This is a genomic window from Caballeronia sp. LZ016 (assembly GCF_031450805.1).
Classification (GTDB): Bacteria; Pseudomonadota; Gammaproteobacteria; order Burkholderiales; family Burkholderiaceae; genus Caballeronia.
Genome location: NZ_JARTVY010000001.1, coordinates 2,455,701 through 2,513,371 on the forward strand (window position 1 = coordinate 2,455,701; position 57,671 = coordinate 2,513,371).

At 64.4% G+C, this 57,671-nt stretch carries 52 protein-coding genes and 2 pseudogenes (2 of these 54 cut by a window edge); 10 read left to right on the forward strand and 44 right to left on the reverse strand.

What is annotated here, in order from left to right; all coding sequences use genetic code 11:
* Positions 1-246, forward strand: partial view of a urate hydroxylase PuuD gene (locus P9220_RS11675; RefSeq protein ID WP_309764992.1) — the 3' portion only. The gene continues 948 nt to the left of window position 1, outside the view; only the last 246 of its 1,194 coding nucleotides appear in the window; its start codon lies off the left edge, out of view; its stop codon occupies positions 244-246.
* 69 nt (positions 247-315) lie between these two features.
* Here the strand turns inward: P9220_RS11675 and P9220_RS27060 are convergent.
* From P9220_RS27060 to guaB, 18 genes and pseudogenes are all read right to left on the reverse strand, one after another.
* A pseudogene (locus P9220_RS27060) lies at positions 316-510 on the reverse strand (SEC-C metal-binding domain-containing protein); the annotation flags it as partial.
* A gap of 45 nt (positions 511-555) precedes the next feature.
* Positions 556-891: pseudogene (locus P9220_RS11680) on the reverse strand (UPF0149 family protein); the annotation flags it as partial.
* 130 nt (positions 892-1,021) lie between these two features.
* Positions 1,022-2,029 carry a low-specificity L-threonine aldolase gene (ltaE, locus tag P9220_RS11685; protein WP_309765474.1) on the reverse strand — a complete coding sequence of 336 codons (1,008 nt, stop codon included), beginning with the start codon at positions 2,027-2,029 and terminating at the stop codon, positions 1,022-1,024.
* Between the two features lie 131 nt (positions 2,030-2,160).
* Complete coding sequence (locus tag P9220_RS11690) at positions 2,161-2,661, reverse strand: ureidoglycolate lyase (RefSeq protein ID WP_309765475.1); 501 nt, start codon at positions 2,659-2,661, stop codon at positions 2,161-2,163.
* On the reverse strand, positions 2,661-3,671 hold the full coding sequence (gene alc / locus P9220_RS11695) for an allantoicase (RefSeq protein ID WP_309764993.1): 1,011 nt from the start codon (positions 3,669-3,671) through the stop codon (positions 2,661-2,663). Before alc ends, P9220_RS11690 begins: the two co-directional genes overlap by 1 nt.
* 31 nt (positions 3,672-3,702) lie before the next feature.
* Entirely contained in the window at positions 3,703-4,224 is a 522-nt protein-coding gene (uraD, locus tag P9220_RS11700) for a 2-oxo-4-hydroxy-4-carboxy-5-ureidoimidazoline decarboxylase (RefSeq protein ID WP_309764994.1), read from the reverse strand.
* Positions 4,221-5,192 (reverse strand): allantoinase PuuE, encoded by a 972-nt coding sequence (gene puuE / locus P9220_RS11705; protein ID WP_309764995.1) that lies wholly within the window; start codon positions 5,190-5,192, stop codon positions 4,221-4,223. Before puuE ends, uraD begins: the two co-directional genes overlap by 4 nt.
* A 99-nt stretch (positions 5,193-5,291) precedes the next feature.
* The gene (locus P9220_RS11710; RefSeq protein WP_309764996.1) at positions 5,292-6,026 is read right to left on the reverse strand and encodes an aspartate/glutamate racemase family protein; all 735 of its coding nucleotides are present in this window, start codon (positions 6,024-6,026) and stop codon (positions 5,292-5,294) included.
* 15 nt (positions 6,027-6,041) lie between these two features.
* Positions 6,042-7,559 carry an NCS1 family nucleobase:cation symporter-1 gene (locus P9220_RS11715; protein ID WP_309764997.1) on the reverse strand — a complete coding sequence of 506 codons (1,518 nt, stop codon included), beginning with the start codon at positions 7,557-7,559 and terminating at the stop codon, positions 6,042-6,044.
* 318 nt (positions 7,560-7,877) lie between these two features.
* A complete protein-coding gene (locus P9220_RS11720; protein WP_309764998.1) occupies positions 7,878-8,612 on the reverse strand; it encodes a GntR family transcriptional regulator in 735 nt (244 codons plus the stop codon).
* A gap of 293 nt (positions 8,613-8,905) precedes the next feature.
* A complete protein-coding gene (ldcA, locus tag P9220_RS11725) occupies positions 8,906-9,826 on the reverse strand; it encodes a muramoyltetrapeptide carboxypeptidase (protein WP_309764999.1) in 921 nt (306 codons plus the stop codon).
* Positions 9,827-9,845: 19 nt separating this feature from the next.
* A complete protein-coding gene (gene tadA, locus P9220_RS11730; RefSeq protein ID WP_309765000.1) occupies positions 9,846-10,403 on the reverse strand; it encodes a tRNA adenosine(34) deaminase TadA in 558 nt (185 codons plus the stop codon).
* Positions 10,400-10,807, reverse strand: coding sequence for a DnaJ family domain-containing protein (locus tag P9220_RS11735; protein WP_309765001.1), 408 nt, complete (start codon positions 10,805-10,807; stop codon positions 10,400-10,402). The genes tadA and P9220_RS11735 overlap by 4 nt, the downstream gene beginning before the upstream one ends.
* A gap of 258 nt (positions 10,808-11,065) precedes the next feature.
* Positions 11,066-11,629 (reverse strand): D-alanyl-D-alanine dipeptidase, encoded by a 564-nt coding sequence (ddpX, locus tag P9220_RS11740; protein ID WP_309765003.1) that lies wholly within the window; start codon positions 11,627-11,629, stop codon positions 11,066-11,068.
* A gap of 116 nt (positions 11,630-11,745) precedes the next feature.
* Positions 11,746-12,297 carry an RNA 2',3'-cyclic phosphodiesterase gene (thpR, locus tag P9220_RS11745; RefSeq protein ID WP_309765004.1) on the reverse strand — a complete coding sequence of 184 codons (552 nt, stop codon included), beginning with the start codon at positions 12,295-12,297 and terminating at the stop codon, positions 11,746-11,748.
* A gap of 30 nt (positions 12,298-12,327) precedes the next feature.
* Positions 12,328-13,911 (reverse strand): glutamine-hydrolyzing GMP synthase, encoded by a 1,584-nt coding sequence (gene guaA / locus P9220_RS11750; RefSeq protein ID WP_309765005.1) that lies wholly within the window; start codon positions 13,909-13,911, stop codon positions 12,328-12,330.
* A 190-nt stretch (positions 13,912-14,101) separates the two neighbouring features.
* Entirely contained in the window at positions 14,102-14,911 is an 810-nt protein-coding gene (locus P9220_RS11755; protein WP_309765006.1) for a hypothetical protein, read from the reverse strand.
* Positions 14,912-14,962: 51 nt separating this feature from the next.
* Positions 14,963-16,423 carry an IMP dehydrogenase gene (guaB, locus tag P9220_RS11760; RefSeq protein ID WP_035969465.1) on the reverse strand — a complete coding sequence of 487 codons (1,461 nt, stop codon included), beginning with the start codon at positions 16,421-16,423 and terminating at the stop codon, positions 14,963-14,965.
* A 197-nt stretch (positions 16,424-16,620) separates the two neighbouring features.
* Here guaB and P9220_RS11765 point away from each other — a divergent pair, with 197 nt between their 5' ends.
* Entirely contained in the window at positions 16,621-17,595 is a 975-nt protein-coding gene (locus tag P9220_RS11765) for a DMT family transporter (protein WP_309765007.1), read from the forward strand.
* A 5-nt stretch (positions 17,596-17,600) separates the two neighbouring features.
* Here P9220_RS11765 and P9220_RS11770 read toward each other — a convergent pair whose 3' ends face one another.
* On the reverse strand, positions 17,601-17,930 hold the full coding sequence (locus P9220_RS11770; RefSeq protein ID WP_309765008.1) for an RnfH family protein: 330 nt from the start codon (positions 17,928-17,930) through the stop codon (positions 17,601-17,603).
* Positions 17,927-18,364, reverse strand: a complete 438-nt coding sequence (locus P9220_RS11775) for a type II toxin-antitoxin system RatA family toxin (RefSeq protein ID WP_309765009.1) — start codon at positions 18,362-18,364, stop codon at positions 17,927-17,929. The genes P9220_RS11770 and P9220_RS11775 overlap by 4 nt, the downstream gene beginning before the upstream one ends.
* A gap of 119 nt (positions 18,365-18,483) precedes the next feature.
* Here P9220_RS11775 and smpB point away from each other — a divergent pair, with 119 nt between their 5' ends.
* A complete protein-coding gene (gene smpB, locus P9220_RS11780; protein ID WP_309765010.1) occupies positions 18,484-18,933 on the forward strand; it encodes an SsrA-binding protein SmpB in 450 nt (149 codons plus the stop codon).
* Positions 18,934-18,968: 35 nt separating this feature from the next.
* Here smpB and P9220_RS11785 read toward each other — a convergent pair whose 3' ends face one another.
* From P9220_RS11785 to ppsA, 3 genes are all read right to left on the reverse strand, one after another.
* Complete coding sequence (locus P9220_RS11785) at positions 18,969-19,895, reverse strand: SPFH domain-containing protein (RefSeq protein ID WP_309765011.1); 927 nt, start codon at positions 19,893-19,895, stop codon at positions 18,969-18,971.
* Between the two features lie 35 nt (positions 19,896-19,930).
* On the reverse strand, positions 19,931-20,359 hold the full coding sequence (locus P9220_RS11790; protein WP_309765012.1) for an NfeD family protein: 429 nt from the start codon (positions 20,357-20,359) through the stop codon (positions 19,931-19,933).
* Between the two features lie 100 nt (positions 20,360-20,459).
* Positions 20,460-22,877, reverse strand: coding sequence for a phosphoenolpyruvate synthase (gene ppsA / locus P9220_RS11795; protein WP_309765013.1), 2,418 nt, complete (start codon positions 22,875-22,877; stop codon positions 20,460-20,462).
* 473 nt (positions 22,878-23,350) lie between these two features.
* Between ppsA and P9220_RS11800 the strand changes: the two genes are divergently transcribed.
* Positions 23,351-24,169: a pyruvate, water dikinase regulatory protein gene (locus P9220_RS11800; protein ID WP_309765014.1), complete on the forward strand. Its 819-nt coding sequence runs from the start codon at positions 23,351-23,353 to the stop codon at positions 24,167-24,169.
* Here the strand turns inward: P9220_RS11800 and P9220_RS11805 are convergent, their stop codons facing one another.
* The 16 genes from P9220_RS11805 to rpsB all read right to left on the reverse strand — a co-directional run bounded on the left by P9220_RS11805 (position 24,170) and on the right by rpsB (position 40,096).
* Positions 24,170-24,949, reverse strand: coding sequence for an RNA methyltransferase (locus P9220_RS11805; RefSeq protein WP_309765015.1), 780 nt, complete (start codon positions 24,947-24,949; stop codon positions 24,170-24,172). It lies immediately after the preceding gene.
* Between the two features lie 23 nt (positions 24,950-24,972).
* Positions 24,973-25,686, reverse strand: a complete 714-nt coding sequence (rnhB, locus tag P9220_RS11810) for a ribonuclease HII (protein ID WP_309765016.1) — start codon at positions 25,684-25,686, stop codon at positions 24,973-24,975.
* Positions 25,686-26,852, reverse strand: a complete 1,167-nt coding sequence (lpxB, locus tag P9220_RS11815) for a lipid-A-disaccharide synthase (protein ID WP_309765017.1) — start codon at positions 26,850-26,852, stop codon at positions 25,686-25,688. Before lpxB ends, rnhB begins: the two co-directional genes overlap by 1 nt.
* Before the next feature lie 12 nt (positions 26,853-26,864).
* Complete coding sequence (gene lpxA, locus P9220_RS11820) at positions 26,865-27,653, reverse strand: acyl-ACP--UDP-N-acetylglucosamine O-acyltransferase (protein WP_309765019.1); 789 nt, start codon at positions 27,651-27,653, stop codon at positions 26,865-26,867.
* A gap of 54 nt (positions 27,654-27,707) precedes the next feature.
* On the reverse strand, positions 27,708-28,172 hold the full coding sequence (fabZ, locus tag P9220_RS11825; RefSeq protein ID WP_040049534.1) for a 3-hydroxyacyl-ACP dehydratase FabZ: 465 nt from the start codon (positions 28,170-28,172) through the stop codon (positions 27,708-27,710).
* A 128-nt stretch (positions 28,173-28,300) separates the two neighbouring features.
* Positions 28,301-29,380 carry a UDP-3-O-(3-hydroxymyristoyl)glucosamine N-acyltransferase gene (gene lpxD / locus P9220_RS11830; protein WP_309765476.1) on the reverse strand — a complete coding sequence of 360 codons (1,080 nt, stop codon included), beginning with the start codon at positions 29,378-29,380 and terminating at the stop codon, positions 28,301-28,303.
* A 30-nt stretch (positions 29,381-29,410) separates the two neighbouring features.
* Positions 29,411-29,935 (reverse strand): OmpH family outer membrane protein, encoded by a 525-nt coding sequence (locus P9220_RS11835; protein ID WP_309765020.1) that lies wholly within the window; start codon positions 29,933-29,935, stop codon positions 29,411-29,413.
* 86 nt (positions 29,936-30,021) lie between these two features.
* Positions 30,022-32,334, reverse strand: a complete 2,313-nt coding sequence (bamA, locus tag P9220_RS11840; protein ID WP_309765021.1) for an outer membrane protein assembly factor BamA — start codon at positions 32,332-32,334, stop codon at positions 30,022-30,024.
* A gap of 77 nt (positions 32,335-32,411) precedes the next feature.
* Positions 32,412-33,794, reverse strand: coding sequence for an RIP metalloprotease RseP (gene rseP, locus P9220_RS11845; RefSeq protein WP_309765022.1), 1,383 nt, complete (start codon positions 33,792-33,794; stop codon positions 32,412-32,414).
* A 7-nt stretch (positions 33,795-33,801) separates the two neighbouring features.
* A complete protein-coding gene (locus P9220_RS11850; RefSeq protein WP_309765023.1) occupies positions 33,802-35,019 on the reverse strand; it encodes a 1-deoxy-D-xylulose-5-phosphate reductoisomerase in 1,218 nt (405 codons plus the stop codon).
* An 18-nt stretch (positions 35,020-35,037) separates the two neighbouring features.
* On the reverse strand, positions 35,038-35,847 hold the full coding sequence (locus P9220_RS11855) for a phosphatidate cytidylyltransferase (RefSeq protein WP_309765024.1): 810 nt from the start codon (positions 35,845-35,847) through the stop codon (positions 35,038-35,040).
* Positions 35,841-36,623, reverse strand: coding sequence for a polyprenyl diphosphate synthase (gene uppS, locus P9220_RS11860; protein ID WP_309765025.1), 783 nt, complete (start codon positions 36,621-36,623; stop codon positions 35,841-35,843). The genes P9220_RS11855 and uppS overlap by 7 nt, the downstream gene beginning before the upstream one ends.
* Before the next feature lie 82 nt (positions 36,624-36,705).
* A complete protein-coding gene (frr, locus tag P9220_RS11865) occupies positions 36,706-37,266 on the reverse strand; it encodes a ribosome recycling factor (protein WP_309765026.1) in 561 nt (186 codons plus the stop codon).
* Between the two features lie 101 nt (positions 37,267-37,367).
* Complete coding sequence (gene pyrH, locus P9220_RS11870) at positions 37,368-38,081, reverse strand: UMP kinase (RefSeq protein WP_035969505.1); 714 nt, start codon at positions 38,079-38,081, stop codon at positions 37,368-37,370.
* Positions 38,082-38,327: 246 nt separating this feature from the next.
* On the reverse strand, positions 38,328-39,209 hold the full coding sequence (gene tsf / locus P9220_RS11875) for a translation elongation factor Ts (RefSeq protein WP_309765477.1): 882 nt from the start codon (positions 39,207-39,209) through the stop codon (positions 38,328-38,330).
* 134 nt (positions 39,210-39,343) lie between these two features.
* The gene (gene rpsB / locus P9220_RS11880; RefSeq protein WP_309765027.1) at positions 39,344-40,096 is read right to left on the reverse strand and encodes a 30S ribosomal protein S2; all 753 of its coding nucleotides are present in this window, start codon (positions 40,094-40,096) and stop codon (positions 39,344-39,346) included.
* A 385-nt stretch (positions 40,097-40,481) separates the two neighbouring features.
* Here rpsB and map point away from each other — a divergent pair, with 385 nt between their 5' ends.
* The 4 genes from map (at position 40,482) to P9220_RS11900 (ending at position 46,662) form a co-directional block, all read left to right on the forward strand.
* Entirely contained in the window at positions 40,482-41,291 is an 810-nt protein-coding gene (gene map / locus P9220_RS11885; protein WP_309765028.1) for a type I methionyl aminopeptidase, read from the forward strand.
* A 53-nt stretch (positions 41,292-41,344) separates the two neighbouring features.
* Positions 41,345-43,930 carry a [protein-PII] uridylyltransferase gene (locus P9220_RS11890; RefSeq protein ID WP_309765030.1) on the forward strand — a complete coding sequence of 862 codons (2,586 nt, stop codon included), beginning with the start codon at positions 41,345-41,347 and terminating at the stop codon, positions 43,928-43,930.
* A 6-nt stretch (positions 43,931-43,936) separates the two neighbouring features.
* Complete coding sequence (locus tag P9220_RS11895; protein WP_309765031.1) at positions 43,937-46,207, forward strand: pseudouridine synthase; 2,271 nt, start codon at positions 43,937-43,939, stop codon at positions 46,205-46,207.
* Between the two features lie 218 nt (positions 46,208-46,425).
* Complete coding sequence (locus tag P9220_RS11900; RefSeq protein WP_309765032.1) at positions 46,426-46,662, forward strand: hypothetical protein; 237 nt, start codon at positions 46,426-46,428, stop codon at positions 46,660-46,662.
* Between the two features lie 148 nt (positions 46,663-46,810).
* On the opposite strand, the gene def is transcribed toward P9220_RS11900, so the two are convergent.
* The 5 genes from def to P9220_RS11925 all read right to left on the reverse strand — a co-directional run bounded on the left by def (position 46,811) and on the right by P9220_RS11925 (position 55,663).
* Positions 46,811-47,344, reverse strand: a complete 534-nt coding sequence (gene def, locus P9220_RS11905) for a peptide deformylase (protein ID WP_309765033.1) — start codon at positions 47,342-47,344, stop codon at positions 46,811-46,813.
* A complete protein-coding gene (gene ligA, locus P9220_RS11910; protein WP_309765034.1) occupies positions 47,341-49,419 on the reverse strand; it encodes an NAD-dependent DNA ligase LigA in 2,079 nt (692 codons plus the stop codon). The genes def and ligA overlap by 4 nt, the downstream gene beginning before the upstream one ends.
* A gap of 199 nt (positions 49,420-49,618) precedes the next feature.
* Entirely contained in the window at positions 49,619-50,887 is a 1,269-nt protein-coding gene (locus P9220_RS11915) for a cell division protein ZipA C-terminal FtsZ-binding domain-containing protein (RefSeq protein WP_309765035.1), read from the reverse strand.
* Between the two features lie 174 nt (positions 50,888-51,061).
* Positions 51,062-54,577 carry a chromosome segregation protein SMC gene (smc, locus tag P9220_RS11920; protein ID WP_309765036.1) on the reverse strand — a complete coding sequence of 1,172 codons (3,516 nt, stop codon included), beginning with the start codon at positions 54,575-54,577 and terminating at the stop codon, positions 51,062-51,064.
* 120 nt (positions 54,578-54,697) lie between these two features.
* Positions 54,698-55,663, reverse strand: coding sequence for a DMT family transporter (locus P9220_RS11925; RefSeq protein WP_309765037.1), 966 nt, complete (start codon positions 55,661-55,663; stop codon positions 54,698-54,700).
* 222 nt (positions 55,664-55,885) lie between these two features.
* Here P9220_RS11925 and dapC point away from each other — a divergent pair, with 222 nt between their 5' ends.
* On the forward strand, positions 55,886-57,112 hold the full coding sequence (dapC, locus tag P9220_RS11930; RefSeq protein ID WP_309765038.1) for a succinyldiaminopimelate transaminase: 1,227 nt from the start codon (positions 55,886-55,888) through the stop codon (positions 57,110-57,112).
* A 39-nt stretch (positions 57,113-57,151) separates the two neighbouring features.
* Positions 57,152-57,671 carry the 5' portion of a 2,3,4,5-tetrahydropyridine-2,6-dicarboxylate N-succinyltransferase gene (dapD, locus tag P9220_RS11935; protein WP_309765039.1) on the forward strand. 308 nt of this gene lie beyond the right edge of the window, so only the first 520 of its 828 coding nucleotides appear in the window; its start codon is at positions 57,152-57,154; its stop codon lies off the right edge, out of view.

Consider the following 57,671-nt stretch of genomic DNA (forward strand, 5'->3'; position numbering starts at 1 on the left):
GTCGCCGACATTCAGCCGATCATCCAGCAACGCTGCGCGACGTGTCACTCCGCGCATCCGTCGATGATGGGCAGCGCGCCCGCCGGCGTCGTGCTCGATACACCCGCCGAGATCAAGCAGAACGCACAGCGCGTGCACCAGCAGGCGGTGACATTGAAGGCGATGCCGCTTGGCAACGTCACGCAGATGACCGACGCCGAGCGGCAGAAGATCGCTGCGTGGTTCAGTGGGGGCGCGGTGCAGTAAGCGTCGCCGAAAGGCAATGCCCGCTCGAGACGCGGGCATTGCCGCTTGGTGCAGCGTCTGCGGCCCCGCTCCGCAACAGTGCTTGTACTTTCCCTCGCTGCCGCACGGACACGGCTCGTTGCGGCCGATCTTCCGCTCCTCGCGTCGCATCGGCATGTTGCCGACCCGTGTCCCCGGTCGGCGGGAGGGTTCGAAATAGTGATAGACGAATAGCAGGCGGGCGATCATCTCATCGATGATCCTTTCGCGTTCCGCTGAAGTCATCTCCAGACGCCCGACTCCGTCTTCTTCGAGGCCGCTCTCATCGAGTCACAAGAAGGGCGCAAGCACACCGCCATTCTTTTTATCCTCCGTCAGGGGACGCCAGCCGTCCATCCTGATCTGCATGCCGTACGTGAAACGCACCACCCAGTCGTTCGCGCGTGCGGTGCGGCCGTCGTGCTGAAGCACGATCGGATCGAAGGCGTACCCCTGCTCGCCAGCGCGCACGAACCTGTCCACGATCGTATTCCAGTGACGCATCAGCAGTACACGCATCGGCTCCGCTCGTTCGTCGGCTGCGAAGTCGATGTCCTTGCCCCCGATTAGCGGCAGATACTCGGACGGCGGCACGGCTTCCGGGCCGCGAATGTGCGCAGCGAAGAACCCGTCGACCGCTAGAGATTCATGACTTCACCGGGCGGGCTATCCAGAAAGGCCGATAGGTGATCCAGTTGGTCTTCGGTCAGAGGAGTAGTGATGTTCGAATCGTTCATCACGGTCATGCCATTGACAGTTAGTGCGCCGCGAAGTAGCGCTTCACCGCAGCGATCACCGTATCGATATCTTCGCGCGAGACATCACGATGCGTCACGAACCGCGACGCGTAAAGCATCTGCGTGAGAATGCCGCGCTCTTTGAGCCACGCTTCGAGCCGCTCGCAATGCGCTTGCGGAATCTGCGCGAATACCATGTTCGTCGCTTGCGACTGGATGACGATGCCGTCGATCTGCGCAAGCCCCGCGGCAAGACGCGCCGCGTTGTCGTGATCCTGCGCGAGTCCCGCGACGTGATGGTCCAGCGCATACAGACACGCCGCCGCGAGCAGTCCCGCCTGCCGCATGCCGCCGCCAAGCACCTTGCGCCAGCGCGCGGCGGCATCGATCAGCGCCCTGGAACCCACGAGCACCGAGCCGACCGGCGCGCCGAGTCCCTTGGAAAAACAGATGGACACCGAATCGAACGGTGCGCAGAGTTCGCCAACGGGGCGGTCCGAGGCAACCGCCGCATTGAACACGCGCGCGCCGTCCAGATGCATCGACAGTCCGCGATCGCGTGCGAGCTTCGCCGCCGCATCGACATAGGAAGACGGCAGCACTTTCCCGCCGATGGTGTTTTCCAGCGCCAGCAGCTTCGTGCGCGCGAAGTGATTGTCGATCGGCTTGATCGCCGCCGCCATCTTCTCGAGCGGCAGCGAGCCGTCGGGCGCATTCTCGATCGGTTGCGGCTGGATGCTGCCGAGCACCGCCGCGCCGCCGCCCTCGTATTTGTACGTGTGCGCCGCCTGTCCGACGATGTACTCGTCGCCGCGCGCGCAGTGCGCCATTAACGCGGCGAGATTGCTTTGCGTGCCGCTCGGAAAGAACAGGCCCGCTTCCTTGCCGGTGCGCCCGGCGAGCGTCGACTGAAGCTGAACGACGGTGGGATCGTCGCCCCAGACGTCGTCGCCGACTTCGGCGCTGGACATGGCCGCGAGCATCGCCTGGCTCGGACGGGTGACGGTATCGCTGCGCAGGTCGATCATGCGTTCGGGCATCGTGGGCATCGCTCGTGGAGAAGGAACCGCCTATGGTAGCGGGTTCTCGCATCGCAAACAAAAAAGACCGGCGTTGCGCGCGCCGGTCTTTCGGGTGATGCCTTCAGGTGGATGAACGCCTACCGCAGCGCTTCATCCGTCAGCCATAGCGATTCGCTCAAGTCCTGCTCGTTGAGATTGCGCCCTTCCCCGCCGCGATCGACGACGATGAAATCGCTCACCTTGTCGAGCGCGAGCAGCGGATGATGCCACACGCCCTTCGCATAGTTCACGCCCTGCCAGCCGCGCGTGACGAAGGCGCGTATCTCCGATTCGTCGAGATCGCCCGCGGGGGCGACAACGACGAGATACGGCCGGTCGTCGAGCGGCACGAAGGCCTGGCTGCCGAGCGGATGCCGCTCAAGCATCTTCACTTCGAATGGCAGCACGCGCGGCTGTCCGCGAAACAGGTTGACGATCGCGCGGCCGCCCTCGTCCGTCACGTCCACGTTGCACAGGTCGTGAAAGCGGATGGTGGTGCCGAGGTTGATCGGAATCTGCTTGGCGCCTTCGAGCTCGATCACATCGCCGAAAGGCTCGAACGCAGCGCGCGTCAGCGGTTCGATAGTGAGTTTCTTCATCATGCGAGCGTGCCGAAAAGACGCAGGCGCGACACGCCGCCGTCCGGGTAGATATTGAATCGCACGTGCGTCACCGGACCGAGCGCGGCAAGCTCGGATTCGAAGAAGTGCTGCTTGTCCATCTGCAGCTTCTGCTCGCCGAGCAGCACGGGCCAGAACATCGCCTGCGTGACGAGCGAGCTGTCCGTGCCGCCCGTGACGTGCGCGGCCTGCAGCGAGCAGCGGTCCGGGAAATTGCCCTTGAAGTGCGCGGTATCGACTTCCACCTTCTTGATGATGCCCGGCTGCGCCAGCGCGACGATGCACCAGTCGTTACCCGGCTCGCGGCGACGGCGCGTTTCCCAGCCATCGCCCATATTGACGCCCCGGCCGGGCATCAAAAGCGTCGAGGCAAGCCCGAAGTGCTGGTTGTTCGTGCCGACCATGTACGCGCCATTCTCCATCGCGGCGAGTTCGAACAGCTCGTTGCGATCCGCGTTGCGCCAGTCGAGTTGCGGCTGGCCGTACACACGCAAACGCGCGATGCCGCCATCCGGATAGATATTCACGCGCAAGTGCGTGAACGGCTGCCCGGCGCTGACATCGAGATAGTGGTGGCTGTTGCCCTGCAGGGTCGTCGACGGCACGACTTCGGTCCACTGCGTCGACTGGTTCGGCGAGCCGTCGGCGACATGCGCGCCTTCGATCGACGCCGCCGGCGGGAAATTGCCCGTGAAGTGGCTCGTGTCGAGGTCGATGCCCTTGATCACGCCCGGCCGCGCCAGCTTGACGATGCACCAGTCATAGCCGGTCGTGCGCTTGCGGCGGGTTTCCCAGCCGTCCATCCACTTGCCGTGATCGTCGAATTTGCCGGGAATGAACACGGCCGGCTCGGGGTTCAGCATGCGTTCCTTCGGCGCGAAGAAATCGTCGCTCGCCTCGAGCGCCTGCGCGCCGAGACGCGGGTCCGCGAGGTTCACATAGCGGCGCGTGAAGTCGGGCGCGTTGGGATCGAGTGTCGGAATTGCCATTGTCTTCGTCCTTGGTTTACGGGTGAATGGATCAGGCCGCGATGAGGTCGTTCAACCTGAAACGGGCGATCCGGTAGATCTGATCGAGACTCGTGCGAAGCTCTTCGTCGCGGTCGTGATTCACCCGCTCTTCGAAGTTCGCGATGATGCCGTGACGGTCGTAGCCGCGCACAGCCAGGATGAACGGAAAGCCGAACTTCTGGCGATACGCCGCATTCAGCGACTGCAGCTTGTCGAACTCTTCCTGCGTGCAGAGGTCGAGGCCCGCGCCGCTCTGCTCGCGCGTCGATTCAGCGGTCAGTTCGCCGCGCACCGCCGCCTTGCCCGCAAGTTCCGGGTGCGCGTTGATGAGCGCGAGCTGCCTCTCGCCGCCGGCTTGTTCGACGGCCTGCGACATTGCCGCAAGCAGCGCGTCGATGCTCGCGAACGGCCGCTGCTGCGCCGCGATCTCGGCGACCCAGGGCGAATGTTCGAAGATGCCCGCGAGCACGGTCACGAACGCATCGGCGGGCATGACGTTGAGTTGTTCGAGTGTGGTTTGCATCGCTTTCATGCCGCCGTCCCGTTGTTGGTTTCGCCCTTGGTTTCGGTGTTCCCCTGATACGGATGATGCTCGCGCCAGTGCCGCGCGATATCCACGCGCCGCGTCACCCAGACGCGATCATGCTTCTCGATGTGATCGAGAAACTTCTGCAGTCCCCGGAATCGCCCGGGACGCCCGAGCAGCCGGCAATGCATGCCGATGGAAAGCATCTTCGGCGCCTCGTCGCCTTCTTCGTAGAGGACATCGAAGGCATCGCGCAGATAGGTGAAGAAGTGATCGCCCGTGTTGAAGCCCTGCGGGGTGGCGAAGCGCATGTCGTTGGTATCGAGCGTGTACGGCACGATCAGTTGCAAGGCGGTCTTGCCGCCCGTCACTTCGACGTCCATCCAGAACGGAAGGTCGTCGCCATAGTAGTCCGAGTCGTACAGGAAGCCGCCGTACTCGGCGACCAGCCGGTGCGTATTCGGACTGTCGCGCCCGGTGTACCAGCCGAGCGGACGCACGCCGGTGACGCGCTCGATCGCTTCCATGCCGAGCCGCATGTGCTCCGCTTCGCGCTCGGGCGACATGTCCTGATAATGAATCCACCGATACCCATGGCACGCGATCTCATGTCCCAGCTCGACGAACGCCTTCCCCAGCTCGGGATGCCGCTCGATCGCCATGCCGACGCCGAACACCGTGAGCGGCAGGCCGCGCTTCTCGAACTCGCGCAGGATGCGCCAGACGCCCGCGCGCGATCCGTATTCGTAGATCGATTCCATGCTCATGTGACGCGATGGATACGCCGCCGCGCCCACGATTTCCGACAGAAACTGCTCCGAGCCGGGATCGCCATGCAGCACGCAGTTTTCGCCGCCTTCTTCGTAATTCAGCACGAATTGCACGGCGACGCGCGCGCGTCCCGGCCAGTTCGCCTGCACCGGGTGGCGGCCGTAGCCGATCAGGTCGCGCGGATAGTTCGGATCAAGAGACATGGCTGGCGTAGAAAGCTGAGCGTTGAACAACGGATTGTCGACGATTCAGTGTAGCGAAAAGGCCCGCACGCGCCCATACAGCGGCGCAGATATTGGCAATCAGCGCGGACTGAAATCGGCGAGCACGCCGTCGTAGCGTTTCGCGAGCGGACGAGCGAAGTCGCCGCGTTTCGCCGTATGCAGCCTGAGTGCCGCCAGCGCCTCCGCCCACTTGACCGCCGCCGTGACGCCTTCGACGACCGGCGCGCCGATCGCGTCCTCGACTTCGCGGCAGAACTCGGCCATGCCCGCGCAGCCGAGCACGATCGCGTCCGAACCGTCTTCGTCCAGCGCGCGCCGGCATTCGTCGACGATCGTCGCGCGCGCCGCCGATCCCGGCTCGTCGAGCTCGAGCACGGCGACGTTGGTCGCACGCACGTTCTTGCAGAAGCGCGACATGCCGTAGCGTTCGGCGAGATGCCACGCCATGCCGCACGTGCGCTGCAAGGTCGTCACGACCGAGAACCCCGGCGCGATGACGCTCGCCGCGTGCATCGCGGCTTCCGCGATGCCGATCACCGGCCCGCGCGCCAGTTCGCGGGCCGCGTACAGCGCGGGGTCGCCGAAGCACGCGATCACGTAGGCATCGACGCCCTGCCGCTCGCCCGCCTCGACTTCGGCGAGCAGGCCGAGCGACGCGATCGCTTCGTCGTAGTACCCTTCGATGGACGGCGGGCCCATCGTCGGGCTGACGGCGATGATCTCCGTGCCCGGTGCGGCGACTTCACGGGCGCAGCGGGCCATCGAAGCGGTCATGCGCTGCGTCGTGTTCGGGTTGATGAGTTTGATGCGCATTGCTGTCTCCTTCCTTTATTCGCCTTGCGCTGCACGCTTGCGGTCTGCCAGCATCCAGTAAAACACCGCGCCCAGCCCCGCGCCGATGAACCACGAGAAGTTCGCGGCGCCTTCGAGCGACGGCAGCATCACGCACAGAATCGCGATGACTGCGGCGGGCAGCAGCGCCATCACCGCGCGGCGATTCACGCCCTTCGTGTACCAGTACTTGCCGCTCTCGGACGTGGTGTACAGGTCGTCCACTACGAGCTTGCCGCGCTTGACCAGATAGAAGTCGATGATCAGGACGCCGTACAAAGGCCCGATGAAGCTGCCGAGAATGTCGAGCGTGTAATGGATCACAGCCGGGTTGTTGAACAGATTCCACGGCGTAATGAAGATCGACGCCGTGGCGGCCAGCATTCCGCCCATGCGCCAGCTAATGAGACGCGGTGCGACGTTGGAGAAATCGAAAGCCGGCGACACGAAGTTGGCCACGATATTGATGCCGATAGTCGCGATGGTGAACGTGAGCGCGCCGAGGATCACCGCGGTCGGATGATCGATGCGGCCCACGGTTTCGACGGGATCGGTAATCAGTTGTCCGAACACCGGCAGGGTCGCGGCAGTCGTAATGACGGTGACGAGCGAGAACGCGAGGAAGTTGACCGGCAAGCCCCAGAAATTGCCGCGCTTCACGCTGCGAAAGCTCTTGCAATAGCGCGAGAAGTCGCCGAAATTCAGCATCGGCCCGGAGAAATACGACACGACGAGCGAGATGGCGGTGATCATCACCGGCACCACTTCCATGCCGTGATACTTCACGCCGCCCAGATTCAGCCCGATGTTGCCGATGCCCGCGCGCCACACCATATAGCCCGCGAGAATGAACATCACGACATACACGGCGGGACCGGCGAAGTCGATGAACTTCTTGATCATCTCCATGCCGCGCCAGAACACCACGGCCTGCAGCACCCAGAGCAGCATGAAGCCCGCCCATCCGAGCGCCGATAATCCGACGAAGCCATAGCGATGCACATCGGCATAAGGCATCAGCGAAGGCACGAACTTCAGCACGACGATCACGAGTGCGCTTGACGCCAGATACGTCTGGATGCCGTACCACGCGACCGCGATCAGCCCGCGAATCACGGCGGGAATGTTGGCGCCGAGCACGCCGAAGGTCGCGCGGCACGCGACCGGATACGGCACGCCCGCCACCTGGCTCGGCTTCGCGATGAGGTTGCACAGCACGTTCACAAGCCCGATGCCGATCAGGAGCGATATGAGCACCTGCCAGCTCGTCAGGCCCAGCGCGAAGAGACTGCCCGCGAACACATAGCCGCCGACGCTGTGCACATCCGACATCCAGAACGCGAAGATGTTGTATGCACCCCAGGTCTGATTCTTCAGGGGTGCGAGGTCTTCGTTATAAAGGCGATCGCTGTAACCGGCGGGCATGCCGATCTCATGCGCGGGGGATTGTCCGTCGTACTGGTTCTCATACGGCGGCAGCGCGGAACTGCCGGGCGTTGCACTGAACTGAGCCATGACCTCTCCTTGGATGGGCGGCTTGCGAAATGAAAAGCGGCAAATGCTCGGGCGACAAGCGTCGATCGGATACCTTCGGCAGTTCGGGCAAGCGCCCGGCCACACGCGGCATTCTTCGGATTTGCTGAAGTCTTCACGGCGTCGTGCCAAGAGCGAACGGGACGTGTGCCCTGTTCGCCCGCCGATGGACGTTTTCATTGCACGCTCTTGCGAGCGCTCTGTTCAGTGCTGCGCATGCTGCGTCTGCCGCGCATGCGTCTCTTCACGCGCTCGTCTTGCGAGCGCGGTCTCCAGTTCGTTATGTCGTGATACAGCGCATCATGCGCCGAACGCCTTTTCGCGTTCGCCGGGGCGCGCGAATACTTCCTTCAGATCGACGGCGCCGCGTGCGGGCCGCTCGAGCATCTTCAATTCGACATCCCGCAGATGCTGGGCCATCAAAGCGGCCGCTTTTGCAGCATCGCCGGCATCCAGTGCGGCGAGAATTGCTTCGTGATCCTCAAAGGAACACGAGCTCTTGCCGAGCGATTCGTACAGCGCCGAGATCAGCGTAGAACGCGCGACGAGTCCCGACAGGCAATCGCACAGCACGGTATTGCCGGTGAGCGCCGCGAGTTCCGTATGAAAGTCGCCCGACAGGCGAATCCATGCGGAAAAATCGTGGTTCTCGAACGCGCGCCTTTCACGTCCGATGGTCGCGCTGATCGACTTGAGCCGGCGCGTGCCGTGCCCCTTCCCTATCCGCTCGACGACCGCCAGCTCGATGATGCGGCGCATTTCGAATACTTCATGCACTTCCTGCAGCGACGGACTCGCGACGAACGCGCCGCGATTCGGTTCGAGATCGACGAGCCGTTCGTTCGCCAGCTGCCCGAGCGCCTGACGGACCGGACCGCGCTTCACATCGAACACTTCGCACAACTGCGCTTCGGTCAGCTTCGCGCCTGGCGCCAGGCGATGTTCGAGGATCGCGGCGCGGATGCTCTCGGCGATCGACTCGGCATTCGCGCTGGCTGAAGCATTCGATGCAGCACTCGGTTTAGTGTCGGACATGATGTGCTCGCTTGCATGTTGAACATCTTAGAATCGACATAAAGATTGTCAACAATTCAATTTGGATTTCCGGGCTTGAGGGGACGTTCGGACGTGACCGACCGGGTCGAACGCCTTTTACGACCGGGCTTTCGCCGGATTCAGATAAAATTTGTCAGCATTGACGGCACTTTTTTGTCGACAATTTCGGCGCTGGCGTGGTGCACTGTGTTTCTGGTTGGTGCAAACACAGACGGTTAGTTGCAAGTCATGGCTCGGATAAAGGCGCTCGGGGAGCGCCTTTAGTTACTGCGTTAAGCGAGATGCGGATAGTCGCTCATCTTGAGCGTAAAGCCGCGCTCCGTCGCGACGAGATGCGCCGTCGCACCGAACGGCAGCGTCAGCAGATTCTCCACATGCCCGAACTGCAGGCCGGTCACGAACGGCACGCCCGTCACTGCCCTCACCTGATCGATCATCGCGTCGAGCGTGTAGCCGTTGTCGTATTCCGACAAGCGTCCGCCCGAGAACTCGCCCATCACGACCGCCTGCTGCCGTCCCAGCACGCCCGCCTGATGAAGCTGATAGATCATCCGTTCGATGCGAAACGGATGCTCGTTCACGTCCTCGATGAAAAGAATCCCGTCATCGACAGGCGGCAGATAGGGCGTGCCTACCAGCGCCGCCAGCATCGCGAGGTTGCCGCCCCACAGCATGCCCGTCACGTCGACGGACTGGCGCTGCGGCGCGTGGCTCGTCACGGTGAAGCTCGGCCGGGAAATGGCCTGCCAGAAGTTGTGCATCGTGAACGCGCTGACGTTCTCCGCGCCGAAATCGCCGGCGAACATCGGGCCGCCGAAGCTCTTCACGGCGGCGCGCGCATAGAGCGCACACTGGATCGCCGTGAAATCGCTGTGGCCGACGAGCGCGACCGGCTGATCGGCGAGCCGCCGCAGGCCGTCGTAATCGAGACCATGCAGGATGCGCGACGCCCCATACCCGCCGCGCACGGCGAGCACGATGTCCGGCAGCCGCCGCGACGGGTCCGCGAGGCGGTTGAGATCGGCGGCGCGCTCGCTGTCGGTGCCGCCGAAGCGCTGGAAGCGCCGTCGCGTCGCCTCGACGTTCTCGACGCGATGGCCCTGCGCCCGCAATCGCCCGATGCCTCGCTCAACGGCTGCCGGATCCTGCGGATAACCAGAAGGCGCGACGAGATCGATGGTGCGTGATTTCACGGTTCTATGGTGTGTTGGTTTAGGAAGCGTGAGCCTCGCGGGCCTGACGCGCAGCACGTTCTTCGCGTGCGAGGCGCCGGCGTTCGGCGAAGAAATTCTTGAGCGCGTGACCGCATTCGTCGGCGAGCACGCCGCCCGTGACCGTGGTGTGATGATTGAGCTGCTCGTTCGCGAACATGTCGACGACACTGCCGCATGCGCCCGTTTTCGGGTCCGTCGCACCGAACACCACCCTCGCGATGCGCGCGTGCATGATCGCGCCGGCGCACATGAGGCAAGGCTCGAGCGTCACGTACAGTTCGCAGCCCGGCAGCCGATAGTTCTGAAGCGCCTGCGCGGCGGCGCGAAGCGCGGCCATTTCGGCATGCGCGGAAGGGTCGTGCCCGCGAATCGGGTGATTGAATCCCGTCGCGATGACTTCGTCGCCCAGCACGATGACCGCGCCCACCGGCACTTCGCCCGCGCGGCGCGCTTCATCGGCGGCGTGCTGCGCCATCGTCATGTAGCGGCGGTCCCGCTCGCTGGCCAAAAGGCGCGCAGCATTTTCGGCCGCATCGGGCGTAAGAATGACCGTCAAGATTCCTTCGACTCCATGTCGCCTGCATCGCCTTGTGCGGCCGCGCGCTCCGACAACCGCTCGGCGATGCGCCGGCAATATTCATGCGGCACGCAGCCGCCGCCGCGCAGCGATTCGATCGCCATGTCGAGAGCGAGCATCTTGACCTGGATACGGCAGCGGGCGGCAGGGTCCGTCACCTTGTCCAGCTCTTCCTGGAGACCGCGCAGCGCGCGAAGCTGTTCGACGGCCGGCGGGACAAAGCCCGCGTTCTTGAGTATGCGATTGGCGACGCGCACTTCCTCGGGCACGAGGAGGTCGTCGTCGAGTTGCTGCGGGACGCCTGCACCCGGCAAGTCCTTGAACTCGCCGCGGGCTGCGGCTTCGTTGATCCGCTGTTCGACTAAAGCATCTAGCAATTTCATCGGGGATTGCGACCGGCTTTCATCCAATACGGACGCGGTCTGTCACGATTTGCGTGGTTAGCCTGAAGTCGGACGGCAGCCGGAATGACGCGCTCGCGCGTTGTTCGGCACATCTCGACAATCCATCTCGTATTCTATCAGCGGCCGCCTATTGCCATCGGCGCCGCGCACGGACGTTCGGCGCGTGCGGATTTTCGCGCAACACGGGCTTGCAAGATGCGCCCGCCGTGCCGTGCGTTATCTCGCCTCCTGTCGGGCTTACATCAGCCGCAAGGGGCCGCTTGCTTCGTTGTCGATGAGCGGAAAGTCTCGCGAACCGGGCAATTCGTAATGCCACCACTCGCTTGCGATATGCGTGAAGCCCGCGCCATGCATGACGCCGAGCAGCAGCGTGCGATTGCGTTGCACGTAGATCGGCAGGCCGGCGTGGAAGTGGGCGGACTCGGGCACCATCGCATCGAATCCGGTGCCCATGTCGAGCTCGCTGCCGTGTTCGTCGACGAGCGTGAGGTCGATGGCCGTGCCACGGCTGTGGTTCGAGCCGCGGCCCAGTTCGGCGATGAAGTTCGGATCCGGCAGGAAGTCCCACAGCACTTTCTGCGCTTGCGGCGGGCGGTACGCGTCGAAGATTTTCAGCGTCATGCCGAAGCTACCCGCAATGCTGACCGCGCGGCGCAGCGCGGCTTCGGCGGGTTCGAGCAGCAGGCAGTGACCGGCCTTGTAGATGGCTTTGCCGGTGAGATTGCGATCGGTCGCGTAGACGAGATCGATGTGGACGTGATGCGTTTCCGGTGTGACGTGCAGCAGACGGGATCGAGTCATGTAATCGGAATCCTGGCGTTTTTTTCGTCTTCGTGGCAACGGTCGATGCGGATAACGCTAACCATAACCCGGACGAAGAAATACGTGAACGGTTTCGCGCAATGGTCGCAGGTCGGTCAGGACGCGAGCGGCCAGCGGGCCAGGATTTCGTGCTGCGAACGCCCGAGCAGGCTGCGAACGAGCGAGAACCCGCGCACGGTCCATTCGATAGGCTCGATGGTTTGTCGCGCGATGCGCTGCTCCGTGTACAGCAAGGTCACGTGCGGGATGAACTGCGGATGCGATCTCACGGTGATGCCGGCCGCTTGCAGCGCGTTGCCGAGACGATCGACGAAAAAGGAAAACGCCTCGTTCGGATTGCCGGCGATGACAAGCGGACGTCGCGGGCGGCGCGATGAGAAGGTTTCGATGCGGTCGAGCGCGAGGTCGAATGGCGGCGCCGCGACGGAGGATGCCGCGACGCGCGCCTGATCGATGACATCGGCAGGCAGGCCCGCGAACGCGCCGAGGTAATGCAGCGTGATGTGCAGACGATCAGCAGCGATGGGCGTCGCACGCAGCCTGTGCTCGATGCGCAGGCGCGCCGCCTCGTCGTGGATGCGCGAGGCGGCGGAGGCGTCGGGGTGGATAGCGAGGAAGAGGGAGTCGGTGGGCCTTGGGGTGCTCATGTCACTGACTCCCGCTTTGGGGGGGCTAGATTACTCCCACTCGATCGTCGCAGGCGGCTTCCCCGAAATGTCGTACACGACGCGATTCACACCGCGCACTTCATTGATGATCCGATTGCTCACATTCCCGAGCAATTCATGCGGCAGATGCGCCCAATGCGCGGTCATGAAGTCCAGCGTCTGCACCGCGCGCAGCGCGACGACGTACTCGTAAGTCCGTCCATCGCCCATCACGCCGACGCTCTTGACCGGCAGGAACACCGCGAAGGCCTGGCTCGTCAGGTCGTACCACGACTTGCCCGTCTCCGGATCGACGGTATTGCGCAGCGTCTCGATGAAAATCGCATCCGCCTTTCGCAGCAGGTCCGCGAACTCGCGCTTCACTTCGCCAAGAATGCGCACGCCAAGCCCCGGTCCAGGGAACGGATGACGATACACCATCGCCGGCGGCAGTCCGAGCTTCACGCCCAGTTCGCGCACTTCGTCCTTGAACAGCTCGCGCAGCGGTTCCAGCAGTTTCAGATTGAGCGTCTCGGGCAAGCCGCCGACGTTGTGGTGGCTCTTGATCGTATGCGCGCCCTTCTTGCCCTTGCCCGCCGATTCGATCACGTCCGGATAAATCGTGCCCTGCGCAAGCCACTTCGCATCGGTCAGCTTCTCCGACTCGGCATGGAACACTTCGACGAACTCCGCGCCGATGATCTTGCGCTTCGCTTCCGGATCGGTGACGCCGGCGAGCTTCTGCAGGAACGCTTCGCTGGCGTCGACGTGAATCACCTTCACGCCCAGGTGATCCGCGAACGTCGACATCACCTGCTCGGCTTCGTTCTGACGCAAGAGGCCATGATCGACGAACACGCACGTCAGCTGATCGCCGATCGCGCGATGCAGCAGCGCCGCCGCCACCGACGAATCCACGCCGCCCGACAGACCGAGAATCACGTGCTCGCCGCCGACTTGCGCGCGAATCTTCTCCACGGCTTCATCGATGTAGTGGCCCATCTCCCAATCGGCCCGCGCGCCGCACAGTTCGAGCACGAAGCGATCGAGCATCGCGCGGCCTTGCACCGTGTGCGTGACTTCCGGATGCCATTGCACGCCGTAGAAACGGCGATCGTCGTCGGCCATCGCGGCGATCGGGCATGCGGGCGTCGAGGCCATCAGCTTGAAACCTGCCGGCAGGTCCGCGACCTTGTCGCCGTGGCTCATCCACACCTTGAGCATCGCCTCGCCTTCCGCATTCCTGAAGTCCTCGATGCCCTCCAGAAAGCCCGTGTGATTCAGCGCCTGCACTTCCGCATAGCCGAATTCGCGCACCTTGCCGAGTTCGACCTTGCCGCCGAGCTGGTCGGCCATCGTCTGCATGCCGTAGCAGATGCCGAGCACAGGCACGCCGAGATCGAAAACGATCTGCGGCGCACGCGGCGACTTCGCCTCGGTGACCGAATTCGGCCCGCCCGACAGGATGATGCCCTTCGGCGCGAACTCGCGGATGAAGGTTTCGTCGACGTCATACGGATGAATCTCCGAGTAGACGTGCGACTCGCGGATGCGCCGGGCGATCAGCTGGGTGACTTGGGAGCCGAAATCGAGAATCAGGATTTTGTCGTGCATGGCTGCGGGCAAAGGCTAAGTGAACGAATGAGGTGTGGGCCGACAAGCGTGCATTCAGGCGGCTTGTCGCCAATAAATCGACGGCCGGCGCGAAGGCCGACCGTACTTGTGCTTCCTGCTTGCGCGCGTCGATGTGACGGGCTGACCGTCGGCGCGCCGTGCGCGTGTGCCTGTGTCTGCGTGCGCGCGTTCAGCGTGGTGCTCCGCTCGCCGGATCGGGAACGACACGCCCCGTCAGCGGCTCGACGCGCCGGCCCGTCGCCGGATCGATTTCCCCGCTGATGACCGGATCGATGCGTTTTCCCGTGACCGGATCGATCTCGCGGCCCGTTTGCGGATCGAGCGTGCGGCCCGTCACCGGATCGACCATGCCGGCTTCGGATCGCACGCGCGAGGCGGCAGCGGGCGTGGCGGCATCCACCGTGCGGCCGGTGACCGGATCGATAGCGGTGACGTCGGGGGCGCGTGCGGCCGGACGAGCGGCGGTATCCGGCGGCGTCGGGACCGCCACGACGGGCGGACGCGTTGCATCGCGCGTCTGCGCGGCTTTCTTCTCCGCGCGTTCCGCGGATGCCGCGCCGGCCGCCGCCGCGCGCTCGCGCCGCCGCACCGCGGACGCGAGCCGCACGCTGCCGAGCCCCAGCACCACCAGCACGATGCCGATCAGCGCCGCGCTCACCTGACCGAAGCCGTCGACCTGCGGCGTGCGCAGTCCGAGCAGCCACACCAGCACGATCACGCCGGACAGCCACTGCACGTGACCCGACGCCTTAGCGGCCGCCGCGGTCAACGCGCCGTCGATCGCGGCATGCAGCGAGAGCCACGCGAATCCGAGCAGCGCGACGCCGAGCAACTGCCCGGCGAACGCGGGTTCGACGCGCATCGCCCCGAGCTGCAGCCCTTCATAAAGACCGGCCCAGGGCGTCAGCAGGAACAGCACGCCGAACACCACGAAAATCAGGGCATTGACGACCAGCACGGCGCGCAGCAACGGTTTCATGATGGGTCCACCAAGGTTATCGACGCACTCACGGACAAACGCGTCAACGCATTAATCGACGTGATAATTCGGCGCTTCCTTCGTGATCTGCACGTCATGCACATGCGATTCGCGCATGCCGGCCGCCGTGATCTGCACGAACTCCGCCTTCTCGTGCAGTTCGGCGATGGTGCGGCAACCGCAATAGCCCATGCTCGCGCGCACGCCGCCGACGACCTGGAAGAGAATGGCGTTCACCGAACCCTTATAGGCCACACGCCCTTCGATGCCTTCCGGCACGAGCTTGTCGATGTTCGCGGAGTTGTCCTGGAAGTAGCGGTCCGCCGCGCCGTCCTTCATCGCGCCGACCGAGCCCATGCCGCGATACGCCTTGTACTGGCGGCCCTGGAACAGGAACACGTCGCCCGGCGATTCTTCGGTGCCCGCGAGCATGCTGCCCATCATCACGACGTTCGCGCCCGCTGCGAGCGCCTTCGACACGTCACCCGAGAAACGCACGCCGCCGTCCGCGATGACCGGCACGCCGCTGCCGCGCAGCGCTTCGGACACGTTGGCGATGGCCGTGATCTGCGGCACGCCCACGCCCGCGACGATCCGCGTGGTGCAGATGGAGCCCGGTCCGATCCCGACCTTCACCGCATCCGCGCCGTACTCGACGAGCGCCTTGGCCGCCGCCGCCGTCGCGATATTGCCGCCGATGACCTGAACGCGCGGATAGTTCTGCTTCACCCAGCGCACGCGTTCGAGCACGCCCTGGCTATGGCCGTGCGCGGTATCGACCACGATGACGTCGACGCCTGCCTGCGCGAGCAGGTCGACGCGCTCTTCGTTGTCCGGGCCCACGCCCACGGCCGCGCCGACGCGCAGCTTGCCGTCTTCGTCCTTGCACGCGTCGGGGTTTTCGGTCTGCTTGGTGATGTCCTTGACGGTCATCAGGCCGCGCAGCTCGAATGCGTCGTTGACCACCAGCACGCGCTCCAGGCGATGGCTATGCATCAGCGCCTTGGCTTCGGCGAGCGAGGTGCCTTCCTTGACCGTCACGAGACGCTCGCGCGGCGTCATGATGTTGCGCACGGGCTCGTCGAGCCGCTCTTCGAAACGCAGGTCGCGGTTCGTCACGATGCCGATGAGTTGCGCGCCCTCCACCACCGGGAAGCCGGAGATGCCGTGTTGCTGCGTCAGCGCGATCACGTCGCGCACGCGCATTTGCGGCGGCACGGTGATCGGATCGCGGACGACGCCCGATTCGAAACGCTTGACCTTGGCGACTTCGCGCGCCTGCTCTTTTGCGGTGAGATTCTTGTGAACGATGCCGATGCCGCCCATCTGCGCCATTGCGATGGCGAGCCGGCCTTCGGTGACCGTGTCCATGGCGGCGGACACGAGGGGCATGTTCAGGGAAATGTTGCGAGTCAGCTGGGATTTCAGGCTGGTGTCGCGCGGGAGAACGCTGGAGAACGCGGGCACGAGGAGCACGTCATCGAACGTGAGTGCTTTCTGGATAAGACGCATGGCAAATCCTATGGGCGCAAAAGCAGATTATACCGATAGTTCCCCGGGTTTTCACTGTCTGGACAGCAGCTTACGACATTCACCTGCAAAGATCGGGCCTCGGCGCGGCCGCGCTTGCGTGCAGCTTTCGACAAGACGCCGGGCCGGCGGCGCGTGTAACCTCCGCCGTCGAACGGATCAAAGCAGGGAGTCGGGCAATGCAGCGCGGTGTGATGTATGGAATGCTGGCGGGAGCCATCTGGGGCTTCATTTTTCTCGCGCCGCGCCTGTTGCCGGACTTCTCGCCGCTCATGCTGAGCGTAGGGCGTTATCTGATGTACGGGGCGGTATCGGTTGCCGTCGCGTTGCCCTTCGCGCGGCGGCTTCTCGCAAAGCTCACGCGCGCCGATCTAATCGCGCTCGTCAAGCTCGCGCTCGTCGGCAACCTGCTCTACTACATGCTGCTCGCGAGTGCGGTGCAACTCGTGGGCGTCGCGCCGTCATCGCTGATCGTCGGCATTTTGCCGGTGACGGTCACGCTCGCCGGGCGGCGCGATCATGGCGCGGTCGAACTGAAGCGCCTCGTTGCGCCGCTCGCGCTGGTGCTCGCGGGCATCGCGTGCATCAATCTCGACGTCTTCAGCGACGTGCTCATGCATCACGGCGACGCGCCCGCTGCGAGCGTGCTGACGCGGATCGCCGGGCTCGCGTGCGCCGTCGGCGCGCTGGCTTCGTGGACGTGGTACGCGGTCGTCAACGCGCGCTATCTGCAGGCGAATCATCACTTCGACGGCAACGAATGGTCCGTGCTGTGGGGCATCGTGACCGGCCTGTTGGGGGCAATGCTCGGCGCGGTCGTCTGGATGCTGCCTGCGGGCATGGTCCAGGCGAGCGTGCCGGATGCGCGGTGGCATCTCTTCTGGATCGTGTGCTTCGCGCTCGCGACCGGTGGATCGTGGCTCGGCAACATGCTGTGGAACGCGGCGGCGAAACGCTTGCCGCTCACGCTATCGGGCCAGATGATCGTATTCGAAACGCTGTTCGCGCTTCTCTACGCATTCGTCTACGACGGCCGGTGGCCCCGCGTGCCGGAAGTGCTGGCTATCGTGCTGCTGATCGCGGGCGTGTGCTGGTCGGTGCGGCAACATAGCGTCGAGCCGGCTGCCGCGAGCAAGGAAGCGCCGGCGCATTGACGCGGTTAGCGCGCATCCTTCGATTGCCACTTGCGGCCTTCGATCGACCCCGCCTTGCGCGCCTTGTCGACGCGCCGCTGACGCGCGGTCTTCGGATCGACCTTCAGCGGCCGATAAATCTCGACTCGATCCAGATCGACGAGCGCCGCATACAGCGGCTTCAGCTTGCCGAACACGCCGACCTTCTGCGTCGACAGATCGATCTCCGGGTGCTGCCTGAGCACCCCGCTTGCCTCGATAGCCTCGCCCACCGTCGCGCCGTCGCTCAGATCGACATGCGCGTAGAAGCTGTCGCCGCCGGGCAAGCCGTAGCAAACATCGATACGCAGGTTCATTTCTTGCCGTAGCGCTGGTCGGCGCGCTTCACGAAGGAATCGACGAACGTGTTCGCGATATGACTGAAGACCGGCCCGATGATCTTTTCCAGAATGAGATTCGAGAACTCGTAGTGCAGCGCGAATTCGATCTTGCAGGCATCCGCGCGCAACGGCGTGAAGCGCCAGTAGCCCGTGAACTTCTTGAAGGGGCCGCTCAGGAACTCCATATCGATATGCGTCGGGCGCTTCTGGACGTTGCGCGTCGCGAAGTGCTGCTTGATGCCCTTGAAGCTAATGTCGATCTTCGCCTCCATGCCGTGCTCGTCCTGGCGTCCGATCTCGACGCCGCCGCACCACGGCAGGAAGTTCGGGTAGTCGGCGACATCGGTGACGAGGTCGAACATTTCTTCCGCCGAATGGCGGATCAATACGGTTTTCTGGACGTCGGCCATAAGGGCGCAGCGGGTGGCTTGTTGGGGTGGCGGCGCGCAGGACCCGCGAAGACGGCTTCGTTTGTCGGGCGGCGCGCTGCTAAAATCGTGATTTTAAACGAGTTGGGCACTTTCCATTCATGAGCATCATTGACAATAGAAAAGCCTTCTTCGATTACTTCATCGAAGAACGCTACGAGGCCGGTCTCGTGCTCGAAGGCTGGGAAGTCAAGGCGCTGCGCGCAGGCCGCGCGCAGATCAAGGAAGGCTACGTGGTGATCAAGAACGGCGAGCTGTTCCTGATCGGCACGCACATCAGCCCGCTGCCCGAGGCGTCGAAGTTCGCCAATCTGGACCCGGTGCGCACGCGCAAGCTGCTGTTGCATCGCGAGCAGATCGACAAGCTAATCGGCAAGATTGAGCAGCGCGGTCACACGCTCGTGCCGCTCAACTTTCACTACAAGGAAGGCCGCGTGAAATGCGAAATCGGCCTTGCGAAGGGCAAGAAGCTGCATGACAAGCGCGAGACCGAGAAGAAGCGCGACTGGGAACGCGAACGCGGCCGCCTGATGCGAACGGCAACGCGTTAAAACAATCGGGGCGCTCTTCAGCGCCCCGATTGTTTTCAGCTCTTGCGAATGACGCTTCCGCCCTCGCCCTTCACGATGGCCAGCGCCGACGCGATCATCGAACTCATGTCCGACATGTTGCCCGGCACGATCAACGTGTTGCCCGTCTTGGCGATGTTCGAAAACGCGCCGACATACTGCTCCGCCACCTTCAGGTTCACGGCCTCCATGCCGCCCGCCGTCTGAATGGCCGCACCGATCTTCTCGATGGCCTGCGCATTCGCTTCAGCCACCGCGAGAATGGCCGATGCCTCACCCTGCGCCTGATTGATCGCCGCCTGACGCTCGCCTTCCGACTTCTGGATCGCGGCCTCGCGCGCGCCCGACGCCAGATTGATCTGCTCCTGCTTGCGCCCTTCGGATGCCGCGATCAGCGCGCGCTTCTCACGCTCGGCGGTGATCTGCGCCTGCATCGCGTGGAGAATCTCCTTCGGCGGCGTCAGGTCCTTGATTTCGTAGCGCAGCACTTTCACGCCCCAGTTCGACGCGGCTTCGTCGAGCGCGTTCACGATGCTGTGATTGATGTACTCGCGCTCTTCGAAGGTCTTGTCGAGCTCCAGTTTGCCGATGACCGAGCGCAGCGTCGTCTGCGAAAGCTGCGTGATCGCGATCACGAAGTTGCTCGATCCATACGACGCCTTCATCGGGTCCGTGACCTGAAAGTACAGCACGCCATCCACCTGAAGCTGCGTGTTGTCGCGCGTGATGCAGACCTGGCTCGGCACGTCGAGCGGAATCTCCTTGAGCACGTGCTTGTACGCGATGCGGTCGATGAACGGCAGCACGATGTTGAGACCAGGCGTGAGCGTGGCGTGATAGCGGCCGAGCCGCTCCAGCACCCATGCGTGCTGCTGCGGAACGATCTTGACCGTGTTCACGACGATCACGATGGCGATCACGAGCAGGATGACAGCAAAAATCATTATGTGACTCCTTCAATGCTTGTTGGTGAGGCGGTTCATCGCCTGGCCGCGACGACGAGCCGGCTGCCTTCCAGCGCCGTGATGCAATACCAGCGGGCGCCCTCCGATTCGCCCGGCGCGAGTTCGACGTCCCACTGCGCGCCGCGATACATCGCGCGAGCACGGCGGTCGTGCCATTGCGCGACTTCCACGGTCGCGCCGATGTCGAGGTTCACGGCCGTATCCCGTGAAGCGTCGCGCCGCTTCCAGCTTCCGAAGCGCGAACGCCGCAGCAGCACGACCGCGATCAGTGCGACGAGCGCCGCGACGCCCATCTGCACGTGCAACGCGAGCCCGACGGCGAACGCGATGCCGCCCGCGAGCAGTCCGAGCGCGATCATCAACAGATAGAACGTGCCGGTGAACAACTCCGTGACGATCAACACGCCCGCCGCTATCCACCAGATCAGTCCACTCATCGCCATGCCAGTCTCCAAACGAAAACACCCCGGACGAAACAGTCCGGGGTGTTTTTTATAGCATGCCGCACCTATCCGTAAGCAAGCGGAAAGGCGTGCTCACGACTCATTTTGACAAGGTCTTTGCCAACTGCTGCCACGTGTCAATGATCGTGTCCGGGTTCAGCGACATCGATTCGATGCCCTGCTTCGCCAGCCATTCGGCGAGGTCCGGATGATCGGACGGACCCTGGCCGCAGATGCCCACATACTTGTTGAGTCGCAGGCAAGTCTCGATGGCGCGCTTCAGCATGAACTGCACGGCTTCGTCGCGCTCGTCGAAGTCGGCCGCGAGCAGTTCCATGCCGGAGTCGCGGTCGAGGCCGAGCGTCAGCTGCGTCAGATCGTTAGAGCCGATCGAGAAACCGTCGAAGCGCTGCAGGAACTCTTCGGCGAGGATCGCGTTGGACGGCACTTCGCACATCATCACGAGCTTGAGGCCGTTGACGCCACGCTCCAGACCGAACTTCTTCAACAGTTCGACCACGCGATCCGCCTGCTTCAGCGTACGCACGAACGGGACCATGATCTGCACGTTGTCGAGGCCCATCTCTTCGCGAACCTTCTTCAGCGCGACGCATTCCATGTGGAACGCCTCGGCGAAGTCTTCCGCGATATAGCGCGATGCGCCGCGGAAGCCGAGCATCGGGTTCTCTTCGTCCGGCTCGTAACGCGAACCGCCGATCAGCTTCTTGTACTCGTTCGACTTGAAGTCCGACAGACGCACGATGACGGGCTTCGGATAAAACGCCGCCGCGATCGTGGCGATGCCTTCGGTCAGCTTGTCGACGTAGAACGCGCGCGGCGACGCATGACCGCGCGCGACGCTTTCGACCGCCTTCTTCAGATCGGCGTCGATGTTCGGGTACTCGAGAATCGCCTTCGGGTGCACGCCGATGTTGTTGTTGATGATGAACTCGAGCCGCGCGAGGCCGACGCCCGCATTCGGCAACTGCGCGAAGTCGAACGCGAGTTGCGGATTGCCGACGTTCATCATGATCTTGACCGGAATCTTCGGCAGTTCGCCGCGCTGGACTTCGGTCACTTCCGTTTCGAGCAGGCCGTCGTAGATTTTGCCTTCGTCTCCTTCGGCGCAAGACACGGTCACGAGCGCGCCGTCCTTCAGTACGTCGGTGGCGTCGCCGCAGCCCACCACTGCCGGCACGCCCAGCTCACGCGCGATGATCGCCGCGTGGCAGGTGCGCCCGCCGCGATTGGTCACGATGGCCGATGCGCGCTTCATCACCGGTTCCCAGTTCGGGTCGGTCATGTCGGCGACGAGCACGTCGCCCGGCTGCACGCGTTCCATCTCCGACGGATCGTGAATGACGCGCACGGGGCCCGCGCCGATCTTCTGGCCGATTGCCCGGCCCGTGGCGATGACGTTCGACTGGCCCTTGAGCTTGAAGCGCATCTCGGCCTTGCCCGCAGCCTGGCTCTTCACCGTTTCCGGGCGCGCCTGAAGGATGAACAGCTTGCCGTCGCGGCCGTCCTTGCCCCACTCGATGTCCATCGGACGCTGGTAGTGCTTCTCGATGATCACCGCATACTTCGCGAGCTGAATGACGTCCTCGTCCGTCAGCGAGAAGCGGTTGCGCTGCTCGTGCGCCACGTCCACGGTCTTCACGCGGCCCGCCTCGCCCGGCTGCGTGAATTCCATCTTGATGAGCTTCGAGCCGATCGAGCGGCGGATGATCGGATACTTGTCCTGCGCGAGCGTGGTCTTGAAGACGTGGAATTCGTCCGGATTGACCGCGCCCTGCACGACGGTCTCGCCGAGGCCGTAGCTCGACGTGATGAAGACGGTGTCCTTGAAGCCGGATTCGGTGTCAATGGTGAACATGACGCCCGCCGCGCCGACGTCCGAGCGGACCATGCGCTGCACGCCCGCCGATAGCGCGACTTCGGCGTGAGTGAACCCCTTGTGAACGCGATAGGAAATGGCGCGGTCGTTATAGAGCGACGCGAAAACGTGCTTCATGCGATCGAGCACGTCTTCGATGCCGACCACGTTCAGATAGCTTTCCTGCTGGCCCGCGAACGATGCGTCGGGCAAGTCCTCGGCGGTCGCGGACGAACGCACGGCGAACGACAGCTCTTCGGGCGAGCCGTTTTGCAGGACTTCGAATTGACGGCGGATTTCGTCTTCGAGACGCGGCTGCAGCGGCGCGTCGACGATCCACTGGCGGATTTCCTTGCCCGCTTCGGCAAGCGACTTCACGTCGTCGACGTCGAGCGTCTCGAGACGTTTGGCGATGCGATCGGTCAGGTCGTTGTGCTGCAGGAAGTCGCGGAATGCGAGCGCGGTCGTGGCGAAGCCCGTCGGCACGCTGACGCCGGCTTCGGAAAGCTGGCTGATCATTTCGCCGAGCGACGCATTCTTGCCACCGACGATTTCCACGTCGGTCATTCGCAACTGCTCGAATGGAACTACATACGCCTGATCCTTTGCGACATCGTTCGCAACATTGACTGCGTTAGTCATACAAGCCCCTAAGGTGGATGGAATTCACGATCGCACGAGTGGGCTCACATGCGGCGGCGCTCATTGGAAGCGCCGCCGCATCTCGTACAACCTGTTTGATAAGCCTTCGCTCAAGACATGGGCTCGTGCGGACCACGCACGGGACAGAAGGAAGCGGCCGTCCGAATGTGCTCTGATCGTGCCTTTAAGCCGCAAAAAGCCACGAAACGACCGCGATTCGACGAAAATCCGACTCGAATTGTCCGCAATTGCTTATCGAACAGGTTGCCGCTATTCTACCGTGCCGTATATGGAATTTGTCTCAGCAGAGACAGTCATTCCACGGCAAAATCGAGGTGTTTCACGCCTCATGGTTCGCCTGCGCACATGCACGGGTCGCTCAATGTAACACAGCGGCTCGCACCCGCGCCGCGTCGCCGGCGTTACCCTTTGAGCACCTTCAACGCAACACGTTCCCTTCTGATCAGCCGCCGATGCCGCCCTCCGTATTCATCGTTTCCGACGGTACCGGGATCACTGCCGAAACCTTCGCGCACTCGATCCTCGCCCAGTTCGACCAAAAGTTCCGGCTCGTGCGCGTGCCGTTCGTCGATTCCATCGACAAGGCGCATGCGACCGTCGAGAAGATCAACGAGGCGGTATCGCTCGATGGCCGCCGTCCGATCGTCTTCACGACGCTCGTCGACAGCGAGTCCAATGAGATCGTAAAGCGCTGCAATGCGCTCGTGCTCGACATGTTTCAGACGTTCATCGAGCCGCTCGAGCACGAACTGGAAATCAAGTCGACGCACGCGATGGGCCGCGTCCACCAGAACGCCGATACCGAGGAATACAAGAACCGCATCGAGGCGATCAACTTCTCGCTCGCTCACGACGACGGTCAGTCGAATCGCAATCTCACCGAAGCCGATGTGATTCTGGTCGGCGTATCGCGCAGCGGCAAAACGCCGACGAGCCTTTATCTGGCGATGCAATACGGCGTGAAGGCGGCGAACTATCCGCTGATTCCCGAGGACTTCGAGCGCGGCAAGTTGCCGACGCCGTTGCTGGATCATCGGGAAAAGATGTTCGGGCTGTCCATCGACCCGCAGCGCCTCGCCGAAATCCGCAACGAGCGCCGGCCGGGCAGCAAGTACGCTGCGCTGGAGAATTGCCGCTACGAGATCAACGAAGCGGAAAGCATGATGAAGCGCGAGGGTATCAAGTGGCTCTCGTCGACGCACAAGTCGATCGAGGAAATCGCCACGACCATCCTGCAAGAGATCAAGCCCGAGCGGCCTTCCTACTACTGATCAGGCGCGCTGCTGGCGGCACTGCTCGAAAAGACAGATCGCCGCCGCAGCCGCGACATTCAGCGACTCCATGCCCCCCGGCTGCGGAATGGTCACGCGATGCGTCACGGCATCGCGCCAGACCTGCGACACGCCCGCGCCTTCGTTCCCGAAAACCCAGGCAAGCGGCGGCGACAGATCGCAATCGTAGATGGCGACGGCGCCGTGCGAATCGGTGATGGTGACCGGCACATCGAGGCGCGCGATCAGGCCGGACGGCCCGACGTCCTCGAAGATGTCGAGCAGGAAGTGCGCGCCCATGCCCGAGCGCAGCACCTTCGATGACCACGCATACGCCGTCCCCGGCGCGCAGAACACGCGTGTCACGCCGGCCGCTGCCGCGCTGCGCAGAATGGAACCGACGTTGCCCGCGTCCTGAACGCCGTCGAGAATCACGCAGGTTTCGCTCACGCGATCGGGCAACGCCGCGCCGATCTTCTCGACGAGCAACAACATGCCGACGCCGTGCACGACGCTTGAAAGCTGGCCGAAAAGCGCATCAGGCAAAACGACCACTCGCCTTTCTTCGATGCGCGCCACGATTTCACGCGCTTCGGCATGCGTCAGCGCGCCTTCGGTGACGACGCACGTTTCCGGCTGACCGGCGGTATCGAGATAAGCGGCGGCGAGATGCAGCCCTTCGAGCAGTGCGTGGCCGCTGCGCCGCTGTTGTGCGGTAGAGCCGGCGAGCGCTTTCAGGCGCTTGTAGAGCGGGTTGTCCCGCGAAGTGATGGATTTCACGTTGAATTCGGTCGCGGTCGCGGTCAGAACGCTAGCGCGTCCGAGTCGCCGTCTTGCGTCTCGGCGGCGTGCAGCACTTCGGGCGCGATGTCCGGCAGCACGGAGCCGAAGAACAAGGCATGCGCTTCACGCACAGGCGCAAACGACCGGCGATGATGCTCGCACGGCCCATGTTCGCGCAGCGCCTTCAGATGCTGCGGCGTGCCGTAGCCCGAATGCGCAGCGAAACCGTACACGGGATACGTCTCGTGCAACTCGACCAGCATGCGGTCGCGCGTGACCTTCGCAAGAATCGACGCGGCCGAGATCTGTTTGACGAGCGCGTCGCCGCCGATCACGGCCTCGCTGCGAATCGACAGCGTCGGGCAGCGGTTGCCATCGATCTTGACGAGCGTCGGCGCGACGGCCAGCCCTTCGACCGCGCGCTTCATCGCGAGCATGGTCGCGTGCAGGATGTTGATGGTGTCGATTTCCTCGACGCTCGCCGACGCGATGCAGAAAGCCAGCGCGCGATCGACGATCTTCTCGTACAACTCTTCGCGCTTTTTCGCGGTCAGCGCCTTGGAATCGTCGAGGCCGTTGATTCGGGGCCTGGCGGGATCGAAGATCACCGCCGCCGCCACGACCGGTCCCGCGAGCGGGCCGCGCCCGGCTTCATCGACGCCGCAGATGATGTCCAGCGGCGAGCTGAAGTCGAGCCCGCTTTGCGCTTTCTGTCGACTGGCCTGACTCGCCATTACCGCGCCCCTCGCGTTTCCAGCACCCGCGCGACCGCTTCAGCCGCTCGCTGCGACGTGTTCTGGCGCAGCGCGATGTGCATATCGGTGAAGATGTCGGTCAGCGTACGGCGGTTCGCGTCGTCGTTCAACTGTTTCAGCGTCGCGTCCGCGAGTGCTTCGGGCGTCGCGAAATGCTGCAGGATTTCCGGCACGACGAAGCGCCCCGCCAGAATATTCGGCAAGCCCACGTAAGGCAGGTAACCCTGCCGCTTCATGATCTGGCCGGTGAGCCAGGGCACCTTGTACGAGATGACCATCGGCTTTTTAAGCAGCGCCGCTTCGAGCGTCACCGTTCCACTTTTCACGAGGATGGCGTCGGCGGCGGTCATCGCGGTTTGCGCGCGGCCATCGGTAATGGTCAGCGACAGATGCGGATGCGCCTCCACGAGCGGCTGCAGCAGTTCGCGCAGCGCGGGGTTCGCCGCGGGCATCAGGAAACGCACGCCCGGCTCCCGAAGCTGCATCAGTTCCATGGCGTCGAAGAACGTCGGGCCGATCAGCGCGATTTCCGAGCGCCGGCTGCCCGGCAACACGGCAATCACCGGCCCGCCTTCTGCGATGCCCAACTCGCGCCGCGCACCCGCGACGTCCGGTTCCAGCGGAATTTCATCGGCGAGCGGATGGCCGACATACGTCGACGCCACGCCCGCCTTCTGCAGCAACGCGGTTTCGAACGGAAAGACGCACAGCATGTGATCGACCGCTTTCACGATCTTTTTGATGCGCCCGCCGCGCCACGCCCAGATGGACGGACACACGAAATGGACGGTCGGGATGCCCGCTTCGCGCAACGGCTGCTCGAGCCCGAAATTGAAGTCGGGCGCGTCCACGCCGATGAACACCGACGGCGGCTCCGCAAGCAATTGGCGCTTCAGTTCGTTGCGAATGCCGAGGATCTCGGGGATGTGCCGCAGCGCTTCGACATAGCCGCGCACGGTGAGCTTGTCCATCGGCCAGTGCGCTTCGAAACCCGCCGACGTCATGCGCGGCCCGCCGATGCCGCTATACCGCGTGTCGGCCGGCAAGCACTCGTGCAGGCCCTTCAGCAGCGATGCCGCGAGCAGATCGCCGGAGGGCTCGCCCGCGACCATCGCGATTCGCGGGGCAGTGGTGATCAACGTCATCGAAATACGCGTTCAGCGGATGATGCCGCGCTGCGACGCCGCGATGAAGTCTGTGAAAGCCTTGACGGGCGCATCGCCCTCGCCGCCCGCCACGCTCAGTTCGCGAAGCTGCGTCTTCGCCTCTTCGAGCGACAGGCCGCTCTTATAGACGATGCGATACGCCGAGCGCAGCGCCGAGATGGCCTCGGGCGTGAAGCCGCGCCGGCGCAGACCTTCGACGTTGATCCCGTGCGGTTCCGCCTTGTTGCCGGCGGCGATCACGAACGGCGGCACGTCCTGCACGAGCGCGGAAGCGCCGCCCAGCATCGAATGCGCGCCGATCCGCACGAACTGGTGCACGCCCGACATGCCGCCGACGATCGCGTGATCGCCAACAGTGACGTGCCCCGCCAGTTGCGCGTTGCTCGACATGATGACGTTGTTGCCCAGCCGGCAGTCGTGGCCGACGTGAACATAAGCCATGATCCAGCAATCGTCGCCGATGGACGTCAGGCCCTGGTCCTGCACCGTGCCTGTATGCAGCGTCGTGAATTCGCGGATGGTGTTGCGGTCGCCGATTTCCAGACGAGTCGGCTCGTCCCTGTACTTCATGTCCTGCGGACGCCCGCCGATCGACGCGTAATGGCCGATGCGGTTGTCCCGTCCGATCATCGTGTGGCCTTCGATCACGCTATGCGACCCGACGGTCGTGCCCGCGCCGATGACGACGTGCGCACCGACGATCGCGTACGGTCCGATCTCGACGGAATCGTCGATCTGAGCGCCCGGCTCGATGATCGCGGTGGGGTGAATGGTGGTCATGCGCCTCGCCTCTCAATGCTGTGTTGCGTATGCTGTCCGTCCGCTTGCGCTGCTTCAGGCGCTGGCGTCCGTATTCTTCACGGTACACATGAGTTCGGCTTCGGCGGCGGTCACGCCATCCACTTCGGCGCGCGCCTTGAACTTCCAGATGCCTCGCATGTACCGCTCGAAGTTGACGTTCAGGATCAGCTGATCGCCCGGTTCCACGACGCGCTTGAAACGCGCGCCGTCGATGCCGACGAAGTAGTAGAGCGTGGTCGTCGGGTCGTGCGGCTCTTCGGCGAACGTCAGCAGCGCAGCGGTTTGCGCGAGTGCTTCGAGAATCAGCACGCCGGGCATTACGGGCCGCGTCGGGAAATGCCCCTGGAAAAACGGCTCGTTGATCGTGACGTTCTTCAACGCTTTGATGCTCTTGTGCGGCTCGAGTTCGAGCACGCGATCCACGAGCAGGATCGGATACCGATGCGGCAGCAGCGTGAGGATCTTGTGAATGTCGAGGTTGATTTTTTCTGTGCTCATGGTCGTTCTGCTCGCGCGTGTCTTGCGCGGTAGTGACTGCGGGCGTCGAACGCCCGCATGAAATTCGTACTTGCCGGGCAGCTCCGCCAAACCGGCCTGTCCGGTTGCTTCCCGAATCTGCCGGGCGCTCAGGCTTCGCCGGTTTTCTTGTCGGCCAGCGCCGTTTCGAGCGCCTTGATGCGGTCGCGGAGCTTATCCAGATTGCGCACCAGCGCGGCGCTCTTGTTCCAGTCCGCATGGCTGACGGCCGGGAATGCGCTCGTGTACATGCCGGGCTTGGTCAGAGACTTCGATACGCCCGATTGCGCCGTGACGATCACGTAATCCGCCAGCGTCACGTGACCCGCAATGCCCACTGCCCCGCCGATCATGCAATGCTTGCCGATGTTCGTGCTGCCCGCGATGCCCGCGCAACCCGCGATGACCGTGTACGCGCCGATACGGCAGTTATGGCCGATCTGCACCAGGTTGTCGATCTTCACGCATTCTTCGATGACCGTATCCGCCATGGCGCCGCGGTCGATCGTCGTGTTCGCGCCGATTTCCACGTCGTCGCCGATCTGCACCGCACCGACTTGCGGGATCTTCACCCAGCTTCCGGTGCGCGCATCGCCTTCGCCGACGAAATCGGGCGCGAAGCCAAAACCGTCCGCGCCGATCACCGCGCCGGCGTGCACGATCACGCGCGCGCCGAGCTTGCAACCATGATAGACCGTGACGTTCGGATACAAATGGACGTCGTCGCCGAGCCTGACGCCAGCGCCGACGGATACGCCGGCGTCCAGCCTGACGCGTTCGCCGACGACCGCACCGGCTTCGACCGTCACATGCGGGCCGATTACCACGCTTGCCGCCACCTTCGCGGCGGGATCGACGAATGCGCTCGGATGGACGCCCGGTTCAACCTTCGGTGTCGACAACTCGATGAACGCCTGCGCCACGCGCGCGAAATAGGCGTAAGGATTCGGCGTGACGATGAAGTTGCTGCCTTCACGCGGCGCCGTCAGTTTGTCCAGGTCCGCCCGCGAGATGAGCACTGCGCCCGCGCGGGTCGACTCGACCTGCGGCAGGTACTTCTGATTCGCGAGAAACGCGAGTTGCGCCGGGCCGGCCTTGTCGAGCGGCGCAAGGCCCTCGACGCGATGCGCGCCCTGGCCCACGACTTCGCCGCCAAAGCGCCTGACCAGTTCGTCGAGCGTGATCGCCATGCCTGATGCCATGCGTATGAAGACTCCTCGTCAGTTCGGGCTCGTGCCGCCGCCCTGGCTCGTGGCCGCGAGCGCCTTCAGCACCTGATCCGTGATGTCGATGCGCGGACTCACGTACACCGCCTCCTGCACGATCAGGTCGTAGTGCTGCTGCTCTGCGATCTGCTTGATGACCTTGTTCGCGCGATCCAGCACCGCCGCGAGTTCCTCGTTGCGGCGCTGATTCAGGTCTTCGCGGAACTCGCGCTGCCGGCGCTGAAAGTCCGCGTCGAGCTGGGCGAGATCGCGCTGGCGCGCTGCGCGGTCGGTCGGCCCCATCGACGGGCCATTCTTGTCGATGTTGTCGGACATCGACTTGAGCCGCTGCGCCATGTCCTGCAAAGCTTTGTCCCGCTTGGAGAATTCCTGCTCCAGCTTGGACTGGGCGGCCTTCGCAGCCGACGACTCGCGCAGGATGCGGTCGGAATTCACCGCAGCGATGCGCGCTTCCTGCGCGTTCGCTTTCGCGACCGCACCGAGGCCGAGAAACATCGACAACGCAAGCGCCAGCGTCATGTGTTTCGAGAGCTTACCGGTTCGCAAAGTGTTCCTCACGTTACGTCGAAATGAATGAAGTCCGCGTTCTCAACGGGTGCCGGCGCTTAGAACGCCGTACCGATCTGGAACTGGAACTTCTGATACTGGTCGCCATCGTGTTTCTGCAGCGGGAAGCCGAGGCTCAGCTTGAGCGGGCCGATCGGCGAGATCCACGCAAGACCCAGACCGTAGCCGTAGCGCAGGCCGTTCGCGCCGGTGCTCGTGCCACCCTGGTTCGGATCGCCCCATACGTTACCGGCGTCGAGGAAGGTGAACACGCGCAGCGTGCGGTCATAGCCCGTACCCGGCAGCGGGAAGGTCAGCTCGATATTGCCCACCGCCATGCGCGAGCCGCCGATCGGGTCGTTCGTCTTGCCGTCGCGCGGCCCGAGCGAACTCGGCGAGTAGCCGCGCACGGAGCCGATACCGCCCGCGTAGTAGTTCTTGAAGATCGGGTACGTCTGACCTTGCAGGCCCTTGCCGTAGCCGCCCTGCAAGTTGAAGCCGAGCACGAAGCCGCGCGCGAACGAGTAGTAATACTGGAACTGCGCGTCGAACTTCGCGTAGGTCGTGTTGCCGAGCGGCGTGCCGTATTCGGCGTTCGACTGCAGATAGTAACCACGGCTCGGCACGAGCGCGCTGTCGCGATTGTCGCGCGACCAGCCGACCGTCAGCGGATAATTGTTCACTACGCGACCGAATTCCTTCACGTAGTTGATATACGACTGCGGCGTGGACGAATCGGTGTCCATCGTGTTCTGTTCGGCGCCGACGCCGAAGAACACCGTGTCCTGCTCGGAAAACGGGATGCCGAACTTCGTGTCCGCGCCCATCGTCACGATCTTGAAACTGGAATCCGTCGAGTAGTAAAGCGGCTGATAAGTGCGGTAGTAAGCGTCGGTGATGCGCTTGATGCCGTCGATCGTGAAATACGGATCGACCTGCGTGACCGTCAGCGTGCGGTACGTCTTCGCCGTGTTCACGTTCACCGCGAGGCTCGTACCGGAGCCGAACACGTTGTCCTGGGAGACGCCCGCCGACAGCACGACCTTGTCCGTCGACGAGAAACCCGCGCCCAGCGTGATCGCGCCGGTCGGCTTTTCGGCCACCTTGACGTCGACATCGACCTGGTCGTTCGTGCCTTCCACAGGCGTCGTGGTGACGTCCACGTCCGTGAAGTAGCCGAGACGGTTCACACGATCCTTCGACAGCGCAAGCCGGCTCGAGTCGAACCACGAGCTTTCGAGCTGGCGCATTTCGCGGCGCACCACTTCGTCACGAGTGCGCGTATTGCCGACGATATTCACACGCCGCACGTACACGCGGCGGCTCGGCTCGACGTTGAGCGTGAGCGCGACGGTGTGATGCGCCTGGTCGATTTCCGGCTGCGCGTTGACCTGCGCGAACGCGTAGCCGTATTCGCCGAGCTTGTCGACGATCGCCTTCGTGGTCGCCTGCAGCTTCTCGGCCGAGAACAACTGCCCCGACTTCACCGTGATCAGCTTGTTCAGTTCCGCTTCGCGGTCGAGCAGGTTGCCCGACAGTTTCACGCTGCTGACCTTGTACGGCTCGCCTTCGTGCACGGCGACCGTCAGGTACATGTCTTTCTTGTCCGGCGAGATCGACACCTGCGTGGAGTCGATGCTGAACTCGAGGTAACCGTGATTCAAGTAATACGAGCGGACGTTCTCGAGGTCGCCGGTCAGCTTTTCCTTCGCGTAAAGGTCGCTCTTCGTGTACCACGAGAACCAGTTCGGCGTGGACAGCTGCATTTCGCCGAGCAGCGTGCCCGTGCTGACCGCCTTGTTGCCGACGAAGTTGATCTGCCGAATCTTCGCGCTCGGGCCTTCGGCGACCGAGAAGAGAATCGACACGCGATTGCGGTCCACCGGCGTGACCGTGGTGGTCACTTCCGCCGCGTAGTAGCCGCGCGTCAGGTACTGGCGCTTCAGTTCCTGCTCGGCCTTGTCGAGCAGCGACTTGTCGTACGAGCGACCCTGCGACAAACCGACCGAGCGCAGCGCCTTCGTGATGGTGTCTTTATCGAACTCATGAAGGCCCGAGAACTCGATGTTCGAGATGGCCGGCCGTTCCTGCACCTGCACGACCACCACGTTGCCCTCGGTGGCGATCTGCACGTCGTTGAAGAACCCCGTTGCGTACAGTGCGCGAATCGCTTCGGAGGCCTTGTCGTCGGAGAACGTCTCGCCTTGCTTGATCGGCAGATAGGCGAATACGGAGCCCGGCTCGATGCGTTGGAGACCTTCGATCCGGATATCCTGCACGACGAACGGCGTGGTGGCGTGAGCCGCCATGCCCGTTGCGGCGAGCGCCGCGGCCACAGCCGACTTAGGAACAAAGCGATGAGGTTTGAACAACGTGCTTCCCCAGTATTTAAAGCTGCATTCGTTCCGGCGGTCGCTCGTATCGCGACGCCAGAGATTATCAAAATGGATCAAAAACGGATGAGGCGTGTCAGGTCGTTGAACAGCGCGATCATCGACAGAGCGACGATGCAGACGAGGCCCGCCCGTTGCAGGACCAGCTGCCAGCGATCGGACACCGCCTTGCCGGTAACGGCTTCAACCAAATAATATAACAGATGCCCACCGTCCAAAACGGGAATCGGTAACAAGTTCAACACACCGAGACTGATGCTGACGAGGGCCAGGAAAGAAATAAATGCCGTCGCGCCGAGACGCGCGCTCTTTCCGGCGTAGTCCGCAATCGTCACCGGCCCCGACAGATTCTTGAGCGACGCCTCGCCGATGATCATCCGCCCGAACATGCGCAGCGAATAGACACTGATGTCCCAGGTGCGGTTCACGCCCAGACGCAGGCTTTCGAGCGGACCGTAGCGCACGTCGACGGTCGGCAACTGATTGGCGAGCGCAGCGCCGATGCGGCCGATGTCCCGCCCCGTCGATGCATCGCGCTTCACGTCCGGCACGATCTGCACCGTATCGCGCCTGACCTGGCTGCCTTCGCCGCGCTCGATGACGAGTGCCACCGGCTTGCCGCCGTGCGCCTTCACGTAGTCGATGAAGCGCGTCGCGTTGTCGACCGGACGGCCGTCGACGGCGCGCAGCTTGTCGCCAGCGGCGAGCCCGCTTTTCTGCGCCGCACTGCCCGCCTCCACGCCCGCGACCGTCAGCGTGCCGCCGCCCGGCGTGAAGCCGAGCTTGTCCATGAAGTCCTGCTCGGCGTCCGCTTCGGTGATGCCTGTCACGGTCAGCGGGAAATCGAACGTGCCCTCGTGCGTCTTCGCGGTCAGCACGATGCGCCGATGATCGAACGAAGCGTCGAGCAGCTTCCAGCGCAGATCGGACCACGAACGAATGGGCTGCGTCTCGCCGCCTTGCGAATCGCGCATCGAGACGATCTGCTCGCCGCCCTCGAAGCCGGCGCGCGCGGCGGCCGTATCGGAGGCCGGCGCCGAAACGATGGCCTGCGGCTCCGTGACGCCGCCCGCGAAAACCGCGGCGAACAGCGCGATGGCCAGCAGGAAGTTCGCGACCGGCCCCGCCGCGACGATCGCGATGCGCTTCGACACCGGCTGGCGGTTGAACGCGCGCGGCAGGTCTTCCGACGGAATGCTGCCTTCGGTTTCCCGTTCGTCGAGCATCTTCACGTAACCGCCGAGCGGCAGCGCCGAGATGGTCCACTCGACGCCGGTCTTCTTGCTGACCCAGCGCACGAGCGGTTTGCCGAAGCCGACCGAGAAACGCAGCACCTTGACGCCGCACATTCGCGCGACGCTGTAGTGACCGAATTCGTGGACGACGACGAGCACGCCTATCGCGACGACGAAGGCGACGATTTCGGTCAGAAAGTTCATGACGGCCTCAATGGGCGATGGGTTCGGCGCCTGGCGCGCTCGCAGTGAGCGCTTCGACGAAGCCGGACGCGAGACGGCGGGCGTTCGCATCGGCGGCGAGCACGTCGTCGAGCGACGCGGCGCTGGCGTTCGGCAACGCGTTCAGCACGCGTTCGACTACACCGCCGATCGCCATGAAACCGATGCGGCGCGCGAGGAAGGCTTCCACGGCGATTTCGTTCGCCGCGTTCAGCGCCGCGCTGGCAATCCCGCCGGCCTCGAGCGCCTCGATGGCGAGCGCGAGACACGGAAAGCGCGCGAAGTCGGGCTTCTCGAACGTGAGCGACGCGATCTGCGCCAGATCGAGCGGCGCGACGCCGGAATCGACGCGCTCCGGATACGCGAGCGCATGGGCGATCGGCGTACGCATGTCGGGATTGCCGAGTTGCGCGAGCACGGAGCCGTCCGCGTAGGACACCATCGAATGGATCACGCTCTGGGGATGGATCAGCACGTCGATGCGCGAGCCCGGCAGATCGAACAGCCAATGCGCCTCGATGACCTCGAGACCCTTGTTCATCATCGTCGCCGAATCGACGGAAATCTTGCGGCCCATTGCCCAGTTAGGGTGCTTGCAGGCCTCGTCCGGCGTGACGTCGACGAGGGTTGCGGGTTCGCGGGTGCGGAACGGGCCGCCCGACGCGGTCAAAATGATCTTCGACACGCCGCCGTGCAGTTTCGCCTCGCTGTCCGTGCACACGGGCAGGCACTGAAACACGGCGTTGTGCTCGCTGTCGACCGGAAGCAGGATCGCGCCGTTGTCGCGCACTGCGTCCATGAAAATCTGGCCGGACATGACGAGCGCTTCCTTGTTCGCGAGCAGGATGCGTTTGCCGGCGCGGGCCGCGGCCAGCGTGGGCGCGAGGCCCGCGGCGCCGACGATGGCCGCGACGACCGTATCGCATTGCGCCGCGCGCGCGACTTCGACGAGCGCATCCGGGCCGTGCGTCACCTCGGTCTTGCTGCCCGCCGCGCGCAACGCCGCCGCGACGCGCGCAGCCGTTTCGGCGTCGCCGACGACGGCCACTTCCGGCTGAAAGCGCAGGCATTGGGCGACGAGTTTGTCGCCGTTACGGTGGGCGGTGAGCGCATAGACCGAGAACCGGTCCGAGTGCCGCGCGACGACGTCGAGCGTGCTGTCGCCGATCGAGCCCGTGGAACCGAGCAATGTAAGACGTTTTTGCATGGAATCTTCTCTGGCCGATCAGCCGAGCATCAGCAAGGCAATCGGCAATACGGGCAACAATGCGTCGATGCGGTCGAGAACGCCGCCGTGACCCGGCAGCAGGCCGCTCGAATCCTTGACGCCCGCCTGACGCTTCAGCAGCGATTCGAATAGATCGCCGACCACGCTGAACACGACCAGCACGGTCAGCGCGACGAGCGCGCGAACCCAGCCGAGATGGCCGACGAAAGCCGTGAACAAGGTGGGCGCGTAGGCGCCGGTGGCGGCGGCGATCGACCCGATCACCATGACGGCGACCCAGCCGCCGAGTGCGCCTTCCCAGGTTTTGCCGGGGCTGATCGACGGCGCGAGCTTGTGACGGCCCAGCGCTTTTCCGGCGAAGTATGCGCCTATGTCGGCCAGCCAGACGACTAGGAGAAGCGATAGCACGAACGCCACGCCCTGCATGCGCGCCTGAACGACCGCATGCCAGCAGGCGACGAACACGACGATTCCTGCGAACAGAAGGAACCCGCGCCACGCGCCTGCGGCCAGCACCGGCTTGCGGGAAAGCGCATACGGTCCCGCGAGCACCCAGAAGATCGCGGCCATCTGGAAGAGCGGCTTCGGTACGACGACGTAGGCGCTGAAAATCAGCGCGAGTCCCGCGACGAGCGCATACGCGACCGGGCCGGCGCCGTTGAGCTTGAGGAGCCGCCCCCATTCCCAGGCTGCGAACACGACGACGAAACCGATCAGCGCCGCGAACGCCCCGATGGGCGCGAACAGCGTGACCGGCACGAGGACCGCGAGCAGGACGATTGCCGTGATGACACGGGTCTTTAGCATGAAAGGGTGTCGGCCTTCTGCGATTGGGAAGCGAGTTGCGCGCTCGTGCGTCCGAAGCGGCGCTCACGGCCGCCATACGAAGCGATCGCGCGGTCCAGCGCGGCGGCGTCGAAGTCGGGCCAGTAGATGTCGGTGAAATAGAACTCGGTGTACGCGAGCTGCCACAGCAGAAAATTGCTGATGCGCTGCTCGCCGCCCGTGCGGATGAAGAGATCCGGCTCGGGTGCATAAGCCATCGCAAGATGCTCGGCGAACGATTCATCGTCGACGCGCGCCGGCGCGCCTTGTTCGAGCGATTGCGCGATGAGCTTCTTCGTCGCCTGCATGATGTCCCAGCGTCCGCCGTAGTTCGCGGCGATGGTCAGCGTGAGGCGCGTATTGCGTGCGGTCTTGGTTTCGGCGCGCTGGATAAGCGCGCGAATGCGGTCGTCGAACATGGAGACGTCGCCGACGACGCGCAGACGAATGCCGTTTGCGTGCAGCTTGCCGATCTCGCGCTCGAGCGCGGTGACGAACAGGCGCATCAGAAACGAAACTTCGTCGGTAGGACGGCGCCAGTTTTCCGAACTGAACGCGAACAGCGTGACGAACTCGACGCCACGCCGCGCGCAGCTTTCGACGGTGGCGCGCACCGCATCGACGCCGCGCGTATGACCGGCGACACGCGGCAAACGCCGTTCGGTCGCCCAACGGCCATTGCCGTCCATGATGATCGCGACGTGGCGCGGGACAGCCGCGACATCGGGCACGCGAACGGTAGAGCTGGTATAGGTCATGGCCGCTGAATCTTGTTATCGACGGGGGTGAAACGCCAGCCCTGGATCACGAGAGCCGGAGCTGGCAAGACCGGCTACGGCCTCACACCGTCATGATTTCGGCTTCTTTCGTCTGAACGAGCTTGTCGATTTCGGCGACGAACTTGTCGGTGAACTTCTGGACGTCATCGCTTGCGCGGCGCTCGTCGTCTTCCGAGATTTCCTTGTCCTTCACGAGCTTCTTCAGTTGCTCGTTCGCATCGCGGCGCAGATTGCGCACGGCGACTTTCGCGGACTCGCCTTCGCTCTTCACGACTTTCGTCAGCTCGCGGCGGCGCTCTTCGGTCAGAGCGGGCATCGGGACGCGGATCAGGTCGCCCTGGGTCGCCGGATTCAGGCCGAGATCCGATTCGCGGATGGCCTTCTCGATGACCGGCACCATCTTCTTTTCCCACGGCTGCACGCCGATGGTACGGGCATCGACGAGCGTCATGTTCGCGACTTGCGAGATGGGCACGTTCGAGCCGTAGTAATCGACCTGGATGTGATCCAGCAGGCCGGTGTGCGCGCGGCCCGTGCGAATCTTGGCGAGATCGGCCTTGAATGCTTCGATCGACCGCTGCATCTTCTGGTCGACGCCCTTTTTAATGTCAGCCACACTCATTTGAACCTCCAAAACCTTGGTTTACTGGCGATGCAGGCGCCTTCGCGATCTTCCGGCGCGTTTCCACGCCGGGTGCGGGCGGCGCCCGGTTACGCAAGAGTTTACACGTGGACGAGCGTGCCTTCGTCGTCGCCCTGCACGATGCGCTTCAGCGCGCCCGGCTTCGTGATGGAGAACACGCGGATCGGCAGCTTCTGGTCGCGGCACAGCGCGAATGCGGTAGCGTCCATGACCTGCAGATTGCGGCCGATCGCCTCGTCGAAGCTGATCGTGCTGTAGCGCGTGGCGCTCGGATCCTTCTTCGGGTCGGCGGAGTATACGCCATCGACCTTCGTCGCCTTCAACACCACTTCCGCGCCGATTTCCGAACCGCGCAGCGCGGCGGCGGTATCCGTCGTGAAGAACGGGTTGCCCGTACCGGCGGCGAAGATCACGACCTTGCCCTCTTCGAGCTGGCGAATGGCGCGGGGGCGGATGTACGGCTCGACCACCTGATCCATGCGCAGCGCCGACTGCACGCGCGCCTCGATGCCCGCGTGGCGCATGGCGTCTTGCAGCGCGAGTGCGTTCATCATCGTGGCGAGCATGCCCATGTAATCGGCGGTCGCACGGTCCATGCCGGCTGCACCGCCCGCGACGCCGCGAAAAATGTTGCCGCCGCCGATCACGACGGCCAGCTGTGTTCCCAACCGCACCACTTCAGCGACGTCCGCCACCATCCTTTCGATCGTTGCGCGATTGATGCCGAAGGCATCGTCGCCCATGAGGGCTTCGCCGGAGAGTTTGAGGAGTACGCGTTTGTAGGCTGTGGGCATATGAGGTTCCGATCGCGCCGAGGAGGGTTGCAACAACGTAGAACTGTAGGGGTGAAACGTTACTTACCGCAAGCGGGCCGGATCGGGCAGACGGGCGCGGCGCATGCGGGAAAACCCGAATATGCCGCGCCCGCCGCTCGCTGCGAACCGGATCGCAAAATTTCGATGCGGCGACAAGTCGCCGCCGGTACAACAGGTGATGCACGGCGCGCGCGCTTTCGACGACGCGCGCCCGGGGCTGCGTACTTAGCCCTGCTTGGCAGCTGCGACTTGCGCTGCGACTTCAGCCGCGAAGTCGTCCTGACGCTTTTCGATGCCCTCGCCCACCACGAACAGCGCGAACTTCTGCACCGAAGCGTTGGCTGCCTTCAGCATCTGCTCGATGGTCTGCTTGTCGTTCTTCACGAACGGCTGGTTCAGCAGCGACACTTCCTTCAGGTACTTCTGGATCGAACCGTCGACCATCTTCGCGACGATTTCAGCCGGCTTGCCCGACTCGGCTGCCTTCTGCTCGGCGATGCTGCGCTCCTTGGCGATCAGATCGGCCGGCACTTCGTCCGACGACAGCGACACCGGCTTCATCGCGGCGACGTGCATCGCGACGTCCTTGCCGACTTGCTCGTCCGCGCCCGTGAACTCGACGAGCACGCCGATGCGCGTGCCGTGCAGGTACGCGGCCAGCTTGTTCGCGGTTTCGAAACGCACGAAGCGGCGGATCGACAGGTTCTCACCGATCTTGCCGACGAGCGCGAGACGCACAGCGTCGACCGTCGTGCTTTCCAGCGGCAGCGCCGACAACGCGGCGACATCGGCCGGGTTGCTCTTCGCGACCAGTGCCGCGACGCCCTTGCCGAATGCCATGAAGTCGTCGTTCTTCGCGACGAAGTCGGTTTCGCAGTTCAGCTCGACGAGCGCGCCCACGCCGCCCTCGACGTGCGCGACGACGATGCCTTCGGCCGTCACGCGCGACGCGGCCTTGCTCGCCTTGTTGCCGAGCTTCACGCGCAGCAGCTCTTCAGCGCGCGCCATGTCGCCGTCGGCTTCGGTCAGGGCCTTCTTGCATTCCATCATCGGCGCGTCGGTCTTCGCGCGCAGTTCTGCCACCATGCTTGCGGTAATTGCCGCCATCATTCGCTCCTTGAGTCTGTTTGATACGTGCCGCCGGCAGAAAACGCCCACGGCTGAAGTGCTTCGGAATCGCGCCGGCTTAAAAAAAAGGGGCCTTTCGCAAAGCCCCCTTTTGTACCGGCCACAGGGCTCGATTACGCCTCTGCGTTGACCTCGACGAACTCGTCGCCTTCGCCGTTGCGCACGGCCTGAACGACGTCGTTCACCGCATTGGCGCGGCCTTCGAGGATGGCGTCAGCCACGCCTTCGGCGTACAGCGCGACGGCCTTCGACGCGTCGTCGTTACCCGGGATCACGTAGTCGATGCCTTCCGGCGAGTGGTTCGTGTCGACCACGGCGATGACCGGAATGCCGAGCTTCTTCGCTTCCGTCACGGCAATCTTGTGGTAGCCGACGTCGATGACGAACATTGCGTCAGGAATGCCGCCCATGTCCTTCACGCCGCCGATCGACTTTTGCAGCTTGACCATTTCGCGTTCGAACAGAAGCGCTTCCTTCTTGCTCATGCGCTCGGTTTCGCCCGATTGCAGCGCCGCTTCCATGTCCTTCAGGCGCTTGATCGAGACCTTCAGCGTCTTGAAGTTGGTCATCATGCCGCCGAGCCAGCGGGCGTTGACGAAAGGCATGCCAGCGCGCGCTGCTTCCTGAGCGATGGTGTCGCGCGACTGGCGCTTCGTGCCGACGAAAAGGATCGTGCCGCGGTTCGCTGCCAGCTGACGCACGTACTTCAGCGCGTCGTTGTAGAGCGGCAGGGTCTTTTCGAGGTTGATGATGTGAATCTTGTTGCGATGACCGAAGATATAGGGGGCCATCTTCGGGTTCCAGAAGCGCGTTTGGTGACCGAAGTGGACACCGGCTTCCAGCATTTGACGCATCGTGACTGCCATGAAATTCTCCGCGAGGGTTGGGTCTTAAGCCGGCTGCCGCATCCCGCGCTGCATTGAACGCGCGAGACACCCTGGGTGCGCCGGCTTGAGTTTCGAAAAAGCGTCGAGGCGATATGAACCGCCGCCAACGCTCCAAGCCTTCGGTTCGTGCGTATATCCTGCCGACAAGCAAGCAGAGCGCGGACCGAGACTTAGCCCGTGAGTATAGCATGTGAGGATTGCGAGGCTCAAGCACGCGACGACCGCCGCGGCATGCGCCACGCCCCCTGCGGACTCGCCGCGCGCGGGTCCGATCGCGCTGCGTCCCCTATCTCAAAGGTGCGATAATGCCGGTTTGGCGGTTTCCGCCCGCCTTTCACGCAATCCGCGCATCCCGAGCCAATCCATGTCCATTACGCTGAAAAACGATCACGATATCGCGCAGATGCGCGTCGCCTGCCGGCTCGCCAGCGAAGTGCTCGATTTCATCACGCCGCATATCGTTCCGGGCGTGACCACCGAAGAACTCGACCGCCTTTGCCACGACTACATGGTGAAGGAACAGGGCACGGTGCCGGCCCCGCTCAATTATCAGCCGCCGGGTTATCCGCCCTATCCGAAGGCCACCTGCATCTCGGTCAACGACGTGATCTGCCACGGCATCCCGAGCGAGAAGGTGCTCAAGAACGGCGATGCGCTCAATATCGACATCACCGTCATCAAGAACGGCTATTTCGGCGATACGAGCCGCATGTTCATCGTCGGCGAAGGGTCCATTCTCGCGAAGCGCCTCGTGCAGACGACGTTCGACTGCATGTGGCTCGGCATCGACCAGGTGCGCCCGGGCGCGCACCTCGGCGACATCGGCCATGCCATTCAGAAGCACGCCGAAGCACAGGGCTACAGCGTGGTGCGCGAATATTGCGGTCACGGCATCGGCCAGGTGTTCCACGAAGAGCCGCAAGTGCTGCATTACGGGCGTCCTGGCACGGGCATCGAGTTGCAGGCGGGCATGATCTTCACCGTCGAGCCGATGATCAACGCCGGCCGCCGCGATATCCGCACGATGCCCGACCAGTGGACCGTCAAGACGCGCGATCGCAGCCTGTCGGCGCAATGGGAACATACGGTGCTCGTCACGCCGGGCGGCTATGAAGTGCTGACGGTATCGGCCGGGACGCAGGCGCCGTCGCAACTCATCGCGGCCACGGCCTGATCCTGCCTCTTCGCTGAATCTCGCTGCTCCCTCCACGCCGACCGAATCGACTCATGAGCGCCACTGTCGCCGCCGCCACGCCCTGCGAAACGCTGCGCACCGCCTACAAGACGGCGAAGGCCGCGCTCATCGAACGCTTCAAGGTTGCCACCGGCGTCGAACCGCTGATGCACGCGCTCGCCCGCACGACCGACGACGCCCTCAAGGGCGCGTGGGCGGCTTGCGAGATGCCGGCGGACGCCGCGCTCGTCGCGGTCGGCGGTTATGGGCGCGGGGAGCTCGCGCCCTACTCCGACGTCGATATCCTCGTGCTCCTGCCCGATGCCGCCGCGCACGCCGATGACGCCGGGCTCACCGCGCGCGTCGAGCGATTCATCGGCATGGCGTGGGACCTCGGACTGGATATCGGCAGCAGCGTGCGGTCGGTCGAGCAATGCATCGCCGAAGCGAGCAACGATGTCACGGTGCTCACGTCCCTGCTCGAAGCGCGGCGCATCTGCGGCGACGCTCAGCTCTTTCAGCGCTTTTCCGAACGATACAAAGAGACGCTCGATCCCCGCGCATTCTTCCAGGCGAAGGTGCTGGAAATGCGGCAGCGTCACGCCAAGTTTCAGGACACGCCGTATAGCCTCGAGCCGAACATCAAGGAAAGCCCCGGCGGGCTGCGCGATTTGCAATTGATCCTCTGGATCACGCGCGCGGCAGGCTTCGGCTCGAGCTGGCGCGAGCTCGATGCGCGCGGCCTCGTCACCGAACGCGAAGCGCGCGAACTGCGCCGCAACGAAGCGTTCCTGAAGATGCTGCGGGCGCGCCTGCACGTGGTGGCGAAACGCCGTCAGGACATCCTCGTTTTCGACCTGCAGACGCCGCTCGCCGAGAGTTTCGGCTTCAAGGCGACGGCGGCCAAGCGCGCGAGCGAGCAGATGATGCGCCGCTACTACTGGGCGGCCAAGGCGGTCACGCAGCTCGCGACCATCCTTATTCAGAACGTGGAGGCCCAGCTTTTCCCGTCGACATCGGGCATTACGCGCGTGCTGTCCGACCGGTTCGTCGAGAAGCAAGGCATGCTCGAAATCGCCGACGACCATGTCTTCGAGCGCGAACCGCACGCCATTCTCGAAGCGTTTTTGCTGTACGAGCAGACGCGCGGCGTGAAGGGCTTGTCGGCGCGCACGCTGCGCGCCATCTACAATGCGCGCGAGCTGATGGACCGCAACTGGCGACGCGATCCCGAGAACAGGCGTCTCTTCATGGAGATCCTGAAGCAGCCCGAAGGCATCACGCACGCGCTGCGGCTCATGAACCAGACGAGCGTGCTGGGGCGCTATCTGATCAACTTCAGGCGCATCGTCGGGCAGATGCAGCACGACCTGTATCACGTCTACACGGTCGATCAGCACATTCTGATGGTGCTGCGCAATCTGCGCCGGTTCGCCATCGCCGAACACGCGCACGAGTACCCCTTCTGCAGCCAGTTGATGGGCAACTTCGAGCGCCCGTGGATTCTCTACGTCGCCGCGCTGTTTCACGATATCGCGAAGGGCCGCGGCGGCGATCATTCGACGCTCGGCATGGTCGACGCCCGCCGCTTCTGCCGCGAGCACGACATCGGCCGCGAAGATACGGAACTCGTGGTGTGGCTCGTGCAGCAGCATTTGACGATGAGTCACGTCGCGCAGAAGCAGGATACGAGCGATCCCGAGGTCATCAAGCAGTTCGCGTCGGTCGTCGGCACCGAGCGGCGGCTGACCGCGCTGTACCTGCTGACCGTTGCCGACATTCGCGGCACGAGCCCGAAGGTCTGGAACAACTGGAAAGGCAAGCTGCTCGAGGACCTGTTCCGCGCGACGCTCGCCGTGCTCGGCGGCGCCCAGCCGGACGCGCATTCGGAGCTCAAGTCGCGCCAGGAGTCGGCGCTCGCGCTCCTGCGGCTGGAAACAGTGCCGGAAGGCGCGCAGCGGCGCTTGTGGGAGCAGCTCGACGTCGGCTATTTCCTGCGGCACGATCCCGCCGATATCGCGTGGCAGACGCGCGTGCTGTATCGGCACGTCGAAAGCGAGCAGCCCATCGTGCGCGCCCGCCCCTCGCCGATCGGCGCGGCGCTGCAGGTGCTCGTGTATGTGAAGGACCGGCCGGACCTGTTCGCCGGCATCTGCGCGTACTTCGACAGGAACGGCCTGTCCGTGCTCGATGCGCGCATCACCACGACGCGACATGGCTACGCGCTCGATAACTTTCTCGTGGCGCATCCGGAGCACGATGGCAGTTACCGCGACATCGCCAATCTCGTCGAACAGCAACTCAGCGCACGGCTGACGGACGAAAGCATTCTGCCGGAACCCTCGAAGGGCCGCGTCTCGCGGCTCGTGCGCACTTTCCCGGTCACGCCGCGTGTGGATTTGCGTCCCGACGAGCGTGGCCAGTACTACATCCTGTCCGTGTCGGCAAACGACCGGCAGGGCCTTCTTTATTCCATCGCGCGCGTGCTCGCGCAACACCGGATCGGCGTCCAGGCGGCGCGCATCAACACGCTCGGCGAACGTGTCGAAGACGTGTTCTTGCTCGATGGCAAGAGCCTGTCGTCCAACCGTACCCAGATCCAGGTCGAAACCGAACTGCTGCGCGCGATCGCAGCCTGAGACTTTATGCGCGTCAAACTGACAGCCAAACATCCGCGTCCGACATCGGCGACGCGATCGCCGGTCCGCTCCGGCAGTTCCATCGGACGCAAGCCCGTGCGCGAGATAGCGCCGGATGAGGCGCTTGTGAAGCGCGGGAAGCCTGCGCAGGCGCGGGCGGGTTCTGGGGATCGGGGTCCGCGCGGTGACGAGCGACGCGGATCTGGTTCACGCGGTGATGACTTGAGACCCGGCTTTGGCGATCGGTCTTTCAAACCGCGTGGCGATGACTCACGTCCGGGCTTCGGCGATCGTGGTCCGCGTGGCGACGAGCGTCGGTCTTTCAAACCGCGTGGCGATGACTCACGTCCGAGCTTCGGCGATCGTGGTCCGCGCAGCGACGAGCGTCGCCCGTTCAAACCGCGTGGCGATGACTCGCGTCCGAGCTTCGGCGATCGGGGTCCGCGTGGCGACGAGCGTCGCCCATTCAAGCCGCGTGGTGATGACTCACGTCCGAGCTTCGGCGATCGGGGTCCGCGTGGCGAAGAACGTCGCCCGTTCAAACCACGTGGCGATGATTCACGCCCGAGCTTCGGCGATCGTGGCCCGCGCAGCGACGAGCGTCGCCCGTTCAAACCGCGTGGCGATGACTCGCGCCCGAGCTTCGGCGATCGTGGCCCGCGTGGCGACGAACGTCGGTCTTTCAAACCGCGCGGCGATGATTCGCGTCCGGGCTTCGGCGATCGTGGCCCGCGTGGCGAAGAACGTCGCCCGTTCAAGCCGCGTGGCGATGACTCGCGTCCGAGCTTCGGCGATCGTGGCCCGCGCAGCGACGAACGTCGCCCTTTCAAGCCGCGTGGCGATGACTCGCGCCCGAGCTTCGGCGATCGTGGTCCGCGCAGCGACGAGCGTCGCGCGTTCAAACCGCGTGGCGATGACTCCCGCCCGAGCTTCGGCGATCGTGGCCCGCGCAGCGACGACCGCCGCCCGTTCAAACCACGCGGCGATGACTCGCCCCCGAGCTTCGGCGATCGTGGTCCGCGTGGCGAAGAACGTCGCCCATTCAAACCGCGTGGCGATGACTCCCGCCCGAGCTTCGGCGATCGTGGCCCGCGCAGCGACGAACGTCGCCCTTTCAAGCCGCGTGGCGATGACTCGCGCCCGAGCTTCGGCGATCGTGGCCCGCGCAGCGACGAACGTCGCCCGTTCAAACCGCGTGGCGATGACTCACGCGCGAGCTTCGGCGATCGTGGCCCGCGCAGCGACGAACGTCGCCCGTTCAATCCGCGTGGTGATGACTCCCGCCCGAGCTTCGGCGATCGCGGCCCGCGCGATGACGACCGCCGCCCATTCAAAGCGCGCGGCGATGACTCACGCCCGAACTTCGGGCAACGCAACGACGACCGCCGCTCATTCAAAGCGCACAGCGACGACTCCCGCCCGAGCTTTAGCGAGCGCAAACCGCGCGCCGACGACCACCGCACGCGCGACGCCGATTCCCCCACACTGCAAACCGGCAACGCCCCCCGCCCCCATCACGACGGCCTCGTCCGCCTGTCGAAAGTCATGTCCGAACTCGGCCTGTGTTCGCGTCGCGAAGCCGACGAATGGATCGAGAAAGGCTGGGTGCTGGTCGATGGCGAAGTGATGGACACGCTCGGCACGCGCATTCGCCCCGGTCAGAACATCGAAGTCCTGCCGGCCGCGCATTCCGCGCAGTCGCAACTCGTGACCATCCTGCTGCACAAGCCCGTCGGCTACGTGTCGGGACAAGCGGAAGACGGCTATGAACCGGCGGTCACACTCGTCAACCCGTCGAATCACTGGGACGAGGACCGGTCGGGCATCCGCTTCACGCCAGGCCATCTGCGCACGCTCGCGCCGGCCGGACGGCTCGACATCGATTCGACCGGGCTGCTCGTGCTCACGCAGGACGGCCGCATCGCGAAGCAACTCATCGGCGGACATTCCGAAGTCGACAAGGAGTACCTCGTACGCGTGCAATACGGCGAGCACACTACCGACATCGACCGTCAGTTCCCCGACGAAAAACTCGCGCTGCTGCGACACGGCCTCGAACTCGACGGCGTGCCCCTCAAAACCGCGCAAGTCAGCTGGCAGAACGGCGAGCAACTCCGCTTCGTGCTGCGTGAAGGCAAGAAGCGGCAGATTCGCCGCATGTGCGAGCTGGTCGGGCTCGAAGTGGTCGGACTGAAGCGCATCCGCATGGGACGCGTGACACTGGGCGCGCTGCCGCCCGGACAATGGCGCTACCTCGGCCCGAACGAGAGTTTCTGACGCCTGGCCCATGTCGCAACGTCGCGAATCCGCGACGCTCGACGACAAAAACGGCGCGATCGGTCATCCGGTCGCGCCGTTATTTTTTGTTCGCATTTTGGCTAAAGAAAATGGCTCGTCGATCCGTTAGGCAGACAACGCGCGAGGACGCATCGTCCGGTGGACGCGCAAGGCTTCAGCAAAGCATCCGGCAATGAACGGCAAGGAGGATATTCGCCATGGCAGTTGAGATCATCGTTCGCGAAACGAAAACCGGTCTGGAAATCGTCAGTGGCCGGCGACGGCTCCACGCGCTGCTCGCGCTACAGGATGAAGTCGTCGTAACGAGTCCTGGCATCGGCGAAATGGTGATCGCCCGGTTGCCCGATGGCCGTCTGCAAGGGTCCGCCAAACCGGAGCATGTCGCGCTGTTTCGCCGGCAGGACACGAGCGGCAATCGGAGAACGTTCGCGTAATAGAAAACCCGCTCGTAAGGAGCGGGTTGCATCGCTTCGACCGCCATGCCGGTTGTACGCCGGTTGTACGCCGGTTGTACGCCGGTTGTACGCCGGTTGTACGCCGGTTGTACGCCGGTTGTACGCCAGTTCTACGCCGGCTCGTTAGTCAGTCGTCGCGCGACGGATCGAGTCCCGGAAACAGCACGTCCGTGAAGCCGAACTTCGAGAAGTCCGTGATGCGCATCGGATACAGCTTGCCGATCAGATGATCGCACTCGTGCTGCACCACGCGCGCATGAAAGCCATCGGCGAGCCGCTCGATTGCGTTGCCGTACTGATCGAAGCCCTGATAGCGGATCATCGAATACCGCTGCACCGCGCCGCGCAGCCCCGGCACGGACAGGCACCCTTCCCAGCCCTCCTCCATGTCGTGCCCGTTCGGCATGATGATCGGATTGATGAGCACGGTCTCCGGCACCGGCTGCGCTTCGGGATAGCGCTCGTTGTACCCGAAGCCGAAGATGACCACCTGCAGGTCGACGCCGATCTGCGGCGCCGCAAGACCCGCGCCGTTGGCGTCGCGCATCGTGTCGAACATGTCCTGCACGAGCGTGTGCAGTTCCGGCGTGTCGAAATGTTCGACAGGCTGAGCGATGCGCAAAAGCCGCGGATCGCCCATTTTCAGGATTTCTCGGATCATGGAGTGACTCCTTCCAATAGCTTCTTCATGCCGTCTTCGTCGAGAACGGGAACCCCGAGTTCCTCCGCTTTCGCGAGCTTGCTGCCCGCTTCCGCGCCCGCCACGACGTAGTCGGTCTTTTTCGATACGGAACCGGCCACCTTCGCGCCGGCCGCTTCCAGCATTTCCTTCGCTTCCTCGCGCGACAGCGTGGGCAGCGTACCCGTCAGCACGACCGTCCTGCCCGCCAGCACGCCCTGCGGCGCACGCGGCGCGGGCGGCCCTTCCGGCCACGACACCTTCACGCGCAACTGCTCGATCACGTGCTGGTTATGCGCCTCGCTGAAGAAATTGTGAATGGCCTCGGCGACGACCGGGCCCACGTCGTTGACTCCCAGCAATTGCTCGACGGACGCCGCGATGATCGGGTCCAGCGAGCCGAAGTGCTTCGCCAGATCTTTCGCCGTCGATTCGCCCACATGCCGGATGCCGAGCGCATAGATGAAACGCGCGAGCGTCGTGTGCCGCGCCTTGTCGATCGAATCGAGCAGGTTCTGCGCGGATTTGTCGGCGAAGCGGTCGAGCGCCGCCAGCGTCGAGAAACCGAGATTGAAGAGATCGGCGGGCGTGCGTACCAGATTCTGTTCGACCAGCTGGTCGATGATCTTCTCCCCCAGCCCGTCGATGTCGAGCGCGCGGCGCTGCGCGAAGTGCCAGAGCGCCTGCTTGCGCTGCGCCGGACAGAACAGGCCGCCCGTGCAGCGCGCGATCGCTTCGTCCGGCAGGCGTTCGATCTTCGAGCCGCACACCGGACATTCCGTCGGCATCACGAATTCCCGCGCGTCGTCGGGACGCCGGTCGAGAATCGCGCCTACCACTTCGGGGATGACGTCGCCCGCGCGCCGCACGATGACCGTATCGCCGATGCGGATGTCCTTGCGGCGCACTTCGTCCTCGTTGTGCAGCGTGGCGTTCGTGACCGTCGCGCCGCCGACGAAAATCGGCGCGAGGCGCGCGACCGGCGTGATTGCGCCCGTGCGGCCGACCTGCACGTCGATGGCGAGCAGTTCCGTCAGGGCTTCCTGCGCCGGAAACTTGTGTGCGAGCGCAAAGCGCGGTGCGCGCGAAACGAAACCGAGCTTGTCCTGCTCGTCGCGACGATTGACCTTGTACACCACGCCGTCGATGTCGTACGGGAGCTTGTCGCGCTTCTCGCCTGTCTGACGAAAGAATCCGAGCAAGCCCTCCGCGCCCTCGACGACCGCGCGCTCGGCATTCACCGGCAGCCCCATTTCCTTGTACCAGTCGAGCAGCGCCGCGTGCGTGTCGGGCATGTCCGCGCCGTCCAGCACGCCGATTCCGTACGCGAAAAACGACAGCGGCCGCTGCGCCGTCATCTTCGGGTCGAGCTGACGCAGGCTGCCCGCCGCCGCGTTGCGCGGATTCGCGAACTCGCGCTGACCGGCGTCGCGCTGGCGTGCGTTGAGGCGGTCGAAGTCACGCTTGAACATCAGCACTTCGCCGCGCACGTCGAGCCGCTTCGGCACGTTCCTGCCCTTCAGCGTCAGCGGAATCGAGCGGATGGTGCGCACGTTCGCCGTGACGTCCTCGCCCGTTGCGCCGTCGCCGCGCGTCGATGCCTGCACGAAGCGGCCGTCGTCGTAACGCAGCGAGATGGCGAGACCGTCGAACTTGAGTTCGCACGCGTACTGCACCGGCGCCGCGCCCAATGCATCCGATACGCGCTTGTCGAATGCCGCGATGTCCTCGTCCGCGAAGCCGTTGTTGAGCGACAGCATCGGCACGTCATGGACGACGGGCGCAAAGCCTTCGGCGACCTGTCCGCCCACGCGCTGCGTCGGCGAATCCGGCGTCACGAGATCCGGATGCTCGGTCTCGATGCCCTGCAGTTCCTTGAACAGCGTGTCGTATTCGGCGTCCGGCAGTTCCGGCTGGTCGAGCACGTAGTACGCGTAGTTCGCGCGTTCCAGTTCCGTGCGCAGCCACGCGGCGCGCTCTTCGGGCCGGTCGGCGCTGGGCACGGCGGCTCCGGAGTTCGCGGTGGCGGCGGATTCGGCTTGGGTCTTGGCGGACATGCGGCTTCTTGTAGAGAAAGGTAAGTCAGTCGATCGCCCGGTCGATTGTCTCAGAAGATCGGAAAATCGTGGCATCGGCCGGACGGCATAGGACGATTGAACGTGCGCTTGCACGCATCAACGGAAAGCGCCCCGTGGAAGGGGCGCGATCGATTCGGAAGCGCGCGCCGCCGATGCAGCGCGTCGAGGACAGAAACGCCTACTGGCTGAAAAGCCGGCGCGTGGCCGCCGAACCCGCCGGAATGCCTGCCTGTTCGAGCTTGGCGTACAGCGTCATCAGCTGCTTTTCGATGGCGAGCAACGCCGATTCCGGCAACGGCCGGCGCTGATCGTCGACGACGCGCGCCCCGATGCGCTCGGATAGCGACTTCGCGTAATCGCACATCAGGCGGAACGGCAGGATGTCCTCGTCGGCGACGGGCACGTCGAGCACGAGCGTGATCATCTGCCCGCCCTTGTACGTAAGGTCGTCGCGCAGGAAATTGGTGTCGCCGAACTGGAGCATGAACACGGGGTTCTGCTTTGCGTCGAGCTTGACGAAGCGCGTGCCGTCGCGCGACAGCAGCAAGCCGTCCTGCGACGCGACCGCCTGCACGTAGTTGGCCGACCACGGCGCGCCGTCCGAGAGAATATTGATGGACAGTTGCGCGTCGCACTGGGCGGCGAAGGCGTCGAGTTCGCGCGCCATGCCGACGGTTTCCATCATGTCGGGGAATTCGGGTGCGCCATCGACGGCGTCGGCAAGGCGCTGCACGCCGGTCACGAACTCCGAGAACTCCAGTTCGTTGAGCGGGCCGCTGCGATTCGCGAGTTGCGCCGCCGCGCGCAGTTCGTCGTAGCGCACGCCGTGGCGCAACAGCTCCCACGTGCTCTCGCCTTCCGGCTTGCCTTCGATCGTCACCGGCTTCGTTCCCGCGCGGCGCAGCCGCTGCGCGAGCGGAATGACGCGATCCCCCGCGACGGGCGCGGCGAGCCGAACCGGCACCACGCAGTCGATGCGCCGGTCGACGACCGCAGGCGGCGCCGAAGAAATGGTCGTCGCGGCGGGCATGACCGGTTCGTTGCGCTCGTCTTCGTCGATGATGGCCGATTCGTCCGCGACGCCGTTGGCGGAGGTCGCCTCGGCCTGCAGATCGACGGGCGTATCCGCGGGTGCGACGGGCGGCGTCACGGCAGCGTGCGTTTCTTCCGATGCCGCCACGCCGCCGAAACTCGGCTCGACGCGCACGTCGCGCGGCGCTTCGTCAGGCGCATCGCCCGCGACCGGTTCGCGACGCGCCGGGCGCACCGGCTCGATGAACGGATGCTCGTCGTCGGTGTCCTGGCGCGCGAGCGCATCGGCGGTTTCGTCAGGCATCGGACGCGGCATCTTGCGCCGCACCTTCGCGCTCTGCCACGCGTTGTACACCACCACACCGCCGACCACCACGGCTCCTGCTCCGATCAACCCGAGTGTCAACTCGTCCATGCACGCTCCACAATCTTTTGAGTTAGGAAGCGCCGCGCGATCTGTCGCACGCATCTGCCGCGTTCCGGCTTTCGCCGCCGCCTGCCCGATGCACGCCACTCCGCGCCTGCGCGCCTGGCCGGGTCATCGCCCGGCCGCCGTTCAACCATTCAAAATTCGCATGACGCTGAGGCGTCAGCCATTCTGCGCAAAGCCCGCAGCGGCTTCCATGTCCACCGCGACGATGCGCGATACGCCCTGCTCCTGCATCGTCACGCCGATCAATTGCTGCGCCATCTCCATCGCGATCTTGTTGTGCGAGATGAACAGGAATTGCGTCTTGGCCGACATCGCCCGCACGAGGTTCGCGAAGCGTTCGGTATTGGCGTCGTCGAGCGGCGCGTCCACTTCGTCGAGCAGACAGAACGGCGCGGGATTCAGCTGGAACATCGCGAAGACGAGGGCCGTCGCGGTGAGCGCCTTTTCGCCGCCCGAAAGCAGGTGAATCGTCGAATTTTTCTTGCCGGGCGGCTGCGCCATCACCTGCACGCCGGCATCGAGGATTTCGTCGCCGGTCATGATGAGCTTCGCCTGACCGCCGCCGAAAAGACGCGGGAACAGTTCGCCGAAGTGACGGTTCACTTCGTCGAACGTGCCTTGCAGCAACGCGCGCGTTTCCTGGTCGATCTTCTGGATCGCGTCTTCCAGTGTGCCGATGGCGTCGTTCAGGTCGGCCGATTGCGCGTCGAGGAAGTGCTTGCGCTCGGTGGCCGCCGCGAGTTCTTCCAGCGCGGCCATGTTGACCGGACCGAGCGCGATGATCGCGTTGTTCAGGCGCGTGACTTCGCCCTGCAGATACGACGGCTTCATGTCCGGCGTGAGCTTCGCCTGCAACTCCGCTTCGTCGACGCCCGCCGCCTGCAGTTGCTCGACGAACTGTTCGCCGCTGATGCGCGCCGCCTGTTCCTTCAACTGCAGTTCGTTGATCCTGTCGCGCAGCGGCTGCAGCGAGCGTTCCGCGAAAAGACGCTGTTCGTCCGCCTGACGCAGCCGCGCCGTGAGATCGTCCAGTTCGATGCGCGCCGCATGAAGCGCTTCCTCGCGCGCCGCGCGCACTTCGAGCGCATCCTGTAGACCGGTTTCGGCCGTCTGCTCGTTGATGGTCTCGAGTTCCGCACGCGCATCTTCCAGCGCGCCGGCGACGCGTTCACTCTGATCCTGCGCCGTCTCGATGTTGCGCTCGTACTCGGCGATCTTCGCGGCGAGACCGCGCACCGCGAAGCTCGCGTCGCTCGCGGCGCGTTCCAGCTCGCGCAGTTCGTGGCGCGCGCCGGTGAGCGCTTCGTCGAGCGATTCGAATGCGAGCTGGTTGTCTTCGAAGCGCGCCTGCAATTGCGCGATTTCCGCGTCGTGCTGCTCGAACGCGGCTTCGGATTCGGCCCGCAGCGCGCGCTGTTCGTCGATCTGCGCGGCGATTTCTTCCAGTTCCTCGCCGATCTGCGTGCTCCGCTGCGTATAGCGTTCGTGCGCCTGCGCGAGCTTCAGCACGTCGAGTTGCAGCGCATGCACGCGCTGCGTGGCGCGCTCGGCGGCGGAGCGGGCATCGGCAAGTGCTTGCGATGCCTGCGTATGCGCGGCGTCGGCGCGAACCGCATTACTCTTCGCTTCGTCGGCGAGCAGCGTCTGCGCGCGCGCCTGCCGCGTGAGATTTTCGATTTCCTGCGCGCGCGCGAGCATGCCGGACTGCTCGGAATCGGATGCGTAAAGCTGCACGCCGACCCGCGTTACCGTATGCCCCGCCTTCACGACGAACGCGCCGCCGTCCGGCAGCTGATTGCGCATGGCGAGCGCCTGCGCGATGTCATCCGCGATGAACGTCGCGCCGAGCCACTCGTTGAGCACCGCGCGCAAGCCCGGATCGTCGATCCGCACGAGCGACAACAACGGCCGCAAGCCCTGCGGCGCGTCGAGCGGCTTGCCCGCGACCGGCGGCGAATAGAACGCGAGCTTGGCGGGAGGCGCATCGGTGGCGAACGCCTTCACCCAGTCGAGATTCGACACTTCCAGCGCCGCGAGCCGCTCGCGCAGCACCGCTTCGAGCGCCGCTTCCCAGCCCGCTTCGACATGCAGCTTCTTCCACAGACGCGGCAGCGCGCCGAGTTCGTGCTTGTCGAGCCACGGCTGGATCTTGCCCTCGGTCTGAACGCTTTCCTGAAGCTGTTTCAACGCGCCGAGGCGCGCTTCGAGCTGGTGAATCTGCGCGCTTTCCGCCTGCACGCGCTCTTGCGCCGCACGGCGTTCGCCGTCGAGGCGCGGCAGGGTTTGCTGGGCATCGGCGAGACGCGCCTGCGCTTCGGCCAGCACTTCTTCGTTCTCGGCAAGCTGCATGCGCAGTTCTTCGAGCTGCGCTTCGTCGGGCGCGTCGAGACCGCTCGCTTCGTTCTTCAGACGTTCCTGGCGCTGTTGCAATTGCTGAAGCTGCTGATCCGCGTTGCGCTGATGCGCCGCCTCGAGTTTCAGCGCCTGTTCCGCCCGCGCGATGCCCGCGCGTTCCTCGTTCAGTTGCGCCTGCGCATCGCGCCAGCGGGCTTCGAGCTCCGGCAATGCGTCGTGCTTGGCGGCGGCGTTTTCCTGCGCGATGGCGGCCTTCTCTTCGCCTTCGGCCAGCGCCTCCGATGCAGTCTCGATTTCGTCCCGCGCCTTTTGCGCCTGCATCTGCCATTGCTCGCGCTGCGCGGCGAGCGCGGCGATCTGCGCCTGCACGCGATTGCGCGACTCGACGATGAATTTGATCTCCGCTTCGAGCCGGCTCACTTCGGCGTTGGCCTCGTAGAGCGCGCCCTGTGCGCCCTGCATCGCGTCGCTCGCGCTGTAATGGGCGACACGAAGCGTTTCCAGCTGCGCTTCGACTTCACGCAGACGCGCGGTCTGCGCTTCGAGCTCGACCTGCGCTTCGCGAATGGCGCGCTGCTGCCGCTCCGCCTCGTTGCCGGCTTCGTTCTTGCGCAGCAGCCAGAGCAGCCGCTGCTTCTCTTCGCCTTCGGCCTGCAGTTCCTTGTACTTGGTCGCGACGATCGCCTGCCCTTCGAGCTTCTCCAGATTCGTCGTCAGTTCGCGGACGATATCCTCCACGCGCGTGAGATTCTCTCGCGTGTCGTGCAGGCGGTTCTCCGTTTCGCGGCGCCGTTCCTTGTACTTCGACACCCCCGCGGCTTCCTCGAGAAACACGCGCAGTTCTTCCGGCTTCGCTTCGATGATCCGCGCGATCATCCCCTGCCCGATGATCGCGTAGGCGCGCGGACCGAGGCCCGTGCCGAGGAAGATGTCCTGGATGTCGCGGCGTCGCGCGGGCAGGTTGTTGATGTAGTAACTGGACGTGCCGTCGCGCGTGAGCACACGCTTCACGGCGATCTCGCCGTACGCGCTCCACTGGCCGGCGGCGCGGCCATCGGCGTTATCGAAGATGAGTTCGACGCTCGCGCGGCTGCCGGGCTTGCGCGCGGTCGATCCGTTGAAGATGACGTCCTGCATCGACTCGCCGCGCAATTCGGATGCGCGCGATTCGCCGAGCACCCAGCGCACGGCGTCGATGATATTGGACTTGCCGCAGCCATTCGGCCCGACGACGCCGACCAGCTGGCCGGGGACCTGGAAATGCGTGGGATCGACGAAGGACTTGAAACCAGCGAGTTTGATCGAAGTCAGACGCACGGCGATATCGCTGTTTGAAGTGGATGACGGAGGATGAAAGGCAGACAGGCGGCAGCGCCCGTCGCGTGTGATCGTGTCATGCCCGCGAGAGCCTTTCCGCCCGGTCGCGAGCGGACACCATCATACCATCGCGCGTGTCGATTTCTTTTCGCCTGGCGGGTCTTGCGGCCGCGCCGGCGATGCTTCATCGCCCTTTCGCGCCTGCCGATGCACCCACGCCGACAGCAAGCACGCGGCCACGATGCACGCCCCGCCCGCCCATTCGCGCGGCCCCGGCGCCTCGCCCGCGAAGAGCCACGACGACAGCGCCGTCACGACCAGTTCGAACAGCATGATGATCGACGCGCGATTGGCCGGCACGCGCGCAAGCCCGATCTGCACGATGACGTTGTTCACCGCGAGCACGGCGCCCAGCCCGATCACGATGAACGCGACCGTACCCATCTGCGATGCGGCGGGCGGCGCGGGCATCGGCTCGAAAAGGCTCGCCACGCTTGCGACGACAGCCGCGCCGCCGAAGATCACCGCCGTGCGCATTTCGGGCTTCATGCGCGGCATCGTCCGCGTGATCCTGACGACGAGCACGTTGCTCATTGCGAAGCCCATGCCGCCCATCAGCCCCGCCCACTCCGCGAGATTCGCGGGCAGCGGCAAGCCGAGCGCGGGCGACCAGAGCATCGTGACCGCGCCCGCGAGCGAGAGCAACGACAAGGCGGCGTCCGCGCGCGTCAGGCGATCGTTCAGGATGAAATGCGCGAACACCGCCGTCCATGCGGGCGTCAGATAAAAGAGCAACAGCACGCGCATCACCTGACCGTGAATCGCGCCCCATACGAAACCGACGCTCGTCATGCCCGCCGCGAGGCCGAGCGCGACGAGCAGCCAGTGCCAGGAAATCGTGCTGATCGAGCGGCGTCTGAGCAAGAGGACGCACAGGCACGCCGCGCCGCTCGTCGTCGCGCTCGCGAGGGTGCCGGTGAGCCCCATCGACGCAAGCACGCGCATCGGATACCAGACGAGGCCCCAAACGGACGCGCCGAGCATGATCGCGAGCGTCGGCAGCGCGTCGTGCAGACGGCGGGTCATGGGCGGGCTCGTCGGGTGGAATGCGGGATCGTCATGCTGTGTCGTTCGTTGCCCTGCAGCCCTTTGCTGCAAAGGCGCGGGGTATAATCGTGCGCTTCATCGATGTCTCTATCGTGCCGCCGCAGCGGGTCGTCCAATGGCCTGTTCTCGCCGGCGTGCATGGCGCTGCGCCGCCGCCCCGACCATCCGTTCACTCGTCGCTCATCGCTTACCGGTCACGCCGTGAATCCACTTCTTCAGAAACTCCAGCCGTATCCGTTCGAAAAGCTCCGCGCGCTCTTCAAAGGCATCGAGCCGCGCGCCGGATTCACGCCGATCAGCTTCGGCATCGGCGAGCCGAAGCATCCGACGCCAGCGCTGATCCGCGACGCCGTCGTGAATTCGCTCGACGGCCTCGCCGCCTATCCGCCGACGCTCGGAAGCGAACCGCTGCGCGAAGCCATCGCCACATGGACGAAGGCGCGCTACGGTCTCGCATCGCTCGATCCGGCCACGGAGGTGCTGCCCGTGTCGGGCTCGCGCGAAGCGCTGTTCGCGCTGGCGCAGGCCGTCATCGACAGCCGCAGCACGCCTGAACTGCGCGAAGCCGAACCGCCGATCGTACTCTGTCCGAACCCGTTCTATCAAATCTACGAAGGCGCGGCGCTGCTCGCGGGCGCCGAGCCGTACTTCGTGAACAGCGATCCGGCGCGCAACTTCGCGTGCGATTACTCCGCCGTGCCGGACGGCATCTGGGCGCGCACGCAACTCCTCTATGTCTGCTCGCCGGGCAATCCGACGGGCGCGGTGCTGACGCTCGACAACTGGCGCGAGCTCTTCGCGCTGTCGGACAAGCACGGCTTCGTGATCGCGTCCGACGAATGTTATTCGGAGATCTACTTCGACGAAGCGCATCCGCCGCTCGGCGCTCTGGAGGCCGCGCGCCTGCTGAACCGCGGCTTCGAGCGCCTCGTGATGCTGTCGAGCCTGTCGAAGCGATCGAACGTGCCGGGCATGCGCTCGGGCTTCGTCGCCGGCGACGCCGCCATCCTCAAGCAATTCCTGCTGTATCGCACGTATCACGGCGCGGCGCTGTCGACGGTTTTCCAGCGTGCAAGCATCGCCGCCTGGCAGGATGAAACGCACGTGCGCGACAACCGGGCGATGTATGTGAGCAAATTCCGGACGGTGACACCCATGCTCGCGGAAGTGCTCGACGTCCGTCTGCCCGATGCCGCGTTCTACCTCTGGGCCGACGTTTCGCGCACCGGGCTGTCCGATACCGGGTTCGCGGCGCGTCTCTACGCCGACTATAATGTGACGGTTCTGCCGGGCTCCTATCTCGCTCGTCCGGCGCATGGCATGAATCCCGGCGAAGGCTTCGTGCGCATCGCGCTCGTGGCGGGGACCGAGGAATGTGTCGAAGGCGCCCGCCGCATCGTCGAATTCTGCCGCACGCTCAAGTCCTGACGGGCGCTGCCGGTCCATCACTCCATCCTTGAAATCACTATGTCGCAACAACTTCAGAGCATCATCGACAACGCCTGGGAAAACCGCGCCGAGCTTTCGCCGAAAGCGGCGCCGGCCGAAGTCCGCGACGCGGTCGCGCACGCCATCGAACAGCTCGACAAGGGCGCGTTGCGCGTGGCCGAAAAGCGCGACGGCGAGTGGGTCGTCAATCAGTGGCTGAAGAAGGCGGTTTTGCTGTCGTTCCGCCTGGAAGACAACGCGCCGATGGCCGCCGGTGGTTACTCGCAGTTCTACGACAAGGTGCCTTCGAAGTTCGCCGGCTACACCGCCGAGGACTTCGCGGCGGGCGGCTTCCGCGTGGTGCCGCCGGCCATCGCGCGCCGCGGCTCGTTCATTGCGAAGAATGTCGTGCTGATGCCGTCGTACACGAACATCGGCGCTTACGTCGACGAAGGCACGATGGTCGACACCTGGGCCACCGTCGGCTCGTGCGCGCAGATCGGCAAGAACGTGCACCTGTCGGGCGGCGTGGGTATCGGCGGCGTGCTGGAGCCGCTCC

Bases quoted from the DNA above. Each gene is read 5' to 3' on its own strand.
- ltaE (WP_309765474.1), bottom strand. From the start codon at position 2,029: ATGATCGACCTGCGCAGCGATACCGTCACCCGTCCGAGCCAGGCGATG.
- P9220_RS11690 (WP_309765475.1), bottom strand. From the start codon at position 2,661: ATGAAGAAACTCACTATCGAACCGCTGACGCGCGCTGCGTTCGAGCCT.
- alc (WP_309764993.1), bottom strand. From the start codon at position 3,671: ATGGCAATTCCGACACTCGATCCCAACGCGCCCGACTTCACGCGCCGC.
- uraD (WP_309764994.1), bottom strand. From the start codon at position 4,224: ATGAAAGCGATGCAAACCACACTCGAACAACTCAACGTCATGCCCGCC.
- puuE (WP_309764995.1), bottom strand. From the start codon at position 5,192: ATGTCTCTTGATCCGAACTATCCGCGCGACCTGATCGGCTACGGCCGC.
- P9220_RS11710 (WP_309764996.1), bottom strand. From the start codon at position 6,026: ATGCGCATCAAACTCATCAACCCGAACACGACGCAGCGCATGACCGCT.
- P9220_RS11715 (WP_309764997.1), bottom strand. From the start codon at position 7,559: ATGGCTCAGTTCAGTGCAACGCCCGGCAGTTCCGCGCTGCCGCCGTAT.
- P9220_RS11720 (WP_309764998.1), bottom strand. From the start codon at position 8,612: ATGTCCGACACTAAACCGAGTGCTGCATCGAATGCTTCAGCCAGCGCG.
- P9220_RS11735 (WP_309765001.1), bottom strand. From the start codon at position 10,807: ATGAAATTGCTAGATGCTTTAGTCGAACAGCGGATCAACGAAGCCGCA.
- ddpX (WP_309765003.1), bottom strand. From the start codon at position 11,629: ATGACTCGATCCCGTCTGCTGCACGTCACACCGGAAACGCATCACGTC.
- thpR (WP_309765004.1), bottom strand. From the start codon at position 12,297: ATGAGCACCCCAAGGCCCACCGACTCCCTCTTCCTCGCTATCCACCCC.
- guaA (WP_309765005.1), bottom strand. From the start codon at position 13,911: ATGCACGACAAAATCCTGATTCTCGATTTCGGCTCCCAAGTCACCCAG.
- P9220_RS11755 (WP_309765006.1), bottom strand. From the start codon at position 14,911: ATGAAACCGTTGCTGCGCGCCGTGCTGGTCGTCAATGCCCTGATTTTC.
- guaB (WP_035969465.1), bottom strand. From the start codon at position 16,423: ATGCGTCTTATCCAGAAAGCACTCACGTTCGATGACGTGCTCCTCGTG.
- P9220_RS11765 (WP_309765007.1), top strand. From the start codon at position 16,621: ATGCAGCGCGGTGTGATGTATGGAATGCTGGCGGGAGCCATCTGGGGC.
- P9220_RS11770 (WP_309765008.1), bottom strand. From the start codon at position 17,930: ATGAACCTGCGTATCGATGTTTGCTACGGCTTGCCCGGCGGCGACAGC.
- P9220_RS11775 (WP_309765009.1), bottom strand. From the start codon at position 18,364: ATGGCCGACGTCCAGAAAACCGTATTGATCCGCCATTCGGCGGAAGAA.
- smpB (WP_309765010.1), top strand. From the start codon at position 18,484: ATGAGCATCATTGACAATAGAAAAGCCTTCTTCGATTACTTCATCGAA.
- P9220_RS11785 (WP_309765011.1), bottom strand. From the start codon at position 19,895: ATGATTTTTGCTGTCATCCTGCTCGTGATCGCCATCGTGATCGTCGTG.
- P9220_RS11790 (WP_309765012.1), bottom strand. From the start codon at position 20,359: ATGGCGATGAGTGGACTGATCTGGTGGATAGCGGCGGGCGTGTTGATC.
- ppsA (WP_309765013.1), bottom strand. From the start codon at position 22,877: ATGACTAACGCAGTCAATGTTGCGAACGATGTCGCAAAGGATCAGGCG.
- P9220_RS11800 (WP_309765014.1), top strand. From the start codon at position 23,351: ATGCCGCCCTCCGTATTCATCGTTTCCGACGGTACCGGGATCACTGCC.
- rnhB (WP_309765016.1), bottom strand. From the start codon at position 25,686: ATGGCGAGTCAGGCCAGTCGACAGAAAGCGCAAAGCGGGCTCGACTTC.
- lpxB (WP_309765017.1), bottom strand. From the start codon at position 26,852: ATGACGTTGATCACCACTGCCCCGCGAATCGCGATGGTCGCGGGCGAG.
- lpxA (WP_309765019.1), bottom strand. From the start codon at position 27,653: ATGACCACCATTCACCCCACCGCGATCATCGAGCCGGGCGCTCAGATC.
- fabZ (WP_040049534.1), bottom strand. From the start codon at position 28,172: ATGAGCACAGAAAAAATCAACCTCGACATTCACAAGATCCTCACGCTG.
- lpxD (WP_309765476.1), bottom strand. From the start codon at position 29,380: ATGGCGATCACGCTCGACGAACTGGTCAGGCGCTTTGGCGGCGAAGTC.
- P9220_RS11835 (WP_309765020.1), bottom strand. From the start codon at position 29,935: ATGACGCTGGCGCTTGCGTTGTCGATGTTTCTCGGCCTCGGTGCGGTC.
- rseP (WP_309765022.1), bottom strand. From the start codon at position 33,794: ATGAACTTTCTGACCGAAATCGTCGCCTTCGTCGTCGCGATAGGCGTG.
- P9220_RS11850 (WP_309765023.1), bottom strand. From the start codon at position 35,019: ATGCAAAAACGTCTTACATTGCTCGGTTCCACGGGCTCGATCGGCGAC.
- P9220_RS11855 (WP_309765024.1), bottom strand. From the start codon at position 35,847: ATGCTAAAGACCCGTGTCATCACGGCAATCGTCCTGCTCGCGGTCCTC.
- uppS (WP_309765025.1), bottom strand. From the start codon at position 36,623: ATGACCTATACCAGCTCTACCGTTCGCGTGCCCGATGTCGCGGCTGTC.
- frr (WP_309765026.1), bottom strand. From the start codon at position 37,266: ATGAGTGTGGCTGACATTAAAAAGGGCGTCGACCAGAAGATGCAGCGG.
- pyrH (WP_035969505.1), bottom strand. From the start codon at position 38,081: ATGCCCACAGCCTACAAACGCGTACTCCTCAAACTCTCCGGCGAAGCC.
- tsf (WP_309765477.1), bottom strand. From the start codon at position 39,209: ATGGCGGCAATTACCGCAAGCATGGTGGCAGAACTGCGCGCGAAGACC.
- rpsB (WP_309765027.1), bottom strand. From the start codon at position 40,096: ATGGCAGTCACGATGCGTCAAATGCTGGAAGCCGGTGTCCACTTCGGT.
- map (WP_309765028.1), top strand. From the start codon at position 40,482: ATGTCCATTACGCTGAAAAACGATCACGATATCGCGCAGATGCGCGTC.
- P9220_RS11890 (WP_309765030.1), top strand. From the start codon at position 41,345: ATGAGCGCCACTGTCGCCGCCGCCACGCCCTGCGAAACGCTGCGCACC.
- P9220_RS11895 (WP_309765031.1), top strand. From the start codon at position 43,937: ATGCGCGTCAAACTGACAGCCAAACATCCGCGTCCGACATCGGCGACG.
- P9220_RS11900 (WP_309765032.1), top strand. From the start codon at position 46,426: ATGGCAGTTGAGATCATCGTTCGCGAAACGAAAACCGGTCTGGAAATC.
- def (WP_309765033.1), bottom strand. From the start codon at position 47,344: ATGATCCGAGAAATCCTGAAAATGGGCGATCCGCGGCTTTTGCGCATC.
- ligA (WP_309765034.1), bottom strand. From the start codon at position 49,419: ATGTCCGCCAAGACCCAAGCCGAATCCGCCGCCACCGCGAACTCCGGA.
- P9220_RS11915 (WP_309765035.1), bottom strand. From the start codon at position 50,887: ATGGACGAGTTGACACTCGGGTTGATCGGAGCAGGAGCCGTGGTGGTC.
- P9220_RS11925 (WP_309765037.1), bottom strand. From the start codon at position 55,663: ATGACCCGCCGTCTGCACGACGCGCTGCCGACGCTCGCGATCATGCTC.